General features: G+C 67.1%; 38 protein-coding genes and 7 pseudogenes (1 of these 45 only partly in view). 19 read left to right on the top strand and 26 right to left on the bottom strand.

The window, feature by feature from the left end; genetic code table 11:
• Positions 1 to 93: 93 nt before the first annotated feature.
• Positions 94 to 786 (top strand): TetR/AcrR family transcriptional regulator, encoded by a 693-nt coding sequence (locus BAW75_RS09525; protein WP_104113364.1) that lies wholly within the window; start codon positions 94 to 96, stop codon positions 784 to 786.
• Here the strand turns inward: BAW75_RS09525 and BAW75_RS09520 are convergent.
• Positions 752 to 1,459 carry an alpha/beta hydrolase gene (locus tag BAW75_RS09520; RefSeq protein ID WP_167435549.1) on the bottom strand — a complete coding sequence of 236 codons (708 nt, stop codon included), beginning with the start codon at positions 1,457 to 1,459 and terminating at the stop codon, positions 752 to 754. The two genes, BAW75_RS09525 and BAW75_RS09520, sit on opposite strands and share 35 nt — an antisense overlap.
• 162 nt (positions 1,460 to 1,621) lie before the next feature.
• Between BAW75_RS09520 and BAW75_RS09515 the strand changes: the two genes are divergently transcribed.
• The 4 genes and pseudogenes from BAW75_RS09515 to BAW75_RS32840 form a co-directional block, all read left to right on the top strand.
• A complete protein-coding gene (locus BAW75_RS09515; RefSeq protein WP_104113313.1) occupies positions 1,622 to 2,977 on the top strand; it encodes a flavin-containing monooxygenase in 1,356 nt (451 codons plus the stop codon).
• The gene (locus BAW75_RS09510; RefSeq protein ID WP_104113312.1) at positions 2,974 to 3,906 is read left to right on the top strand and encodes an alpha/beta hydrolase; all 933 of its coding nucleotides are present in this window, start codon (positions 2,974 to 2,976) and stop codon (positions 3,904 to 3,906) included. The genes BAW75_RS09515 and BAW75_RS09510 overlap by 4 nt, the downstream gene beginning before the upstream one ends.
• A gap of 991 nt (positions 3,907 to 4,897) precedes the next feature.
• Entirely contained in the window at positions 4,898 to 6,253 is a 1,356-nt protein-coding gene (locus BAW75_RS09505) for a lipase family protein (protein WP_244206059.1), read from the top strand.
• 575 nt (positions 6,254 to 6,828) lie between these two features.
• Positions 6,829 to 7,002 (top strand): annotated as a pseudogene (locus BAW75_RS32840) (transposase); the annotation flags it as partial.
• Positions 7,003 to 7,900: 898 nt separating this feature from the next.
• On the opposite strand, the pseudogene BAW75_RS33455 reads toward BAW75_RS32840, so the two are convergent.
• Positions 7,901 to 8,067: pseudogene (locus tag BAW75_RS33455) on the bottom strand (IS5 family transposase); the annotation flags it as partial.
• A 405-nt stretch (positions 8,068 to 8,472) separates the two neighbouring features.
• On the opposite strand from BAW75_RS33455, the gene BAW75_RS09490 reads away from it, so the two are divergent.
• Together BAW75_RS09490 and BAW75_RS09485 are read left to right on the top strand one after the other, a co-directional pair.
• Positions 8,473 to 12,744, top strand: a complete 4,272-nt coding sequence (locus tag BAW75_RS09490) for a tetratricopeptide repeat protein (RefSeq protein WP_104113311.1) — start codon at positions 8,473 to 8,475, stop codon at positions 12,742 to 12,744.
• A gap of 803 nt (positions 12,745 to 13,547) precedes the next feature.
• Positions 13,548 to 15,116 (top strand): PDDEXK family nuclease, encoded by a 1,569-nt coding sequence (locus BAW75_RS09485; RefSeq protein ID WP_167435548.1) that lies wholly within the window; start codon positions 13,548 to 13,550, stop codon positions 15,114 to 15,116.
• 96 nt (positions 15,117 to 15,212) lie between these two features.
• On the opposite strand, the gene BAW75_RS09480 is transcribed toward BAW75_RS09485, so the two are convergent.
• The 7 genes and pseudogenes from BAW75_RS09480 to BAW75_RS09455 form a co-directional block, all read right to left on the bottom strand.
• Positions 15,213 to 17,264 carry a zinc-ribbon domain-containing protein gene (locus BAW75_RS09480; protein WP_244206058.1) on the bottom strand — a complete coding sequence of 684 codons (2,052 nt, stop codon included), beginning with the start codon at positions 17,262 to 17,264 and terminating at the stop codon, positions 15,213 to 15,215.
• A 75-nt stretch (positions 17,265 to 17,339) separates the two neighbouring features.
• Positions 17,340 to 17,981: pseudogene (locus tag BAW75_RS33450) on the bottom strand (zinc-ribbon domain-containing protein); the annotation flags it as partial.
• Between the two features lie 769 nt (positions 17,982 to 18,750).
• Positions 18,751 to 20,043, bottom strand: a complete 1,293-nt coding sequence (locus BAW75_RS09475; protein ID WP_104113308.1) for a DUF2399 domain-containing protein — start codon at positions 20,041 to 20,043, stop codon at positions 18,751 to 18,753.
• A complete protein-coding gene (locus BAW75_RS09470) occupies positions 20,040 to 23,111 on the bottom strand; it encodes a coiled-coil domain-containing protein (RefSeq protein ID WP_104113307.1) in 3,072 nt (1,023 codons plus the stop codon). Before BAW75_RS09470 ends, BAW75_RS09475 begins: the two co-directional genes overlap by 4 nt.
• Before the next feature lie 11 nt (positions 23,112 to 23,122).
• Entirely contained in the window at positions 23,123 to 23,746 is a 624-nt protein-coding gene (locus BAW75_RS09465) for a hypothetical protein (protein ID WP_244206057.1), read from the bottom strand.
• 26 nt (positions 23,747 to 23,772) lie between these two features.
• Positions 23,773 to 24,312 carry a hypothetical protein gene (locus tag BAW75_RS09460; protein WP_104113305.1) on the bottom strand — a complete coding sequence of 180 codons (540 nt, stop codon included), beginning with the start codon at positions 24,310 to 24,312 and terminating at the stop codon, positions 23,773 to 23,775.
• Complete coding sequence (locus BAW75_RS09455; RefSeq protein WP_244206056.1) at positions 24,309 to 25,508, bottom strand: hypothetical protein; 1,200 nt, start codon at positions 25,506 to 25,508, stop codon at positions 24,309 to 24,311. The genes BAW75_RS09460 and BAW75_RS09455 overlap by 4 nt, the downstream gene beginning before the upstream one ends.
• Positions 25,509 to 25,830: 322 nt before the next feature.
• On the opposite strand from BAW75_RS09455, the gene BAW75_RS09450 reads away from it, so the two are divergent.
• The gene (locus BAW75_RS09450; protein ID WP_104113303.1) at positions 25,831 to 28,104 is read left to right on the top strand and encodes a GmrSD restriction endonuclease domain-containing protein; all 2,274 of its coding nucleotides are present in this window, start codon (positions 25,831 to 25,833) and stop codon (positions 28,102 to 28,104) included.
• 520 nt (positions 28,105 to 28,624) lie between these two features.
• On the opposite strand, the gene BAW75_RS09445 is transcribed toward BAW75_RS09450, so the two are convergent.
• The 4 genes from BAW75_RS09445 to BAW75_RS09430 all read right to left on the bottom strand — a co-directional run bounded on the left by BAW75_RS09445 (position 28,625) and on the right by BAW75_RS09430 (position 33,281).
• Positions 28,625 to 29,035, bottom strand: coding sequence for a hypothetical protein (locus BAW75_RS09445; RefSeq protein WP_091424883.1), 411 nt, complete (start codon positions 29,033 to 29,035; stop codon positions 28,625 to 28,627).
• A gap of 269 nt (positions 29,036 to 29,304) precedes the next feature.
• Positions 29,305 to 30,849, bottom strand: a complete 1,545-nt coding sequence (locus BAW75_RS09440) for a HEAT repeat domain-containing protein (RefSeq protein WP_167435546.1) — start codon at positions 30,847 to 30,849, stop codon at positions 29,305 to 29,307.
• Positions 30,850 to 31,004: 155 nt separating this feature from the next.
• Positions 31,005 to 31,886 carry a hypothetical protein gene (locus BAW75_RS09435; RefSeq protein ID WP_146074821.1) on the bottom strand — a complete coding sequence of 294 codons (882 nt, stop codon included), beginning with the start codon at positions 31,884 to 31,886 and terminating at the stop codon, positions 31,005 to 31,007.
• A 165-nt stretch (positions 31,887 to 32,051) separates the two neighbouring features.
• The gene (locus tag BAW75_RS09430) at positions 32,052 to 33,281 is read right to left on the bottom strand and encodes a hypothetical protein (RefSeq protein WP_091424876.1); all 1,230 of its coding nucleotides are present in this window, start codon (positions 33,279 to 33,281) and stop codon (positions 32,052 to 32,054) included.
• Positions 33,282 to 33,595: 314 nt separating this feature from the next.
• Here BAW75_RS09430 and BAW75_RS09425 point away from each other — a divergent pair, with 314 nt between their 5' ends.
• From BAW75_RS09425 to BAW75_RS09420, 3 genes and pseudogenes are all read left to right on the top strand, one after another.
• Positions 33,596 to 33,958, top strand: coding sequence for a hypothetical protein (locus tag BAW75_RS09425; protein WP_139135482.1), 363 nt, complete (start codon positions 33,596 to 33,598; stop codon positions 33,956 to 33,958).
• Between the two features lie 75 nt (positions 33,959 to 34,033).
• Positions 34,034 to 34,243, top strand: coding sequence for a hypothetical protein (locus BAW75_RS33315; RefSeq protein WP_338060919.1), 210 nt, complete (start codon positions 34,034 to 34,036; stop codon positions 34,241 to 34,243).
• Positions 34,180 to 34,695, top strand: a pseudogene (locus BAW75_RS09420) (IS5 family transposase); the annotation flags it as partial. The gene BAW75_RS33315 and the pseudogene BAW75_RS09420, both read left to right, overlap by 64 nt.
• A gap of 15 nt (positions 34,696 to 34,710) precedes the next feature.
• Here BAW75_RS09420 and BAW75_RS32015 read toward each other — a convergent pair.
• The 4 genes from BAW75_RS32015 to BAW75_RS32825 form a co-directional block, all read right to left on the bottom strand.
• Positions 34,711 to 35,190 carry a hypothetical protein gene (locus BAW75_RS32015; protein ID WP_139135481.1) on the bottom strand — a complete coding sequence of 160 codons (480 nt, stop codon included), beginning with the start codon at positions 35,188 to 35,190 and terminating at the stop codon, positions 34,711 to 34,713.
• A 304-nt stretch (positions 35,191 to 35,494) separates the two neighbouring features.
• Positions 35,495 to 38,095, bottom strand: a complete 2,601-nt coding sequence (locus BAW75_RS09410) for a tetratricopeptide repeat protein (protein ID WP_139135480.1) — start codon at positions 38,093 to 38,095, stop codon at positions 35,495 to 35,497.
• Positions 38,096 to 38,506: 411 nt separating this feature from the next.
• Entirely contained in the window at positions 38,507 to 38,698 is a 192-nt protein-coding gene (locus BAW75_RS32830) for a DUF4913 domain-containing protein (protein WP_244206055.1), read from the bottom strand.
• Entirely contained in the window at positions 38,638 to 38,892 is a 255-nt protein-coding gene (locus BAW75_RS32825; protein ID WP_244206065.1) for a hypothetical protein, read from the bottom strand. The genes BAW75_RS32830 and BAW75_RS32825 overlap by 61 nt, the downstream gene beginning before the upstream one ends.
• Before the next feature lie 53 nt (positions 38,893 to 38,945).
• Here BAW75_RS32825 and BAW75_RS33445 point away from each other — a divergent pair, with 53 nt between their 5' ends.
• Positions 38,946 to 39,428, top strand: coding sequence for a DUF4913 domain-containing protein (locus BAW75_RS33445; protein WP_420811446.1), 483 nt, complete (start codon positions 38,946 to 38,948; stop codon positions 39,426 to 39,428).
• Positions 39,425 to 39,469: pseudogene (locus tag BAW75_RS33565) on the top strand (hypothetical protein); the annotation flags it as partial. The gene BAW75_RS33445 and the pseudogene BAW75_RS33565, both read left to right, overlap by 4 nt.
• A 185-nt stretch (positions 39,470 to 39,654) precedes the next feature.
• Here the strand turns inward: BAW75_RS33565 and BAW75_RS32000 are convergent.
• Positions 39,655 to 40,494 carry a DUF4253 domain-containing protein gene (locus tag BAW75_RS32000; RefSeq protein ID WP_146074820.1) on the bottom strand — a complete coding sequence of 280 codons (840 nt, stop codon included), beginning with the start codon at positions 40,492 to 40,494 and terminating at the stop codon, positions 39,655 to 39,657.
• Positions 40,495 to 40,588: 94 nt separating this feature from the next.
• On the opposite strand from BAW75_RS32000, the gene BAW75_RS09395 reads away from it, so the two are divergent.
• Together BAW75_RS09395 and BAW75_RS33440 are read left to right on the top strand one after the other, a co-directional pair.
• Positions 40,589 to 43,579 (top strand): RCC1 domain-containing protein, encoded by a 2,991-nt coding sequence (locus tag BAW75_RS09395; RefSeq protein ID WP_167435545.1) that lies wholly within the window; start codon positions 40,589 to 40,591, stop codon positions 43,577 to 43,579.
• Positions 43,580 to 43,907: 328 nt separating this feature from the next.
• On the top strand, positions 43,908 to 44,033 hold the full coding sequence (locus BAW75_RS33440) for a hypothetical protein (protein WP_363606759.1): 126 nt from the start codon (positions 43,908 to 43,910) through the stop codon (positions 44,031 to 44,033).
• 250 nt (positions 44,034 to 44,283) lie between these two features.
• On the opposite strand, the gene BAW75_RS32290 is transcribed toward BAW75_RS33440, so the two are convergent.
• A complete protein-coding gene (locus tag BAW75_RS32290; RefSeq protein ID WP_167435544.1) occupies positions 44,284 to 44,439 on the bottom strand; it encodes a hypothetical protein in 156 nt (51 codons plus the stop codon).
• A gap of 207 nt (positions 44,440 to 44,646) precedes the next feature.
• Between BAW75_RS32290 and BAW75_RS09390 the strand changes: the two genes are divergently transcribed.
• Positions 44,647 to 46,116 (top strand): hypothetical protein, encoded by a 1,470-nt coding sequence (locus tag BAW75_RS09390; RefSeq protein WP_091424863.1) that lies wholly within the window; start codon positions 44,647 to 44,649, stop codon positions 46,114 to 46,116.
• Between the two features lie 528 nt (positions 46,117 to 46,644).
• Here BAW75_RS09390 and BAW75_RS09385 read toward each other — a convergent pair.
• The 4 genes and pseudogenes from BAW75_RS09385 to BAW75_RS31990 form a co-directional block, all read right to left on the bottom strand.
• Positions 46,645 to 47,789, bottom strand: a pseudogene (locus BAW75_RS09385) (IS3 family transposase).
• 31 nt (positions 47,790 to 47,820) lie between these two features.
• Positions 47,821 to 50,286, bottom strand: coding sequence for a RelA/SpoT family protein (locus BAW75_RS32820; protein ID WP_393353921.1), 2,466 nt, complete (start codon positions 50,284 to 50,286; stop codon positions 47,821 to 47,823).
• Between the two features lie 2,061 nt (positions 50,287 to 52,347).
• Positions 52,348 to 52,878 (bottom strand): annotated as a pseudogene (locus BAW75_RS33435) (S1 family peptidase); the annotation flags it as partial.
• A complete protein-coding gene (locus BAW75_RS31990; protein ID WP_139135477.1) occupies positions 52,862 to 53,215 on the bottom strand; it encodes a CU044_2847 family protein in 354 nt (117 codons plus the stop codon). The gene BAW75_RS31990 and the pseudogene BAW75_RS33435, both read right to left, overlap by 17 nt.
• Positions 53,216 to 53,382: 167 nt before the next feature.
• On the opposite strand from BAW75_RS31990, the gene BAW75_RS09375 reads away from it, so the two are divergent.
• Together BAW75_RS09375 and BAW75_RS09370 are read left to right on the top strand one after the other, a co-directional pair.
• Entirely contained in the window at positions 53,383 to 53,730 is a 348-nt protein-coding gene (locus BAW75_RS09375; protein WP_091424858.1) for a transposase, read from the top strand.
• 80 nt (positions 53,731 to 53,810) lie between these two features.
• On the top strand, positions 53,811 to 54,239 hold the full coding sequence (locus BAW75_RS09370) for an ArsR/SmtB family transcription factor (protein ID WP_104113299.1): 429 nt from the start codon (positions 53,811 to 53,813) through the stop codon (positions 54,237 to 54,239).
• A 223-nt stretch (positions 54,240 to 54,462) separates the two neighbouring features.
• On the opposite strand, the gene BAW75_RS09365 is transcribed toward BAW75_RS09370, so the two are convergent.
• Both BAW75_RS09365 and BAW75_RS09360 read right to left on the bottom strand, forming a co-directional pair.
• A complete protein-coding gene (locus BAW75_RS09365) occupies positions 54,463 to 54,807 on the bottom strand; it encodes a hypothetical protein (protein WP_091424852.1) in 345 nt (114 codons plus the stop codon).
• A 303-nt stretch (positions 54,808 to 55,110) separates the two neighbouring features.
• Positions 55,111 to 55,785: an HNH endonuclease family protein gene (locus BAW75_RS09360; protein WP_091425283.1), complete on the bottom strand. Its 675-nt coding sequence runs from the start codon at positions 55,783 to 55,785 to the stop codon at positions 55,111 to 55,113.
• Positions 55,786 to 56,057: 272 nt separating this feature from the next.
• On the opposite strand from BAW75_RS09360, the gene BAW75_RS09355 reads away from it, so the two are divergent.
• A complete protein-coding gene (locus BAW75_RS09355; protein WP_091424849.1) occupies positions 56,058 to 57,002 on the top strand; it encodes an endonuclease/exonuclease/phosphatase family protein in 945 nt (314 codons plus the stop codon).
• A gap of 424 nt (positions 57,003 to 57,426) precedes the next feature.
• Here the strand turns inward: BAW75_RS09355 and BAW75_RS09350 are convergent, their stop codons facing one another.
• Positions 57,427 to 57,671, bottom strand: partial view of a hypothetical protein gene (locus tag BAW75_RS09350; protein WP_091424847.1) — the 3' portion only. The gene runs 64 nt beyond the window's last position; the window shows 245 of its 309 coding nt (coding positions 65-309); its start codon lies beyond the right edge, outside the window — the gene reads right to left on this strand; the stop codon is at positions 57,427 to 57,429.

Here is a 57,671-nt window from a genome sequence, read left to right as displayed (position 1 = left end):
CTCGTCCGTCGCGCTCAGCATGGGTCCCACGGGGCTGGTGCTCGGACGGGACGCTCTTAAGCGACGTGACCGGTGCGTAGGGAGGACTCGAGGATGCCGACGGCGACGTGGGAACGGCTGCCCGAGTCTCGTCGCGCTGCAGTGCTCGCGGCGGCCGAGGCGGAGTTCGCCGAGCACGGGTTCTCGGCGGGCAGCCTGAACGTCGTCGCCCGCCACGCGGGCGTGTCGAAGGGCAGCCTTTTTCAGTACTTCCACGACAAAGTCGACCTCTACGCCTACCTCTCGGAGCTGGCGAGCCAGCGAATCCGGGCTGCGATGGAGGAGCAGATCCCGCACCTGCCGTGGGACAAGGGCTTCTTCGCGGCCGTCCGTGAACTGACCCGGGTCTGGGTTGCCTACTTCGATGACCACCCTCTCGATCTCGCCTTCACCGCCGCGGTCAACCTCGAACCGGAGGGCACCGCCCGGGCCGCAGTCCGGGCAGTCGCAAACCGGCACTATGTCGAGGTCCTCACGCCGTTGCTGGAGTTGGGCCGTGAGCGGGGCGAGCTGCGGGCCGACGCCGACCTGGACGCGATCCAGGCGTGGCTGCTCCTGCTGCTGCCACATCTTGCCCTCGCCCCTCATCACCCGGGGCTGGATCCCGTCCTTGGTCTCGCCTCGTCAGATCCCGCCGAACGGCAGGCCTCCATCGAGCGGTTGCTCGCGCCCTTGGAGGCGGCCTACGGGGCCTCCGGCCAGACGCGCCCGATCAGTACGGGGCCGGCGCTCGCTGAAGCCAGGTGAGCATCGCCTCCGCGGGCCGCTCCCAGCCCGCGTCGAGCATCAGGTCGTGGCCCATGCCGGGGAACTCCTTCACTTCGGCCTGGTAGCGGAGGGCCGTTGCCCGGATGCCGCCAAGGGGGACGAGGCGGTCGTCCGGGGTGGCGAGGACCAGCACGGGCGGCCTGCCGCGCGGGGGCGGCGATGGTCGATGGAACAGCAGCTGGTACTGGGCCAGCGACGATTCCCGGCCGCACCGCGCTGCGAGGCGCGTCGCGTCGGCCGCAGAAAGGCCGGTGAAGAGGTAGTCGGGGCGCAGGGGCAGGCTTGCCCCCAGCATCAGGCGAAGCGCGTCGACGGGATGGCGCCGGGCGATGCAGATGAGGGACCCGACGGCTGGCTGAGCCGGGACCGGCGCGACCAGCACGGCTGCCCGGGCCGCGTAACGGGCGAGCGCCCGCTGGACCACCAGTCCTCCCATCGAATGACCGATCAGGACCACCTGGCGCGGGAACGTCGCCGCGACCCGGACCACGTCGTCGACGTAGGAGCCAAGCGTCGCCCGTCGCAGCGACCCGCCGCTTCCGGCGTGGCCCCGCAGTGACACGGCGGCGGCGGGGTAACCGGCATCCGCGGCGGCGTCGAGCCAGTGCTCCCAGCACCAGGCGCCGTGGCCGAGGCCGTGCACGAACAGCAACGGCGGGCGATTCCCGGCGTCGACCGGGGCCCGTCGGATCACCTCCAGGGCAGGACCCCGGCCGGAGGACGGTATTGGGGGAGCGTTGCGCGCCACGGCACCAAACCATACAGTGACCACCGGTCATATGACCACCGGTCACAATCGTGTGGAGGCCAGACGATGTCGTCCGTTCCGATCCGTACGTGCATCATCGGCGCCGGTTCCTCAGGGATTGCCACCGCGAAGGTACTGCACGAGCGCGGCATCGCCTTCGACTGCTACGAGCTCTCCGACCGCGTCGGCGGGAACTGGGTGTGGGGCAACAAGAACGGTGTCTCTGCCGCGTACCGGTCGTTGCACATCAACACCTCCAGGGAACGCATGCAGTTCAGCGACTTCCCGATGCCCGACCATCTGCCCGACTTCGCACGCCACGACCAGGTCGCGGCCTACTTCGACGCCTACGTCGACCACTTCGGCTTCCGTGACCGGATCGTCTTCGGCACGGGGGTGAGCCACGTCGAGCCGTTGGCCGGCGGCGGCTTCGACGTCACCCTGACCACAGGTGAGCGTCGCCGCTACGACGCCGTCTGCGTAGCGAACGGACACCACTGGGACCCGCGCTGGCCCGAACCGGCCTTTCCCGGCTCCGACACGACGAGCATCGAACAGATCCACTCGCACAGCTACTCCAGCGAAACCCAACTCGCGGGCAAACGGGTCGTCGTCCTCGGGATGGGCAACAGCGCCATGGACATCGCCGTCGACGCCAGCTACCACGCACGAGCGACCTACCTGGCGGCCCGCAGTGGAGTGCACATCATCCCCAAGTACGTCTTCGGCCGGCCTTACGACCAGATCGCCGGCAAGGAGTGGATCCCCGGCGCGGTCCGCTGGCCGCTGGCGCGGCTGCTCTTCAAGGTGACGACCGGCCCCATGAACCGGTACGGGCTGCCGGCGCCCGACCACAAGTTCGCCCAGGCCCACCCCACAATGTCGAGCCGGATCCTGGACCGCCTGGCCCACGGCGCGATCACCCCGAAGCCCAACATCGAGCGGTTCGACCGCGACACTGTCGTGTTCACCGACGGCAGCCGGGTCGACGCGGACCTCGTCGTTTACTGCACCGGGTACAAGCTGAGCTTCCCGTTCTTCGATCCGGCGTTCCTGGACGCCGGTGACAGCAACGACATCCGCCTCTACAAGAGGATGTTTTCCACTACCACGCCACACCTGTACTTCGTCGGACTGATCCAGCCCCTCGGCGCCATCATGCCGATCGCCGAACGCCAGTCTGAGATCATCGCCGACCACTTGCAAGGCCTCTACGCCCTCCCGGGCCGCGCCGCAATGGAGAGCGAGATCAACCGCTACCGCGCCTCACTCGCGAAACGCTACGTCCGCAGCAAGCGACACACCATTCAGGTCGACTTCGACGACTACATGCGCAGCCTGCGAGTTGAGCGAGCCCGGGGCGCAAGACGAGCCCGCGGAGGCGCCGGGGACCGGCTCCCGATGGTCGGTGAGATCCGATGAACCCTGCGCCCATCACACCTGCCAGCGCTCGACGATCGGATGTCACTTTCCCTGTAGGCCGAGACTCTTGCGCCGCCTGGCTCTACCGGCCCGAGAACGTGGAACGTCCCCCCGTCGTCGTGATGGCGCACGGCTTCGGCGCGATTCGGACACTGAGGCTCGACGCCTACGCCCAGCGCTTCGCCGACGCCGGGTACGCCGTCCTCGTCTTCGACTACCGGCATTTCGGCGACAGCACCGGCCAGCCCCGCGAGCTGCTGAGCCTGTCCCGCCAACAGCAAGACTGGCGGGCAGCCATCGCCTACGCACGCGCGCTGCCCGGGGTCGACACGGGACGGATCGTCGCGTGGGGCTCCTCGCTGAGCGGCGGGCACGTCCTGCACGCCGCGGCCCGCGACCACGACCTCGCGGCCGTCATCGCCCAGGTCCCCCACGTCTCCGGACCGCACGCCACGATCGCGATGGGTGCCCGCCACGTCACCCGTCTCGGCGTCGCGGCCGTCAAGGATCTGACACGGCAGCTCACCGGCCGCTCGCCGTACTACGTACCGTCAATCGGAGACACCGGCACCCTTGCCGTCATGCTCGACGACGACGGCATCGAAATCCTGCGACGGCTGGCCGAGGGCCTGGATGTCGACAGCGTCCTGCCTCACAACCGCGTCGCCGCCCGCATCCTGCTGCACATGCCGCTCTACTCGCCGGGTCTGCGCGCACACCGCATCACCGCCCCGACTCTGGTTCAGGCTGGCGAGCGAGACGAACTCACCCCGACGAAGGCGTCACGCTGGGTCGCCGGGCGCATCCCGGATTCCGTGTTCAAGACCTATCCGTGCGGCCACTTCGATCCTTACGTCGACCCTCACTTTGAGGGCGTGGTCGCCGACCAGATCGCGTTCCTCAACAGCCGCGTACCCGTGCGGCAATGAGTGCCTTCGACGGCACGGTCGCCGTCTTGGGCCCGGAGCTGGGTCGTGGATCGGCCGTGCGGTGGGCATCGGGCTGAGCCGAACGGGCGCGCACGTGACGGCTACATCCTCAGCATTATTGGGCTCGCCGCCACTACCAGCTCGTCGAACGCCGCTTCCACAGTGGTCGCCGAGCATGGAGCGATCGAAGAGGCAGTACCGGGCAGCCCTGCCCGCTACTGAGCATCGCCCGGGAGAACGAGGCCTGGCGCGCCGCGATCGCCACGCGCGCGACCCCCACTTCACCGGCGTCGTGGCGGGCCAGCTCGCGTTCCCAAGCACGGCCGTTCAGTGGCCAAGCGCCACTGACGGCGGCCCTCGTCCGGGCGCCGGCCGTCCCGTCGCGGGTGTCGCCCGTCATCTTGGTATCCATGACGGGACCCCAGCAGCGGGGTCGACGCGTGGCGGCAAGCGAGCCCGGACCGCGAGTGTGCACTGTCACCTGTGGAGCATGCCCCCGCAAGAGCCGGAAGACGAGGTCCGTCGGCTAAAGCCGCGGCCTTTTCACCCGGACGCACTCGCAGCTGTGCGCTGGCGGCGATAGAGGCGCAGGAGGCGACCTACCCGATCGTGTCATTGGCGGTAACAGCCACGGTTGGTCGTGGCCGAGTACATCGAAGTGCTCTACAAACGGCAACCCTGCACTCCCGGCTGGGCTACCGCAGCCCGGCCAAAGTCCTTACCGACACTCTCAACGGGCGGCCAGCAGCCAGACCAGCAACCCGAATCACAGTCCAGAGTCCTTGACACACATCGAACAAGGGCGATCGAGGTCTTGTCGCCCCTACCGCGGAGGGCTAATGTGACCACTGGTCACATGACCACTGGTCACATGCCGGAAACATTGGCGTGCAGTTGCAATGAGCCCATGCCGAGGAAGCGCGTGTCTGCCCGCCGTCTCACGACTCACCCGCAGGGTTCGACGCCTCGGACGTCGAATCACCCTGCGGTCATGTCCACCACCCTCATCAACGGAGGTCACCGCATGTCCGCACGCGCTCTCACCCGCGCCGCGGCACTCGCCGTCGTCGTCGGACTCGGTCTGGCGGCACTCCCCGGAGCCACAGCCAGTGCCAGCACCGTCTCCCGGGGCATCACGATTCCCGCGTTCTACTCCCCGCCCGCCCAACTGCCCGCCGCGAACGGGACTCTGGTGCGCAGCGAACCGCTGCCGCTGTCGCTGTCGCTGCCGGGCCTGGACGGACGGCCCATTCCGGGACGGGCGACCCGGATCATGTACAAGACCACCGACTCGAACGGCCAGCCCGCCGCCGCGACCGGTGCGTACATCGAGCCGTCGGCGAGTTGGCAGGGCAGCGGCCCGCGCCCGCTGGTCGTCCTCGCGCCGGGAACCTCGGGTCAGGGCGATCAGTGTGCCACCTCCCTGGGCCTGCAGAACGTGATCGCCTTTGGTAACAGCACCCTCTCGATCGGGATCGAGAATCTGGCGATCTACCAGCTGCTGGGCAAGGGCATCGCGGTCGCCGTCAGCGACCACATCGGCCTGGGAACCACGGATCGGTTGCACACCTACGTCAACCGCCTCGACGAGGGTCACGCGGTGCTCGACGCCGCGCGGGCCGCACGATCCCTGCCCGGTGTGTCCGTCACCGCCGCCTCACCGACCGGCCTGTACGGGTTCAGCCAGGGCGGCGGGGCGGTCGGCGCGGCCATCGAGCTCCAGCCGACCTACGCCCCGGACGTCCCCGTGAGCGCGAGCTACGCCGGCGCGGTACCGGCCGACCTCGCCGCGGTCACGTCGGGTATCGACGGCACCGAACTGGTCGCTTCCATCGGCTGGTCGCTGAACGGGTTCGCGCAGTCCGACCCGTCGCTGCAGGCGGTGCTGGACAACCACCTCAGCTTCATCGGCAAGGCGGTCCTCAAGGACCTCACCACCCGGTGCATATGGGACGCGATGGCCACCTACTCCTACCAGCGCACCAACGGCTGGACGAAGAACCTGGAGTCCGCCTCAGCGATGATCGCGGCCGAACCCAGGCTCCGGGCGTTCATCGAGCAGCAGCGCATCGGAACGCAGAAGCCGGCCGGTATCGTGCGTGTCGCCACCGGCGTGCACGACAACCTCGTCCAGCACGCGCAGGCCCGCCAGCTGGCCCTCGACTGGTGCCAGCGCGGCGGCAACGTCGTCTACGCCCCGATCTCGGGCATCAATGGCCCAAGCCCGTTCCTGAACCACGTCGACTCCCTGCTCAAAGACCAGGGCACCGCCATTACCTGGCTTACCGACCGCCTGAAGGGCACGCCCGAGGTCTCCAACTGCGCAACGGTTTCGCAGCTGCCCTAACCCCGGGCGGAGCGACTCCTCGGCAGCATCGAACGATCCGGGGGTCCCGGTCTTGACCGACGCCCGGGACCCCCGGTCGACCGAACGAACAGCCCAGAGCTCCTGACGCCTCCGCAGGCAAGATCCCGGGCGAAAGAGAGCCGGTTCAGCGTCCGAAGCATGAGCGTCGTCCAAACCGGACCACTGGGTACCATGCACGCCCGAATGGATTCCGGAAGCTCGCATGCAATCAGGTGAACTGACGGTGCCTGACCAGTCGCCTCTCATTGCCGTGCGACCTCCTCGGAAGATGGCGTACCCCTCCCCTTGGCTCGACCCGGCTCGGGATGCCACCACCGCGCGTCGCAGCCTGCATCCTGCTGCACATGCCGCTCTACTCGCCGGGCCTGCGCGCACACCGCCTCACCGCTCCGACCCTCGTTCACGCCGGCGAGCGGGACAAACTCACCCCGACGAAGGCGCCACGCTGGAACGCAGAGAGAATTCCCGACTCCGATTTCAAAACCTATCTCTCGGCCGCAGGACCGCGACGGCACCAACGGCGCCCTACTGGCCACCTACGCGGCACCCCCATCCGGCACGTATTCGCCGACACCGGCTTCGCCGGCCGCCTCGTCGACTGGGCCCGCGACCTGCTGCGCACCACCGTCCAGATCGTCCGCAAACCTGCCGACCAGAGAGGGTTCGTCGTCCACCCACGCCGCTGGGTGGTGGAACGGACCCTGGCCTGGCTCACCGCCCACCGTCGCCGCCTGTCCCGCGACTACGAAACCCACCGCGCAACGCCCGGGGCCATGATCCGATCGGCGGCCCTCGGCGGCACGCTCCGCCGCCTTGCCCGAGGCGAAGCCCTCACCCGCCAACAACGCCTCACCTTCAACACACCCGACTGACAGCAATGCGAAACGCGCTCCTAGGGAATGAAGGAGGCTCGAGCTCACGGTGGGCACCCAGGCTGCCGACCGGTACGCATCGGCGCACAGCACCTGAACTGCCTCCGGACCAGCCATCTAGGCTGGGCTGCGACGTTCGCTCGCTGCAGCGCGCTGCGGCCAAGCTCATCGCGCCACGCCTTCCGCGGCGCCGACTCGGCATCAAGTGCTCATAGGAACGAGGGACTTGAACCCAAGACAACCTCTTGTCGAGTCCTCTCAGGACTTGCCATTGGTTGTCAAAACCCCTTGTTATCCACCGTAGCCGAAACGAACTTGTCGTTGATTATCAAAAAGTTGCGTTGACCTGCCTAGACGCGACCAGGCATCGGGCACTTCTTGTCACTGATTGTTGACCGCAGACAGGGGTTTTCGAGGGGTAAACGGGGGGCCATGTACTGTCGGCCCCCCCATCCCCGGCTCCCCTGGCCACCGTCCGCCCGGCCGATACGGCAATGCTGGCCGACGGTCCCGCCGGTGCTCTGGTCCTCACGGCGTCGACCCGCCTACGCGCCCACCCGGTTCGCCCACGCTCGGCTCCCGTCTCGTTGGCGTAGAACCGGTTGCGGTATGGTCCGCTCCACGCGACCTTTGAACGCGAGACCACGCGCCGCCGACAGGAAGAGGACCGCTGCGTGGCATGGTGTCGATCGGGCGCAGGCTGTCGTGTTCAATGCCACTCGCAGATGATGGTGATGGTCAGGAGGGCTTGGAGTCAGACGGCCAACTTGTCGTAGCGGGTGGCCACGCCGCGGTGGCGCTTGAGTCGGGCGATGCTGTTCTCGACGGCATGTCGCATCCGGTGGAGGTCTCAGTCGAACTTCGGCGGGCGTCCGCTGCGGGTGCTTTGGCCTTGCGGTGGGCGTCCTGGTCCTTCTTGCTCTGAGGTTCCCCGGTAGCTCGGAGGCTTTCGACGGTACCCCGATGAGCTGCGTGAACGTGCGGTGCGCTTGTATCGGGAGTCGGACCCGAGGCCGGTGATCCACTGGACCCGCCAGGACGGGGCCGACCGGGTCAGCGCGACGACCGGCCGACCACTCAGAGGTGCAGGACTTGCGCCAGCTACGTCGGGAGAACGTCGAACCTAGAAGGCCACGTTGGACGACGCCTCGATCAGCGGGGACCAGGCCCGCTAAAGGACCCCGCCGAAGAGCCCCGCCCGGTAGAACAGTCTATATCGATCCGCGCGGTTCAGTCGATGCGACGTCCAGGTGCACCCTCTCCCTCGAACGTCCCCTCCTGCGTCGGCAGGCCCCGGCTGTTCCCCGCTAGCACTAGGGTGGTCGCATGAGCGGGTCCACCCTTGACGCCAACCTCGCAGTCGGCCTCGAAAAGTCCGTCGTGGACGCCCTCGATCAGTGGCAGGCAGAGACCGGCAACGTCATCCAGTACGAGCGGTGGCTGACCGGAGGCAACACGGCCGCTCCCGTGGCGGTCGTCGTCGTCACCGGCCCAGGCGGGCCGGCCAAGGTAGTCCTCAAGGCTTGCCCGCCCGAACGAACGACGTCACGGGAGCCGCGGCTGCACACCCAAGCGCTCGCCGACTCCCCGCCGGAATTCGCCGAGCGGCACCTGGTGCAACAGCCCTTCGAAACCGTCGAGAGCAACACCAAGTGGCGGGTCCTGTTCCAAGCTGTCGCTGGCGACTCGCTGCGCCGGGTCGCGCCTCTGTCGAGCATCATCCGCGATAGCCGTCTGGCCGACATGACCGGGCACATCGTCTCGCGGCTACTCAAAGGGTGGAATCCCGCACCCGAGGTCCGCAAGACGACGCCGTACGAGGTTCTTCGCTCGGACCTCGGGACGAAGGCCGACAAGAAGGGTCCGCTGACCCGATTCAACCAGGCCCGCAAGCTAGAGGCTGCGCCGTGGATCCGCTTTCCCACCCACCTCGCAACCGCGGTGCCGAACGCTCTGTCCTGGATCGAGGACCCAGCCCTCTGGCCGAGTGATGCCCCGTTCTTCGGGCTCTTCGGACGAGCCCACGGCGACCTTCACCCGGGTAACCTACTGCTTCACGTGAGCCCAAACCCATCGCCCGAGGGTTTCCGCCTGATCGACCTGTCGAGCTACGAGGCCTCGGCCTCGCTGGCCAAGGACCTCCTGTATCTGGCACTGGCCGTCGTCACCGAATACCTCGACGACACACCCGCCCGGCGCGAAGAGCTCTTCGACATCCTTCTGAACGACGCCGACGGGGTGTCGTCCGACCTCAAGTCGCCGCGGGACGCTGTGCGTGGGATCCGCCAAGCCGCAAAGGAATGGCAGATCGGCGCGGCGCCCGGCATGGACGACGACTGGGACGACCAGCTCCAGCTCGCTCTGGTGGGCGCGGCTCTGCAGGGTGTCGGCCGAGTCAAGGCGACCGAGACGCTACGCCTCTGGTACTTCGAGCTCGGCTGCCGGGCCCTCGGCCAATACCTCCGCCGACAGGGAACCGTCGAGTTCCCGCCAGACCCGGGAACGGTTCCGGTGTGCGGCCCTCAACTCGACGAGGAGGTACGCAAGGGGATCGACCGGCTGCTCGGGACTTCGGGCATCCTCAACGACAAGCGTTCGGTGATCGCTCTCCTCGCTCCCGGAGTCAGCAGCCCGCGGATAGGGGAACTGCCCTGGACCGCCGTCATGTCCTTCGACCCGGACATCGACACCACCGGGCCGCTGGCGTCGGCGCGGCAGCAAGGCAACAGACTGCACCGCCTCGTGACCAGCGAGCAGAATCCCGAGTTCCGACACGGATCGACCACGTGGCTCGTCTTCGGCGAATATGCCGAGGCGATGAACACCACGGGCGGGACGAACCATCGCCTATGGCGCCGGCACAACCGGCCCTTGATCACCGAGTCGGTCAGCGGGCTCGCCCGGTTCAGCTCCCGGCCGATCGCCCTGGTGGTTCTGGGGGACCCAGACAAGCGCGTGGGCGACATCGTGCAGGCCTTCGACGATCGGTTCGGCGATCGATCGACCACGGTCCTGGTCAGCGCGACACCCAGCGACATCGACGACTACGTCGACGAGCACATCGCGATCGAGCCTGGAAAACTACTCGACAATCTTCCCGCCCTTGAGGACCGTGACGTCCCCCCCTCGACGATTCCCGGCCTGGACGGGCCGGTAGTTCTCGACGCCGAGGACGCCCAGTGGTTCCGCGAGTTCGCCGACCTGCTCGACTCGTCGTCGGGCACCACGGCCGGCAACACCGAGAACACCGGCGGGGGCTTCCTACAGGGCCGCCCGGTGACGTGGTTCGAGCTCAGCCTAGGGCTGGACGTACGGCCGGGAATCGCCGACGACCTCGAGCAGGCGGTCCGCATTGACCTCTCCGGCCGGGACACGCGCCGAATCGCGCTCATGCATTACCCCGGCGCCGGCGGAACTACCCTGGGCCGTCGACTCGCCTGGGACCTGCACAGCGAGTTCCCGACCATCTATTGCACCGGCACCCACGATGACTACGGACTCGCCGAACGAGTCAGCCGCCTCAGTCAGCTGAGCGGACTGCCGGTGCTAGTCGTCCTCGAGAACACGACCGATGCCGTCACGGAAGGCGTCTACAACCGGCTGCGCGGAGACTCGGTCCCGGCGGTCGTCGTCGTGGTTGGTCGACGGTTCGAAAAGCCGCGGGAAGCCGGACCCAGAAGCTTCTACCTGGGCCCAGCCGCCACCCGTGCCGAGCTCTCGAGCCTGGTGAGCCGGTATGTCGAATATGCACCCCAGCGCGCCCACGATTTGCAGGCGATCCAGCCCGGCCTCAAGACGGCCGTTCCCTTCTACCTGGGCCTGGTGGCTTTCGAGAAGAATTTCCACGGGCTCGTCGAGCACGTCCGGCGCTCACTGGCCGGGGTCTCGGACACCGAACGCGCGGTGTTCGTCCTCATCGCCGTAGCCCATCGCTATGCCGGCATCAGCGTGGCGTCGGACCTGTTCGCGGACATCCTGGAGGCCGACGACGATCAGGCCGTCATCCTGGAACAGCACCTCAGTCATCCGGCGCAGAGCTTGCTCGCGGAGGAGACGCCAGGATATTGGCGCACCGTCCACTGGTTGATCGCCGAGGAGTCGCTCCGGCAGCTGCTCACACCGCCGGGAGCCGCGGCGGAGGCCTGGCGTCTGTCCTTGTCGAGTGTAGCGTCGAACGTCATCGAACAGGCGAGCAGCGTCTTCGGGGAGGAGCCACCCGACGACATCCGCGATCTCTTGGACCGGCTGTTCATCAACCGCGAAAACAGGGAACTCCTCGGTGGTGAGCGACAGCGTTCGTTCTCAGAGTTCCTCGAGGACATCCCCTCCCAGGAGGGTCGCCTCGAGGTGATGCGCCAACTGGCCGAGCATTTCCCCGACGAGGCCCACTACTGGGCGCACTACGGCCGTCTGCTGAGCTACGCCGGCGACTCCGACGGGGCCCTGCAGGCGGCGAAACGGGCGCTCGACATCAACGACGCCGACACGGTCCTCTTCCACATTCGAGGAATGATCTATACCCGGTGCCTGCGGGACCAGGCAAAGAAGAAGGACGAGGCCGAGCTCCTCCGGCTGACGGAGCTCGCGCTCAGCGACTTCGACGCTGCCGCGAAACTCGACGACAAGTCCGAATACCCGCACGTCGCGACCGTCTCCGTGGCCGTCACGGCGATCGACATGGCCCGCGATCGCGCCCGCAGCGCCTCCTTCAGTGAGTTCCTCTCCCGGCCCGGTTCGTCGGTCTACCGCGGGCTGGTGGAGCGGGCCGAAAGAGCGATGGACTCCGTACAGGAGATCCGGGGCCCCGATCCCATGTCCGCCCGAGCTCAAACCGTCTACGTCCAACTCCAGCAGCTGTACGACGACTACGCCGCCCTCCTCCAGGGATGGCGCAACCTGCTCGACCGACCAGACGTGCTCAAGTCGCCGATTCGGCGCCGACTGGCCCGCGTCTACGTCCGCCGAGCCGGCGACTGGAAGAACCTGGACCGCGACGACCGACGACGTGTGCTGGCCCTGCTCGAGGAGAACCTCCGCGACGATCCGTCCGACGAGACGAGCCTGCGGGACTGGTTGCGGGCCGCCCGCAGCGGTGCCACCACCCTGGACCGGGCCAGCGAGCTGGTGTCGAACTGGGCTGTGCAGCGGGTTTCCCGCGAGGCGTATCTGTACGACTACATCATCGCGGTCCTCCAAGTGATCAACGGGCGGAGGAGCCAGTCGCGGGAGGCCCAGCGGAAGATCGACCGGTGCCGAGATTTGTCCCTGTCGTTCGGCAACCGCAAATTCAGCTACGAATGGCTGGGTAAGGGCGACGGACTCAGCCAGTTGGTCCTTTACTCAGAGGTGCCGTCGACCTGGAACCGGGAGCGCAGCGACGAGATCCCCGCCACCCTGCGTGTCATGCCGGCCAAGGTGTCGACAATTAGATCGCCCCAGGCCGGCAGCCTGCGCCTCGACGACACGGACCTGGAGGCCTTCTTCGTCCCCGCACGGGCTGGGGTGCTCCGGGGCCGGCACGAGAACGCGCGGGTACACGCGGTGCTCGGTTTCTCGTACGACGGTATCCGTGCGTGGTCGGTGACCCTGCGCAGTTGACAGTCGGCGCTACCCCAGGCCGTTGAGAATGAAATCCCGTACCCAACGCCTTCGACAAGGTTCTCGCGGAGCCCGAGGCCCCAGACGCGGGTGGCTCGGCTCGACAGCGCGAAGGAAGCATGTACTGGCTACCGCAACTGTGAGGTAATCACGGAGGCAGCCCTCGTGGGGAAGCCGCCCACGCCTGAACAGCACTCCCCACCACTACGGAGTTGCACGCGCACCGAAGGACGCACCGGCTCATCGCATCACTGGCAGTCGCGCCGTGGGGGTTGGTGTCGGAGGATCGACACGAACCGATGCCCATCACGGGTTGCACCTTGTCGGCACCATTCCGCTCGGCTGACAGAAACCTACCTAGATTGGTTGGCCCCGGGGCTCTCAACCGGGCCAATCTGGTACTGCGGCGCAGGCTGGAGATGAGTGACGCACGCACTAGGGCGTCCTAGGACACCGGCTTAACGATAGTTAGGCTTCTCCCATAGGAGACAAGCGGACATGGCCGTGGTCATCGGGGTGTGGGTGGTGGCCTGGGGCAGGATTGCCGCAGCCGCTGTCAGCACGAGCGCCACCAGGATCCGACGAGTCTTCATCGTAATGACGCCGGTTTGATGGACGGGTGCTGTTGCACGAAGCGCGGTTGATCATCCAACACCAAGGCCGGGTGGGGCAAGGTCCCGCTCCCGCATGCCATGCGCGCCTCCGTGAGATCAGGGGCAGGGATCACGACACCCCTCCGCCGCCATTCGCCTGCGCACGTAGCCGGGCGCCCCGCATCGACCTCCACATGCGAGGATCAGACCATGGCACTGATCTCCGCCGATGCTCTGGCCGGGTATCTTCTCGAAGAGGCGATCGCCTTCCTACTTAGCTCAAACGGATACCGGCTCCTGCAGGACTCGGACGCTGATGAACAAGCCCTGCGTCAAGCGGGACACGGTCTGCTCGTTCGCGGCCGAGGCGCTGATCACCAGGCTGACGTCTTGGGCGATCTGCTAATGCCGACACCGTTCTCCCTACCTGTTCGGCTTTTCGTCGAGGCGAAGAATCGCGGATCGAAAGTCGGCCTAGCGGAGGTGCGCAACGCACACGGCGTCATCGATGACGTGAACCAGCAGTACTCGACGGCGCTATCGACGACGTACCGGCAACCGTTACGCCGGTATCAGTACCGCTACGCGTTGTTCTCGGCGGCTGGCTTCAAGAAGGAAGCACAAAGCTACGCGCTCGCTCAACAGATCTCACTTGTCGACCTATCGGGCCCGGCGTTCGAACCCCTCATTGAGACGGTAGAAAGGGCCGCGACGCTGGTCCTAGCCGAAGCAGCGGACGCAAATCTGGCGACTTTTCCTGTCCGGCAAGTACGGCTGGCACTTCGAAATGCATTTAGCAACGCTGGCGCCGAAATCACCGCGACTGAAGTTTCCTCTGAAGGTACGCACGGCGGCCTGCCTGCGGATATCTTAACGTCCTGGGCGGCCCGGGTGACTGCGGAGCTACAGGACTCGGCTAGTGGCGAAGGGCTCATCCTGGGCTTCCCCGCGGCGCCGTTCATCCTGGCCATGCATCCCGATAGCATGGAGGACTTCGAGGCTTTCATCGCAGCGCACGGCGCTTACGTCCCAGTCGACATTCGTTTCGGGCGAGAAGGGGCTCGTGGGGATTGGATCATTACCCCCACGGAAGATCCTGAAGCTTTCCGGCTATCGTTCGGCCTCCCCGGCGCCCTCGAGGCCTGGTTGTTGTCCGTGCCCGAACAGGAACGGCGACGTGCGGCCGACGCAAAGCGAACCTTGTTGCCGACGATCAGCCTCTTCTTGGAAGACCGCTTGGTTCAGTTGCGGTATCAGCCGGTGAGAACACCTCCCCGACTTCCCTCGGAGGAGGAGCAGGTTGAAGGCGACGCGGGAACTGACGCAGCGGATACGTCGTTCCTGCGGCGCAGCCTGCCTGCTCGGCCTCGACAGCGCAGACGTCCCGAGCCACGGATCGTGATTGAAGATCAGGCTGAGCGAAGGCCTCGCGACATTCGAGGCTGGTCGGTACCGACAGCCAAGAGCCTGATGACCGTGCTCGACGGCTCCTACCCGACGCAAGCCGCTCTGATCCGTGCCGCGGCACGCCGGCACGGTCGGCTGGAGCGGGATCAGGTGTACACGATCGCCAATTTTCCACCGGATCGGACACTCCGCGGACTAACACGTCCCACCAATAGGATCACAGCGTCTCTCATGGAGCAAGGTCGCCTTCCCGAGGAAGTGGAGTACCCGTTCCAGACGGGCTACGACCACGGGGTTCAGGCGACCCATTTCACCGTGCCGCTAGACCTCGTGGCAGCACTCCGAGCACTTGGGCCACCACGAGGCATCTAACAAGAGCCGTCTGCGAACGGCTGAGCGATAGAGGGGGCTACAGACCGCCCGCATTCTGCCTACCGTCCAAGGAGCGGTACTGGGCGGCCGGCGCCCTCAAAACAGTAGGAGCGCGTCGAACTGCGGCCCCTTCTTGCTGGCGATGACGCTCGGCCTGCCGACCCTCAGGCCACGGCACCCTCCGCAGCCCTGCCGCTTGATTCGGGCTGAGACCGTCGTCTCCCACTCCTTCGACCCACAGCAGGGGCAGTGCCACCGGCAGCGGTTGTGGGATCCCGGACGCAGCCGGTCAGGCCCACGGCCAGGGTTGTCCAGGTTCTCCAGGAAAGTGCCCGCGACCTCGGGATGCAGATCGGCCAGGGATCCACCGGGTGGAGGCTGCCGGCGGGCCGCGCTACGCCGGCGAATGCCGCACGGTTGGCAACCACGCCCAGATGTACGGTTGACGACCGGGGCCACCCACTCGTTCGCACAGTCCGGGCATCGCCAGAGCACCCGGATGGACGACCCGCGAGCCAGATCGAGCAGCTCGATGTCCCGGGCCTTATCGACGTCAAGGATGCGCACGGCCTGGCTGAGCAGCTCGGGAGCCACGTCGCGAACCCGGAGCCCGGGTCGACTCAGACGAGCTTGGTAGGAGCGTTCCCGCCGGGAGCACGACGGGCAGCCGGTTTTGCGCTGGGCCCGGCTAACTACTCGGGTGCGCCATACGTGTCGGCAGGTTCCGCACTGCCAGACGCACCGGTCTGCGGAGCCCGGAACGAGCCACTGCGCGCCCATCTCCGGACGCGTTAGGTTCTCCACCAGTTCGCCCGCCAGCTCGGGGAACAAGAACGCCAGGCTATCGCCGGGTGGTGTGTTCTGGAACGCCTTCCACTCCTCGCGCGCCGCAGCGAGGCATGCGGCGATCCGGCCGGCGGACAGGGGCGGGCACGGCATGGACTGCGACCGCAGCCACTCCGCGAGGACCAGGTACCACTCCGTCGCATCCTTGGTGCCCGCCACCACGGTCTCCCCCGGAACCGGCGGCGTGCCGGGCTGCCGGACCCGCACATAGCGCACGCCCAGCTTGGCCATCACCTCCGATTTGCGCAGATCCCGGGCGTGAGCGGTTTTGTCGGAGTGCCACTGGGCCGGGTCGAGGTCGATGTAGATCTCGGCCGAGGGCAGAAAGAGGTCAAGCCGCTCCGCCGAGCGACGGCCGCCGTCGAGGCGAACGTCGACTTCCACTTCGTCGCCGGTCGCGGCCGCCAGCAGGTGGGCGAGCTCCAGTTCGAGGAGGCTACGGCCTCGGCGGCGGCACCGGCCGCAGCCGTAGTCCGGTGATTTCGCGCGATCGCGTACGTGCGCCTCGAAGAGTGCACCGCATCGGCAGCGCCAGGAGCAGAGGGCGCCGGCGCGTGGGTACAGCGTCGCCGGTCCATGCCCGGGCCAGGAGATGTTCGCCACGAAGGACGAGGCGACCTCCGGCATCAGCGTGGCCAGTGACTTCTTTTCGGGGGCGACACGGCTGGCGACGCCACGAGCCAGGTACGCGCAGGCGGCACAGAGCAGGCGGGTCGCGTGAGTGGCGACCGAGCGTTCGAAGTGCCGAGAACACTCTGGGCAGCGCCAGACGCAGATGTCGCTGGTCCCCGCAGTGAAGCTCTGCGGATCCCGGCCAGGATGGGACTTGTTGGCGACGAATGTGGCGGTCTGCTCCGGATGCGTCCTGCTGAATGGAGCCGCTTCGCCGGGGTCGCGCTGCAGCTCACGCGCCCGTCGGCGCCCGCAGGGCGGGCAGCCGCGGCCGGCGGTTCGGTTCGTCACGGTAGAGACCCACTCGTGCGCACAGTCGTCGCAGCGCCATAAGCATCGGTCAACTGAGTTCGGACGGAGGAGGGCGGGTCCCCGCTCGGGACGACGCTGGTTGGCGACGAACTGGGCCGCGATTTCTGGGTACAGGTCAGCGAGCGATCGGCCAGGCTGCGGCGCGCCGCCCATCAACTTGGCGCATCGAGGGCAGGGCCGACCGGCGCCGACCACGTTCAATACGGTCTGCTCCCACTCATGTTTACAGGCGCTGCACCGCCATCGGCACCGGTCGGTCGCGGATTTCGGCATGGAGTCGGGGGTACGGTGCGGATTGGTGAGGTTGCCGACGAACATCGCGGCGACCGTGGGGTGGGTAGTGCGCAGTGGCGCTGTGGTTGACGGCCGACGTTTCGCGGCGCGGCATCGTGGGCAGACGCTTCCGGCGACTCGGAGCCGGACTCTCGTATGCCAGGTGTTGCCGCAAGTGCAGCGCCACCAGGCCACCTTGTCGGAGCGAACACTCACCTCGGCCACGGGTGCCTGCTCGGCTGGATCCTCCCAGCGCAGGAAAAACTTGACGACCTCCGGGCACGCATCGCCGACCCGGTTGGCCACCCGCCGTGAGTTGGCGGCGGACCGGCGCTTGCTCGCGCACGGCTTGCAACCGCCTCCCCCAGACCCGGTCCGCCGCGAGATCGGCGCTACCCAGGAGTGGCCGCAGGCGGAGCAGCGCCATCGCACCTCGGCCGAGGACTGGGCGCTAATCGTCCCCGGTGTGGCAGTGGGGTAGGTCAGGCATTCCAGCCACTCCTCGGCCAGCTCCGGCATGACTTCCGCCAGGCTACGGCCCGGCTCCGGCGTCTCGGCCTTTCGTCGCAGACGGCTCCGGCAAGTCTTACAGCCGGCTGCCGCTCGCACCCGCACCGCGGCGGCCTGCCACCACTCAAGCCCACAGGTCGCGCATCTCCACCGGGCCTTGCGGTTCGAGCCCCGGGGTAGGTCGCCCAAAGCCCTAGTCCAGCCCTCGACCTCAAGCAACTCTGGCAGGAGTTCCGGATGAGCGCTCGCCACCGTCTCCCTGGGTTTGGCAACCACGCCCGCATCCTGGCAGCCGAGTACGACATCATCCGGGATGCACAGCGGCTGAGCGCCCCCGCTGCCGCAGCCTCGCCGGTGTGCTTCCAGGCGTACCTGGCACTGCAGTCGGGCCCTACGCCGGTTCCCCGGCTAAGTTCTGCGCAGGGCTGTCTCGGGTGAAGGCCCGGAGCGGCTTCGTTTCGCCCGCCGTCCGCGCCAACCTTGCCCGGAATCCTGAGTCGCTGACCGGTCTTGTCGGTGTGTGAAAGGCGGGCGGCGAGTTCATCGGACCTGACAGCCGAGATCTGGGCGGTGCATGTCATCCACGGTATGCCCGCCGGGTGGGGACCCTTTAACCGGCGAGGCCATCGGTCCGGTATGGCTGGCGCGCCGTACTGGCATCGCAGCCCTTCGCCACGCGCAAGGGAGGAGCGCCCCCACCGGATTTCACGGTCCTTCGTCCGGTCCCCACCGCGGCGGCCCACCGCGTCGCTGAACTCGGCAGGCATGTCAAAGATGTTGCGTCCGCACCGCCGAGCCCGTGGCCAAGGGATCAGGGTGAAATCGAAACACCGGCTCGGTCACGAGCCCATCATGCCAACTGTTGGTGAGTGTTTCTGGTCCTCGGTGGCTTGCTGCCGCTACCCGGCCCAGGGCGGGCGGCGACCGCCGGGCGGCGCTCCGAAACGTCCCGCGGCTCTGCTTCGGTGGAGTTCGCCTCTCCACTCTGCGGCGGACGCGGAGGCATATCTGGTCGGGTAGTTTACGCAGGTGGGTGGCTATTCAAGACAGCCTGAAGGGCGGCCCTTGCAGTGGCTTCCTGCTCGATCGCGTAGCCCCGGTGCAGGCAGCGTTGCGCGAAGGCGCCGACCTGATCGGGGCGTTGTGCGAGCTGCTGCAGATGGCTGCGGCTGCGGGTGTTGAAGGGCCGGCCTTCGTCGTGCGGCACGGTACCGACGTCCACGACGCGGATGGTGGTGTCTGGCGGCAGCCTGTCGTGAAGGCGGGCGGTGATGCGGACGCCGCCGAGGTCGGCGTCCGCGCAAATGACGACCGCTGAGGTTTGCTCCGCTGCCTGGACGATCATCGACACGACGGCTTCGGGCGGCTGGCCGTGGCACCAGACGACCGGCAGGTCGGCCCGGGTGTCACAGACTGTTTCGGCCGCCTGCCGGTTTTCCACGACCAGCAGGACATCGCCCGGCCCGGTGACGGTCAGCCGCGGCAGCATGTGGGGGCTCAGCCGGATGTCATGGGGCCCGGGCATCGCCGACAGGTCGAGTACGGAGCCGTTGGTCGGGTGCAGCAGGATCGGGCCGCCGAGCCCGATGTACGGGCTGCGGGCCACGCCGAGTGCGATGAGTGTCTCGTGGTCGAAGCCCATCGCGGCGAGCAGGTGATGTACATCGTCGCGGGCTTTCGTGTCATTGGCGTGACTCTGCACGAATGCGCGGAGGGAATCGTGAGTTCGGCCCTCGGCCAGGTCGGCGACTGCGCGCAGCGCCCACAGCAGCCGATCGGGGTGTTCGGTGCTGCGTAGTGCCCGGCTGGCGTCCGGCCAGTCGTCGGCGATCTCCGACGCGATCTGCTCCGCCCTGGCGCGAAGGGTGCTGGTGTCATCGCGACGGCGGCTTCGGCGTTGCTGTTCGGCTGCAGTGAGGTCGGGGTGCGGGTACACCCGACGTGGCGGCTGGGCCAGGGCGTTGCCATTTAGGGTGTAGCCGATCGTCACACAGCCAGCTGCGGCGAGCTCCAGCACGATACGCAGCGCGTCGGCGCCGAACCTGCTGTTGACACCGGCCCAGCTGTGCTCGCTGCGAACGACCCAGCTCCAGTCGCCGTCGCTGAGAAGCCCGTCCGGGCGTCGGGGAGCCTCGCTCGGTTCTGCGGTGCGGAGCCGGGCTGAGCGCGGTCGCGGTCGGCCTCGGCTGTCGCGGGGGTAGCGGCCACTGGGCGGCAGTGGCGCGTAGGCGACCAGGCCCGGATAGTCGCGGATCCAGCTTAGGGTGATCTCAGGATCCGGTTTTCCGGGGATGGTGCCGTCGGTGTCGGTCATGTCTGCGGCTCCGGCCGGAACGAGGTCATCCAGTCGGAGAGCAGTTGCACCCGGGCGGTGTCGGCTTCGCTGCCGATGACGACCGGCGCCTGGTTGTACGGCATGACGTCGGATGGGCGGCGCAACTTGATGTAGAGGCTGGACGCGCCGATCGCGTACCTCTCCATGTCGTCCTGTAGGGCGCCGACGACGCTGATCGCCCGGTCGCGGCCGATGTTTTCGAACAGGGCGACGGCGTCGCGGCGGTGTGCCGCGCCGAGGTTGCGGCCCAGTTCGTCGAGGACAAGCAACAGCGGCCGGTCCTGGGCGCCGGCGAGGGCCGCCGCGCAGACGAGCTTCACTGCTTTGTCGTCCATTTGGGCGGTGTTGCCACGCAGGCGGTACGACGACGGAGGCTTGCCCTCACCGCGCCGCCACCGCGGGGTGATCGTCCACTGCCACGGTTTCTCAGGGTCGGCGGGGGCCTCCGGTTCCGGAAAGTCGAGGTTGCCGCCGTAACCGCCGTAGGTCTGGTCGAGCCGGTCGAACTCGTCGGATACCTGCCGCAGCTTCGCCTTGATCGCTTTGGCGGTGGTCGACCGCAACGCTTCCGACGTTCGCCGAGCCTCGTCGAGCGCGGCCTTCGCTCCAGTCAGCGTGATCGTCTTCGCCTGCCGCTCCTGCTGGATCTGGGAGGCATTCTCCCGGTCGACACGCTCGTGATCGGTCAGGAAGTTCCCGACGATCCGCAACACGTCGGGGATCAGCCGCACGTACGCTGCGCTACGCCGGTCAGCGCGCTGCTCGTCGACGACGCGCAGTTCCTCCGGCCGGTTCTGTTCCGGATCCCCGAGCGGGAAACACGCAGCGCGGACCTCGTTGGCCAGTCCCGCGCACAGCTCATCCCACTCCCCTGGCGGCCGTATCGCCTCATTCTCGTCGAGCGCAAGCAGGTACTGCTCGGCGGTCTCCACGGTTCCGGTCCACTGCGCCTGCAGGCGAGGCAGATCAAGGTCTTTACGCAGCTGTAGCAGGGCTCGCCATTGGTCGCGGTTCTCTCCGAGTTCCTTCCTCAAATTGTTCAGGGTGCGGTTCGCCGTCTCAATCTGCTGGGCTCGGGCGGCCCTCTCACCGAGAGCGGCCTCGTAGCCGATCTTGGCTTGCCGTAACGGCCCATCGAGTTCGTTCAGCTCACGTTCAATGGCAGAGTTGCGATCGCGAAGCTTCGTCACCTTGTCGCGGACCGCTGTGGCCTCGGCCTCGGCTTTCGCGCCGCGCAGATGTGCGTCGGCGCGGCCCTTGATCCGCTTTGCCTCGCGGATCCCCTCGTCGGCCTCGGTATCCTCGCCGGCGGCTTCCTCCACCTGGTCCTGAGCGGCTCGGATCCGGCCGGCACGACCGGTCAGTGCTTCCGGGAGTCCGGCGATCCCGTGCACACCGGCCACGGGATCGATGTGTCCGTCAGCACCGGCTCGCTCTGCCAACGCCGCAAGGAACCGGGCCACCGGTAGGTTGGGGTCCGCAGCGGCAGGCAGGCCCGTCCCGGGCATGTGATCGCTCGGGTCTGCTTCGACCAGCAGACTGCCTGGCAGCGCGGCCAGCAGCAGGACGGCATCCCCAACTTGGTGATGGGCGACGGCGACGGCATGCCGATAGGGCAGCAGCCGAGCTTCCCACGCAGGCCGCTGCTGCTCGGTCAAGGAGATCGTGTCGACCAGCGGCGCCGCGGTGATGCCGTTCGCCCGTAGTAGCCGGACCTGGGCGACCGCGACATCCTCGCCCCTCTCGGCCGCCGACAGCGCCGCCTTGGCGACCCGCAGTGCGTGCTCGGTTCGGCCTTTGACCCGCTCCGCAGCCTGGCTCAACTTTTCGGCCTCGGAGATCTCCTCCTCGGCCTGTTCGACGGTGCGCCCATCCGCTGAGGCCGCGTCGGTTCGAAGACCCCGTAGCTGTCCGCTGAGGGTTTCGATCGAGCCGACGTTCTGGTTCTGCTCGTCCTGCAGCGCGGTCTCGGCGGCCTTGAGATCCTCGTAGGCCTTGATCCGGGTGCGGCAGCTCTCGTCGAACGCCTTGTCGTCGGACAGCCGATCCACCTCCCCGCCGGCCGTCTCGATCTGCGCATCCAGTTCCTTGCGCCGGCGATCCTTCGCCTCGATGTCCACGGCGATCCGCTCGGATTCGTGGAAGCCGTCGACCAGATACCGGGCACAACGACCTCGCCAGCTGTCACGTGCCTCGGCCAGCAACGTCCGCGCCCGCTCCCGCGAGGCAATGCCATCCTCGACGACCTTCATCCGACCGTCCCACAGCTCATACTCGGCCTCGGCACGCTCGGCTTTCCCGGCCTGCTCATACTCCTCGGCCCGGGACTTCTGCTCCTGTTCGATTTCGGCGGTCAGGCCGGTCAGCGCACCGATGGCCTCGAAGATCCGCTCCGGGGTCAGTTCGTTGAGCGGCTGGGCGAGCAGGTTCGCGGTCGGGCTCGCCCGTACCGAGGTCGACAGGAAGGACACGCACCTGACCGTCGAGCCGTACAGGGTGCGGGCGAGCCGGTTGGCGCGGATGTCGGTGCGGCCGTTGCTGCGCGGCAGAGCGTCCCACAACCCGTCGGCGCCGCCGGCCCGCTCGTCCTCCGTGTCACCGAACGGCACGTGCAGCCGATGGGCCCACCGCAGCTCCACATGCGGGCTCTGCCGGTTGATCCGCAGCCACACTGTCAGCGCGGACGCGTTGAGTTCCTCCATGGTGGCGGCCTGCGGCGGCACGAACACGCCGATCAGGTAGCCGCGATCGGCGTTGGCGTGCATCGCCTCCTGACCGGCCAGCTCGGCGGTGAACAGCAACTCGGCCGCTGCCTGCGCCCCTGACTGCAGCCGCCACTGCTCATCGGCATGCAGCAGGCTCAGCCCGGCGATGAACGACGACTTGCCGGCACCGTTGGAGTCCGAGGGCCCCTGCCCCGCCACGGTGATCAGCCCACGGGCGGTGATCGGCACCGGGTGAGTCGACAGCCGCGAGATGTTGACCATCTGGATGCCGGCGAGGACGCGCGCTCCGACGATGTCCTCGACGACTCCGTCCGACAGCACGGCTATAGACGTCAACGCTGCCCTCCCACGCGGTTGTGCCGGCGTTCCCGGATCGCTGCGGCCAGCGGATGGTCGGGTGCCGCGGCGAGAATCAACTGGTCCTGCAACTGCTCGCGGGCGGCCGGCGTCAGCCGCGACAACTGTGGGCCGGGGACATAGCCGCTGTCGTGGTCGCCGCCGCGGACCGTTCGGACCAGCCCGCATGCGGTCAGTCGGCCCAGGGCCGCTCTGACCTCGCCGACCGGCACCTTGCTGTCACGGGTGAGGTCCTGCAACGTGGTTGGGTACGGGCTCTCCCAGGAGTCGGCGGCGATCTGCTCCTCGCTCCGCGGGATCGCCACTGAGTGGACCAGCACCAGGACCAGAACGGCCCGGTCGGCCAGTGACAGCGGCTGCCACCCGGTCTCGGTGAGCTCAGTCCGTACGGCGTCGTCGAACCCGGACGTGAAATGCAACTGGTCGACCGTCACCAGTGTCCGGCCGGTTCGGCGAAGTAGCGCCTCCAGCCGTTCACGGCTCGTCGCGTCGCGCAGTGCGGGCAGGAACTGCCGATGAACCGGACCACTGCCGTGCTCCAGCAGCGCGTACGCGGCTTCGACCAGCTCCCGCTGCCGATCGGGCAACGTCCCGAGCACCTCGTCGAAGATCGAATTCGGGCGGTTCACGACCCCTCCGGCCCGTCCTCGGCGGTCTCAGGGATCAACCGCCACAGCTCCCGAAGCGTGCTCAGCTCCAGCGACCCGAAGGACGCGATCCGTGGACCGATGCGCACCGTGTCCGCTCCCTCCAACAAGACCCAACCGGACACCGATAGGCGCCGGAGCCCCGCGGACAGCAGTTGCTGACGACTCACCTTGTTGCGGCCCGGCACCAGCCGTTGCAACACCTGACCGACATGACCGGTCGAAGCCGGCAGCCCGGGCCACGGATTCGTCGCGGGATCGGGCCAGCAACACCGCAAAGTCGCAGCCAGTACTCGCAGAGTTCCCTTGCTGTCCATCATCGAGGAGCCCGGCACCCCGTACTCGATCAGAACAGCCGGTCCCGCACTGTCGGGCAGGTTCGGGATCAGCCACACCGCCTTGGCGTCAGCCTCCACCAGACGACGCAACCCGGCAGGTGTCGGCCCACCAGCGGAGACCTGCTGCGGACCGCCGGACCGGATCCGCGCCCACCACAGGGCCGCATCCCGCTCGTTCACGCCGCCTCCTGCTGGTCCCGGTGGAACCAGCCGTCGGAGACCCACGTCCGCGTGGACGTCACATCGACACGCCACCCATCGCCCCAGGTCACCGTGTACGGCAGCTCCGGGCGTAGATGAATCGCGGTCACCTCCGACAACACTCGCCGACTGGACGGCCAGTCACCCGCATCGGCGAGAAGCTGCGCCACCGTGACCACATCCCGCCCGGCAAGCAACTCCTCCGCGCGCTGAGCCAACCGCGTCGCCTCCGGGTCGACGTCGACTTCCGTCGGCGGAGGCTCCTCGTCGACCCGCGGTCGCGGCGGCGGCACCCGGCCAGTGTCGGATTGCAGCCCTTCCTCCACCGCGTCCAGCAGATCGTCGGCGGTGAAGAACGGCTCCGGCGCGTCGAAGAGCAGACCGTCCAGCGCCTGCGCCAGTCCCTCGGTACTGCTGTCGCGCGCAAAGGTGCGCCACCGCTCGGTCGGTAGCAAACCCAGTGCACGCGTCTTGCCGGCGTGCGCCAGCAGCCGCCCCGCCGCAATGTTCAACGCGTCGCGATAGGCCGCCAGCGCCATCCGGAGCTGCGTACACTCCGGCAACAACTGCGGATGCCGGTCCGCGGCCGCATTGTGATACACCCGCGCCTTGTCGAGCAGGTCGCTGTTACCCAGCAGCGGCTGCGCCTGCGTCCGCAAGGACTCGACTGTTGCCGACTTCGCCAACTGCATGATCGGATTCGCCAGCAGCCGGAAGACCGTCGTCATCTCCAGCAACTGCTCGCGCACCACCTCCGGGGTCGTGTCATCGTCGTCCAGCGCCAGCCGGGCCATCGACAACATCCGGTGCAGCTCCGCCTGGCCCCCGGTCTGCGACAGCCGGCGCAGAAAGAGCAACATCACGTACGGAGCGAACGTCGCCTGGTAGAACATCTCGTGCGGCCGCTCGTTGACCCGGGTCACCGCACGGTACGACCGCAGCACCTCGAACCGGCGCCGGACCAAATCCGCCGGCACCGCCGGACATGCAAGCACGACCTGTTCGATCGTCATCCCGGCTGGCCCCGCGTCAGCAAACGCCTGCAAGATCGACTCGTCGACCCCGACCGAGTCCGCATCGTCCACCATCGCGTTGGCGTTCCGCGCCAGCACCGCGAAGACCTGCCGGTAGATCCCGAGAACAGCCGATTCGGCAGCGTAGTCATCGAACGTCAAGGCCGCTGCTTCGCTCATAGGAGGTCGACAATATCGCGACCAGCCAGCAAGCAGGAGACCCTTCATCTGCGGGATGCGATGCGTGTCGTGTTGCGCGATGTGGGTTCTCGCCGAAGGGCCGAGCATGCCTGAGACGGAATTCGGACTGGCACCGTCCGATCCGGATCAGAACGACATCGCCGGGCACGTTAAGCGCGCCTACGAAGACTCCAGCGGTGTCGACAGTTGGAGGTGCTTAGAGAGCGGCACAGCGTGGTACAAGTAGTGACCAACGCGTAGCGCCGATCGTCCACGCCGCCCGTCGTCCCGAGGAGCACCGGCTGTGCCGCCCACCCTGTACCGCGACACCGGTTACTCGTTGAACCACCTGATCGAGGACATCAAAGTCGGACGCATCGGCCTGCCCGACATTCAGCGGCCCTTCGTCTGGTCCGCCGCCAAGACGCGGGATCTATTTGACTCGATGTACCGCGGCTACCCCATTGGCACGCTGATGTTCTGGGAGACCGGCGCGGAGGTCGGCACCCGCCAGATCGGCTTGGAGTCCGCCAGCCGGGCACCGCAACTCTTGATCGTTGACGGTCAACAGCGGTTGACCTCACTTTTTGCTGTACTCACCGGCCGTCCTGTCCTCACCAAGTCGTTCGAGCAGCGCCGCATTCGCATCGCCTTCCGCCCCGAAGATCAAACCTTCGAGGTGACCGACGCGGCCATCGAGCGCGACGCTCACTTCATCCCGGACATCACGACGCTCTGGTCGAGCGGTTACAAGACCACCGTGCGTCAGTTCTTCGACCGGCTGGACCAGGCGACGGACCAGGATCTGTCAGACACGTTCAAGGACGATCTTGAGGAACGCATCGACCGCGTGCGCGACCTGCGCGAATTCCGGTTCCAGGTTGTCGAGCTAGGCGCGTCGGCCGACGAGGAGCAGGTCGCCGAGATCTTCGTCAGGATCAACTCCGAGGGCGTCAAGCTCAACCAGTCCGACTTCATCCTCACTTTGATGTCGGTGCACTGGGAGAAGGGCCGCCGCCAGCTTGAGGACTTCAGCCGGGCTGCCGTCGATCCCACTGTGACCGGCCCCAGCCCGCGCAACCCGTTCCTCGACCCCAGCCCAGACCAGCTGTTGCGGGTTGCCGTCGCGGTCGCGTTCCGGCGCGCCCGGCTACAGCACGTCTACAACATCCTGCGGGGCAAGGATCTTGAGACTGGCCGGGTCAGCCCTGAACGCCGCCAGCAGCAGTTCGAGCGCCTGGCCACAGCGCAGGAGAAGGCGCTCGACTTGGCCAGTTGGCACGAGTTCCTCAAGTGCGTAGCCAATGCTGGCTTCCGCAGCCGCAAGATGATCACGTCGGACAACGCTCTTCTGTTCAGCTACACGCTATGGCTGATCGGCCGGCATGACTTTGGCCTCGACGTGTCGGCCCTGCGTCCGGTCATCGCACGGTGGTTCTTCATGGCGCACACCACCGGCCGCTATACCAGCTCACCGGAGTCGCAGCTCGAATCCGACCTGGGACGAATCGCGGGCCTCTCAACCGGCGACGCTGCCGCCTTTGTCGCGGAACTGGACCGCATCGTCGCCGCGAACTTCACCGGGGACTACTGGGACATCTCACTGCCGAACCGGCTGGACACCTCGTCGTCCCGCTCCCCGGTGCTCTTCGCCTATCTCGCCGCGCTGAATATCCTCGACGCCGAAGTGCTCTTCAGTGACCTGCGCGTGAAAGATTTATTAGATCCCTCAGGTGCGGCGCCGCGCTCCATTGAGCGCGACCGCCTGTTCCACCGCAAGCACCTTGAGTCACTGGGTATCTCGGGGACGCGGCAGATCAACGCGATCGCGAACATGGCGTACGTCGAATGGCCGGCAGCTGAGCGCAACAACGCTGACGCCCCGCGCGACTACCTACCCCGCATCGCGGAGGTGATCGATCCGGATACCCTGACCCGGCAGTCCCGCTGGCACGCACTCCCAGTCGGGTGGGAGCAACTGGACTACGCCACCTTCCTCGAGCGACGCCGCCAGCTCATCGCCCAGGTGGTCCGGGACGCCTTCAACACCCTCGCCGGCGAGCGCAAGAGATACGTGCCGGCGACCGCCGAGGACCTGATCGCCGCGGGTGAATCGCAGACCACGGAGTTCAAGTCCAGCGGCCGATGGAACCCCCACACCAGCCAGTACGACCCGAAGCTTGGGCAGATCCTCGTCAAGACCGTGTGCGGCTTCCTCAACGCTGAGGGCGGCATCCTGCTCATCGGGGTCGAGGACGACGGCCAGGTCCTAGGCATCGCGGACGACTTCACCACGCTCGGCACGAAGCAGAACACCGATGGTTACGAGTTGTTCCTCCGGCAGCTGCTCGACGACAGCCTGTCCACTTCGACCGCGCAGACCGTACGCATCCGGTTCCCCCAGGTCGCGGGCAAGACGATTTGCCAAGTCAGCGTCGCGGCATCCGGCCGAGCCATCTTCGCCAAACCGGCCAAGGGCGGCGCCGGCGCGTCAGATTTCTGGGTCCGTGTCGGCAACGCGACGAAACAGCTCCACGGCGACGACCTCATCAAGTACCAGGAAGAGCACTGGGGGTGAGATAGACATCAGACCGCACAGGGTCACCCGGTTTCCCTGCATGCTTCCTACTCCCCTGCTGTCCGGCGGCACTACACTGTAGATGGATACAATCCAGAAGATTATCGGCGTGAAGTTCCGCCGGCGACTCGGAGGTTTTGGGCCGCGCCGGAAAGCATGCCGAGGTGCCCATCCCTGATATCACTCCTCCTGTTCATAGCGGCTACCGCGACGGCGCGCGCGGTGGTTGCCCAGGCATGGAGCCCTCGCGGGGAACGAGGAGACTTGAACCCAAAAGAACCTCTTGTCGAGCCCCCTCAGAACTTGTCATTGGTTGTCAAAACCCCTTGTAACGGAAAGTAGCCGAAGCGGGCTTGTCATTACTTGCCTGAGATGGTCGTTGAGCTGCAAGGACGTCACTAATACGTCACCGGCTCTTGTCACTCTTCGCCAACAATTGGCCTGGGTTTTCGGGGGGTAAACGGGGGGCCAGGTTCAACGTCCGCCACGTCTGACCGTCTATCCACCGGTCGTGCCAGCCTTATAGATCGTTTACCGACCGGACGTGCGGCAGCCCGTCCTCGGTCAGCACGATCGTCACCGGGACGTCACGCGGTGGCGGTCTCTCGGTGGTGTCGCGCAAGCTGCGGTGCGCGGGGCATTCGCAGGATGGCTGCAGCGGGTCCGGGCACCCGACGAGGGCAGACGTCAGCCGCTGGACCCCGTCGGCGTCGACCGGCCACGACCAGTCCATGTCCCACGGCTCCTCCCACGGCGGGTGGAAGCAATCGTGATCGAAGCGCACCAGAAGGCCAGCCCCACACTCCGGGCAGGCCACCACGCTGCTCCAGCGGAAGTTGACCTGGTGCCCCGAGGTACCGTGCGGGACTCCCCAGCGGCTGATGAGCACAATCGTGCGCTGATCCGCCCGGCACACGACGCAGATGCCCATGGATGCCCCTTCCCTGCCGTACGCCCGCAACCACACTGTAGAAATCGACGACAATCCACGTGACGTGCCCGCCGATCCCTCGATGGTGGGGCGATAGACGAGTGCGCTGTCACGTGTGTCAGGTGCGGCGCGTCTCTTCGCCAGACGAAGCCGCGCGCTTGTCGCGGTCATCGTGCTCATTCAGGCCGGTAGCCGTTTCACGGATCGACGGCCAGGGTGTCGCCCTGCCAGCGTCGGGGTTGATGAGGCCTTCCAGTATCTGGCCTTCGTCAGTCGACGGGGTCGCTGTCCGCGATCCACCGGGCGATTTGCCGGCTGGTCTCGTCCCCGAGCATCGCCGCCGCTCGGGCCGCCAATGCGAGCAGTTCAACGCGCTCTGCCTCGGTGACCCGTAACTCCGGTCGGAGGGCCCGGCGCCAAGTCGTGCCCGCTGCGTCCCGGGCGAGGCGGGTCGCATCGGCCTTGCCCCGCTCGGCCAGGCGCTTATCCATGTCAGCGACCAGGATCAACGCCGCCTGCAGCTCCACGCCGGCGCCACGACCGCGCAGGAGTTTGTAGCCGGCGCGCCGCAGTTCCACCCGGCCGTCCCGGAGCAGCTCCCACAGCAGGGCCGGCGGCAACGCGCCGGCAACCGGGCGCAGCGCCAGCGTCACCTCCCGCACCACCGCCGGCGACGGATCCCGCACCAACGCCACCAACTCCCCCACCACGACCGCGTCCAGCAGCCGCAGACCTCGTACCGCCTGAGCCCGGACCTCCGGCTTCTCGTGGCCGAGCAGTCGAAGCAACAGCGGGGCGTCCGCCACCGAGCCGGTCTCGGCCAATCCGGCGATCGCCCCCACGACCGGCTCGTCGGCGTCAACGCCCGCGCGGTAGTGCTCCCGCGCATCGCTACCGAGTCGGCGGGCCGCGTCGCGGGCCACGGCCCGCACCAACGGCGCCTCGTCGTCCAGGTGTCCGGCGACGTCGGCGTCCTGACCGGCCCGAGCCAGCCCGGTCAACGCCACCACCCGCACCTCCGCCCGAGCCGAGCGAGCCAGCCGACGCAGGAGATCATGCCGGCGGGTCCAGACCGCGTCGCGGCACGCCGCCTCCGCCGCCCGCGCTCGCACCCACACGTCCGGATCCGACTCCGCCAAGGTCACCAGCTCCGGCATACGCAGCCCACCGCGCGCCAGCACGGTGTCGAAGACGAAGCGCCGCTCCCGGCGACCAGCCGAGGCGAGCAGGCCGCGCCACGACTGCTCCGTCGCCGCTAGCACCGCCACCCGCGCCTGGGCGACCGCGAAGCCGGCGCGAGCGCGGGCCTCGATGCGCAGCGCCGTCGGCAAGATTGCAGGCAGGTAGACATCAGCGTCGTCGGCGAGCAGCAGCGCGATTCCGGCCCGTGCCCGATCCCGCACCGGGGCCACCCAGTCGGCGGTACGCACCACCAGAAACGGCATCGCCTCCGTGTATGGGCGGGCGATCATCGCCGCGACCGCCCGCTCCCGGACTCGCCCATCGCCATGCATGCTCGCCATCGCCGTCGTCACCGGCCCCGACGGCGGCGCAGAAGCCCGTTCCGCGATCCGCCGCCACGAGGGTTGTCGGTGCCGGCCGTACCACGGGGCCGAGCGCGCGTGCTCGTCGAGCCGAACCACCAGCCCGGGCGCAGCGGTCACCAGCGCCAACGCCGATCGCGCCGCCACCTCATCGCCATGAGCATCGACCTCAAGCAGCACGTCGACCAACCGGTCCAACGCCTCCCATCCACCGGCCCCGCCGTGCTCGACCACAACTCGCACCACCGGAAGCAGCCCGTCCTCCTCCACCGGCAAAGCTGAGAGGGCCCGGCCGTCACGTCTTCCCCAGATCACCCCGACATCCTGCCCCGCCACTCATGGCGATGAACCCGGTTTTCCGGGCCGACGTCGAGGCTGACCAGGCCCGGCCACCCCTGAACCGCCCGTCTCGTGAACCGCCGATCTCAACGATGGTTCTCTACCCGGGCGAGATCGGTCACGGCTGCCACATGCTCCCACTGCGCCACTCCGCCGGGGAGCATCCAGGCCCTGCTGGTTTTCGCCCGAAGCTGCGGTGCCACGAGTTCGTCGGCGAACCGCCCTCGCTCAGCCACCAGCGCGTCGGCGGCCCCTGGCGTGCCCTTGGAGATCTCACGCTCGATGTGCGCGCTGGTCTCGGCGTGACGGCGAACCGACCAGGCGTGGCACCGTTGCACCTCGTCGGCGTCGACAACCGCCGTCAGGGTCATCAGGGGTGGCTCGACCACCTCGGCCAGGCAGGCGGCCAGCCGATCGTGCCCGTCGAGAAGAAGGTACGAGTCGAGGACGCTCACCCACCACAACAGGATCGGCGGCAGCGTGCCGCTGCGGACCTGCTTGCGGTAGCTCTTCACCCGCGCGTCGTCGGCCCGGGACATCGGACGCATGGCCAGGACGAGACCGCTGCCGCCGTGAACGTACCAGTCGAGCTGCCCCGCATCGTCGTCAACCAGCAGCTCGGACCACCGCTCGGCGGTCCCGGCAGATTTCCGGACCGACGCGGCTGCCTCCACGTACCGCAGGTTCGGTGCGCTGGGCTGCAACAACCACCGGCCCGGATACAGCGGCCCCACCCCGCTGGCGGTGAGCAGATCCGCGAACCGGTACACCCACCGCAAACCACGATCCTCTGCCGGGCCCCCGCCGATGCGCCGCGCATCCGCCGACCGCACTGGCGGCAAGATCGGGTCGTAGCCCGGCAGCCGCCGGTAGTCGACGTGGTAGTGGCCCGCGTCGAGCCGAGCGAGGAACACCACCGTCGGCCCCTGCCGGATCTGCAGACGCCCACCCCCGGTCACCTCCACCACGATCCCGGGACACCGGGGCGCGGCGGTGACGTCGAGGAGCAGGCCCTGCCAGCGGTCGCCCCGCACCAGATCCTCACGACGGGCACGCAGACCGCCTGTCCCCATAGGAGCGTCCCGCCGGCCCGCCGCGGGTGGCCGCCCGAGCTGCCAGCGGGGCGATGCCGGTCAGGGGCCGGCGATGCCGTGTCGTCTCTCGGGTGGTCGGTGCGGTGGCAGCCCTTGAGGTTCAGCGTGTATGGCGATCTCCTTGACGGTGCGGATCCGGTTGTGGTGGCCGACCGTCATACCGTCCGTGCGGAACACGTGCAGCTCAGCGCCGGGACGAGGGCTGTCGTAGTTACAGTTGCGGTTGCGGTCCCAGTCGACGTTCAGGTTTGCCAGCGTGTGGTCGATCCGGGAACGCAGCGCGCCTCGGTCGCCATCGCCGCCTACAGGTGGACAGAGGTAGTCGGCCAGGTCCACGGCGAGCTCGGGGTGGGCCCGGAGCAAGGCGGCGGCCGTCGGGACGGCGACGACCGTGTAGACGAACGTGTTGTGCTGGGTGCCTTGGTTTCCGACCTGCAGGCCGTGCACGTCGAAGGCCAGCAGTTGCTCGAAGAAACCGGGCTGTGTGCTCCGCGCGGACAGCAGGAGTGGCTGTGCGCTGACGGTCCATCCGGTCGCGCCGTGGCGGAGCGCGTCGGCCAACTCGTGGCGAAGGTGGGCGTTGGTCTGGTCGGCCAGCAGCGTGTGCATCGCGGCCTTGACCGGCGCGTTCCGCAACACCGGCGCGAAGTCCAGTCTCTGCTTCGGTCCACGCAGCACGAAGCGGTTGACCTGGAGGTTGTGGTTCCCGATCTGTCCACCTCGGACGTCGTACAATCGGATCACCTGCGCAAGGCGCAACCGAAGTTCGTGCGCTGGCACGATTTCGCCGGGTTCGGCAAGTTTCAGTGCCGGGCTGGTCAGACGGGGGGTCGGCGCTAGATCGGCGAGCGTCCGGCGCAAGACGGGCAGGATGCCCACCGCCAGCCGCTCCCTCCGGGGGATGCTGAGCAGACCGTCGCCGAGCGCGACGGTGCCGGCCACCTCCGAGGACCGGATGGACACGTCAGCGATCGTCCGTGCCAAACCCAACCGCGCCTGGCTGGCCCGCATGCCCTCTTGGCCCAGTAGATACAGCGCGACGGGCCCCGCAGCGGTAGTGACGGTGAGCGTCCCCAGCGGCATGCCGCACAGCAGGCGCCGCCATTCGGTGGTGTCCTGCGCGCCGGCGTCGATCTTTGCCACCGTGGACTCGCTGATTCGACTCGATTCCCAGAACTCTTGGCGGCCGGGCATGTGCCGGTGCACCAGGAGGCGGCCGGTGCCGTCGTGCGGGATCCAGTACAGGCGGATCAAGATGTGGCCGTCCATTACTCCTCCTGTCGGCACGTACCCCTGTCTGAAGCGGGATTCAGAGGCGACGGCGAAGGCGACCCGACGGGCGCCCCTTCGGGGCGGGCCCGCCACCGCCATCGTGGACATTGACAGCGTCGGGGTGGCACCACCGAGGCAGTTCCTGGCCGCAGCCTGCCGGCCGGGACAATTCCCTCGTCGATGCAGTCGCCCTCGTCGGACCGTTGGGCGGTAGGGGGACGCGCCCGAGCGGCCTCGTCGGAGCTCACCGTATCGGCGGCTGGTCAAGGGTGGCAAGGCCGAGGTTGACTGGTGGTCAGGAGGTGGTGACATTGTCCGAGGTGGATTTGATTGTCACGGCGTTGGCGGCGGGCGCGTCGGCCGGTGTGAGCGCGACCGCGAGCAGCGCGGTGCAGGACGCCTATGCCGCGCTCAAGGACCGGCTTCGTGAGCTCTTCGCGGACCGGCCCGAGGCCCAGGGGAAGCTGTACGCCGACAAGACCCTGCCGGGCCAGTGGCAGGAACTGCTCGGCGCGGATCTGGTCGCCTCCGAGGCCGCCAGCGATCCGGCGGTTCTTGCGGCGGCGCGCGATCTGCTCCGCGAGGCTCCCGCTGGGACCACCGTGCATGTGGCCGGCAATATCTACGGCCAGCAGATCGGTGACCGGACTCACCAACGCAACGAATTCCACTAAGTGCGTGTTTGAGATGGGGTTGATTAGGTCCAGGTGAAGGTCCGGCGGGCTTGCCGGCGTGCTGGTTGGCCGCGGGTGCGCTGGACCGCTGACGGGACATGGGATCGGATCCTCGCGGCGGCGCAGGTGCATGACGACGGCACGCCGGTGCAGTGGACGATCAGCATCGACTCGTCGATCGTGCGGGCGCACCAGCATGCCGCTGGCGCCCGCAAAAAAGGGGGGCTCCCCGGCAACCTGGTGCGCAAGATGGCGAGGCCATCGGCCGGTCCCGCGGCGGGTTGAGCACGAAGATTCACCTCGCGGTCGACGGACGCGGACGGCCGCTGTCGATCCTGCTCACCCCCGGCCAAGCCGGCGACAACCCGCAGCTGTTGGCGCTGCTGGACGCGATCCGCGTCAACGAGCCCGGGCCGGGTCGGCCCCGCAAGCGACCGGAGGTGCTGATCGCGGACAAGGGCTATGCACATGACTCGACCCGGCGAGCCCTGCGATCGCGCGGGATCCGGCACGTCATCCCGGAACGCAGCGACCAGGTCGCTCGCCGGGCCGCCAAGGGCAGCCACGGCGGGCGACCACCGGCCTTCGACAAGGTGATCTACAAGAAGCGCAACGTCGTGGAACGCTGCTTCAACCGGCTCAAGCAGTGGCGTGACCTGGCAACGCGATACGCCAAACGCGCATCCCTCTACCGAGCCGGCCTCGTCCTGATCGCTGCCGTCATCTGGCTCCCATGATCGACAGGACACGCCCTAATCCGACCGTCTCAGCTCATCACGAATTGAGTCCATTAAAGCTCGCTTATACGGAAGGACGTAGTTCCACCAGTCCTCATGGCGTTCTTCGTGGCGGGCCACCTCGTTGAGGGCCTGCGCATGCTGTACGAGCGGCAGGCGTAGTCGGTCAGAGCAGAGGATGTCGACTCGCGCATGGGCAAGCCAGATCTGTTCGACGAGCAGCGCTACATCCTCGAAGTCCCGGCCGTGCTCGCGCGCGTAGAGCTGGGTCTGCAAGTGCTGGGCAGCTTCAATGTAGCTGGCGATGGCGGTCTTGACCTCGGCGCGCTGTGCATTCTGCAGCGCTTGCTCATGATCTTCTCGCCGGTGGTTGTTCTGAACCTCAACCTCGCGTGATCGTGCACGCATCACCAGGACCTGTGTGATCACAGCTGAAGCGAGTGTTCCCGCAACGCCTGCGACAGCGACGACGACGGCCGCAACCTCGCTATTCATCGGTGTCTCCGCTTAGTCGTTCCTGAAATCCTGGCGACACTGAGCCACCGTGCAAGGTTTGTCATGAGCACTCAAACCCGGCGCGCTTCGCGTGCGCGGTTAAGTTCCGCAACGGGAATTTTTCACCGGGAAGGCCGCCCCGGGCACCGCCCTCATCTGCCGCGTAGCGTCCGCTGCCGCGTGTCCGCGTCCGCACCTTCGCCCACGCTCGCCGCGGCCGTGGAGAGACGCGTGGGCCGAAGCCGAGATTCCAGGGATGCCCTGCGGGCGCTGAGCGGCCAGGTTTAAGGAGGATTGATGTCCCTCATTCGAGGTGAGCGGCGGGGCTGCCATCGTCCTCCAATCCGAAGCGTTCCATGCGGGCCGCGCCGGCGTGGTCTCCCGCTCGGTGGCGCAGCCGGATCAGCATGGCGAGGCCATCACTGTCGCCCTGGTCAGTGGCCAGTTGCGCCCAGTTCGTCGCCTGGACCCGATCACCCTGTTCTTCAGCTAGTTCGGCCAGCGAGATCAAGGCTGCGGTGATTCCGTGATCGGCGGCTCTGCGATACATATCGATGGCACCGACGAGGTTGCCGGATTGGTGGCGCAGGCCGGCCAGCGACCACAAGCCGGTCACGTCGCCCTGCTCGATGGCTTGCTGGTATCGCTTCTCTGCGGCGTCGAGGTCGCCGTCGCGCTCGTGGAGGGCGGCCAGCGAGAGCAACGCTGCGACACTGCCTCGGTCGGATGCCCGCTGGTACAGCTGACGAGCGGCCGACCAGTCACCCATCTGTTCGCGTAGGGCGGCAAGGGTCATCAGCGCGGACGGCGTTCCGCTGTCAATAGCCTGCTGGAGTCTCTCCGCCTCGTCCCTGAGGCCAGTCCGCCGAAGAAGCTCGGACAGACACCAGAGTGCGTACGCATCGCCATGGTCAGCACCTCGCTGGTACAGGTCTCTGGCGCTGCTCATGTCGCCGAGACGTTCACGGATCGCACCGAGCGTGGTGAATATCGTCGCGTCGCCCCGATCGGCTGCGAGGCGTGCAACCTGTTCTGAACCGGCCAAGTCCCCCAGCCGGTCGCGAGTGATCGCGAGTACCTTGAGCGCGGATGTTTGGCCCTGGTCCGCGGCCCGCAATGCCGCGGCCAGCGCGCCGTTCGCGTCCGAAGTCTGCTCTAGCAGCGACACCAGCTTGTCCCAGGACTGTGCATCCCCGCGATCGGCTGCCTGCCGGTACAGAACGATTGCGCCAGGCAGGTCCCCTGCCCGTTCACGCAGTTCCGCGCTCGCAGATAGCTCACCGGCCTCGTCGGCAGCTGTTGTAGTGCCGCCTTGCCGCAACGCGGCGGCGCCGGCTTGATCTCCGGCGCGTTCTCGCAATGCGGCCAAGGTCCAGCGAGCCTCGTTATCTCCACCTTGGACCGCGAGCTGGTAGAGCGCAGCGGCACGCCGGTACCGCCCGCGGCGCTCCGCGTGGTCACCGAAGCTGCGTAGAGTAACCGGGTCGCTGACGGAGATTGCCACGGCGTCCCAGAACCCGGCTGGCGGGAAGATAGACGCGCGCTCCGCTGCGCCGCGCTGCTGAAGGTAGTCGGCAAGTCGATAACAAGTAAGAGACGTGGCGCTACGTTCAGTGGGGCGAGGACGGATCCGGATCAGCGGCCCCGCGATGCCGTGACACGGTTTAGCGGTATACGCGAGAGCCTCTTGCCACCAGTCGTCGGCCAGTTGGTTCCACTCGACATCAGCCAGGTAGCTGGGCGCTGCTCTCGCGAGCAACTCGTGCGGCAGGGCTAGCGGATGCCCGAGGCGGCGCGCGTCGATAGCGGCGGTGAGGACAGCTCGGACCGATGGTGGTGCATTGCGGTATCGCTGCATCAGTTCGGGCACGCCGGCTAGGTACTGCGTGATGCGCCCGGCCTCGGCGTTCTCGACGGCATCCCGCAGACGCTCGTCGGACGCCGCCGCAAGCTGCCGCACCTCGTCTGGTGCCCAAACATCCGGCACAGTGATGTCGGCGCCGATCAGCAGCTCTCGGGCCTGCGCGTGTAGATCAAGATCATTCGCAGGCGGCGGACCTGTCAACGCATCCCAGTAGTACGGCCAGATTGTTCCCAATATCAGTACAGGTCCACGCGCTGGATCACGCAGTAGGGTCCGCAATCGGGCTGCTACGCGCTCCCCTAGCCTCGGATCGGGCGTGAGCAGGTAGTGCTGCGCCTCGTTGAACCAGACCACGGTATGCCCGGCGACCTGCGCGAGATGCTGGTCGGCGGCGTCGGGCCGGGTTGGGTCGAACGGGTGCCATACGCGCCACTGCGCGGGCAGACGCTGGATCGCTTCCCAGCAGGCGCGTGTCTTTCCCGTAGAGGACGCTCCCACGAGCATCGCGATGCGGCTCCTGCCCGAGGAGGCTTCGTTAACGACCTTTGCCAACTCGTGGTCGTGTCTGCGCTCGACGTACGGGGGCAACGGCGGTAGCGAACGACCTATCTGAATCGCGGGGTGCACCTCGAGCGCCAGCGGGTCACATTGCCGGACCGGCTGCCCGAACCTGCTGTCCACAGGCGTCCCGGCCGCCCGCGTCCAGAGTTTGCTGATGTCTGCGGCAATTGCTGCCGTGTCCCGTCGACCAGCCGCCTGGGCGAGGACCACTGCGGTCGCGACCGTGTCCTCACGTACCGGCGGAAGACGCGCATCTCCGATGATCCGGTTGATGGTGTCACGGCCGGGGGTGCCCGGGAGGTCGAGTTCGTCGGCCAGACCGGTGACGTCAGCGGCGATCAGGTCAAGGGTGGGCCGACCAGCATCCACGTACAGACGGTAGATCGCATCTTTGAGGTCTTTGAGCGCCCCTGGCTCCAGCGGTGCCCGACTAATACCGCGTGCCCGGCGTCGTGCCGAACTGCGGCCGTCGCTATCCATCGCGGCCCATCGTCACCGATCGTCCGCGCGCATCTACACCCCTCCACCCCGACCGCACTCATCGCAACTGGTTCGGCGGCGAAAAGCCGCTGTCAAGGATAAGCCAAGCACCGACGCAAGGACCAGGAGGAAACCATGCGAGACAACACCGACCGCCGGCTGAAGACCCTGCGGGTTCGTCTCATGCTCACTGCGATCGGCAGCGCAGTCGCAGGCGCCACCCGCGCCTTCGTCGGGTGGCTGCTCAACCAGTGAGGTTAGCTGCAGGAGGGCCCAGCTTGCGCGTCGGTCGCCGCACACCCGATCCTGCCTGGCCGATCGACGCGATTTCAGTCCCACCAACTCCACCAGTTCTCGGGCGCGGGCACGGCCGGCACCTCCGACGATGGGTGGTGTCGCGCCAAAACAAGATCATCGCTTGCAGAGCAGATGCGGAACAGCCCGTCGTCGCCGTAGAGGACGGGTAGTCAAGTTCTCTGAGCCGCGGGGAAGCATGCCGTTCACCTGCAGTCGGGCCTGTTCCCAGCCATACCAGAGGGTGGTCAGGCGGGTAGCTGCTTCGTCGTCGCGCCGCCATTGCTCGCACCAATGCCATCGAGACATGCCGACCCGCCTGCCAGGCGCGGGAAAGTCGGCAACAGGTACGTGAACATCCGCTCCTCGACCGTGGAGTACAACGGTGGCCGATCGCCCCCGTCATCAGCGTGGCCGCGCTCGGCATGGGTCTGCTGAAGGTCGGCCACTTGGTTCGTCGGTCTCTCCACCTCAGCGGCAAGCTGCATCGAGTCGGGTTGCACGGCGCCAGCGCATCCTCGACGTCTCCGACCTGCACGCCCTGCCCCGCGGCCGGATGGTCGTGTACGCCTCCGGCGCCCCGCCCGCGCTCGCCCGCACCGCTCCCTGGCAGGACGGGCCTACGCGGCGGCGATCCGCGCGTCGATCGCTCACTGGGACCCCACCGGTCGCACCGACTGGCCCTCTCCCCCGACGTCCCACCGGGGCCAGCCTCATGACCACCCCCAACGCCGGGCCAGCCGCCGACGCCGTCGCCGACCTCAACGCGCTGCTCGGCCAGCTCGCCGACGACCCGGCCAGCCGTCGAGACGGTGGCGACGGAGCCGGTCGGCCCGGAGCCGGTCTACCGCAACGTCGAGGCCTTCGGTCGGCGGCTACCTCGCCCACGTCGTCGAGCGGCGCCTCGCCTCCAGGCCGACCAGCGGGATCAACTGGTGCCCGCGATGCGTGGGCGGCGCACCCCGAGGCGATCTCCCGCCTGTACGCGCTCTGGCGGGCCTGGGAGACACTGCGGGTCACGACCCCCAAACCGGCATGAGCATCTGGTGGCGCGACCACCTCGACCCACACCTCGCCGCGCTGACCGCCGAGTACGGCCCGTCCAGCCGGTGCCAAGCACACCGAACGTCGGCCGCTTCCGGTCGGGGTGGCTCCGCCGGAGGTACTCGCTCAGCTTGGCAGCGCCAGCTGCGGCTGATTGCGCGGCATCACCGCGCGTGCCGAGCCGCCTCGGCCACCGGCGGCGAGCGAGCAGGCGCAGCGCTTCAGGGTCGGTCGTGCAGGAACCAGGCGTCCGATCGGGTAAGGGCCAGGGCCAGTTCCCAGGGCGGGGACTCCAGGCTGCCGCCGACCGCCAGGTGCTGCAGAGCCAGCTGCCACGCCGGTTCACCCAACGCCGGCCGACGGGTGGTGACGAACTGCAACATGGTGCCCCAGGAGGCCACCAGCTCGGCACCCCACTCGCGTTCCCACTCACGGATCGCCGCCGCCAGAGCCCGGCGGCCCGGGTCATCGCCCAGGTCGGGGAGGGCCGCCTTCGCCGTCGCACCGTGGTAGTCGAGCCACGCCGGCGCCAGCCACTGGACCGGGGTCGGCAGCAGCACCCGCTGGGCGCCGCCGGGCGGAGTGAACCATCGACCGGTCCCGACGAGGTGATCCGCCCGGCGCTGCGCCTGATCGAGGGCGACCGGGTCGGCCAGCAACCGCTCCCACGTCGAGCGCTCCACAGCGGCCAGGGAACGTTCCAAAGACGGGTCGGGAAAATCGAGAAAGTCGGGCAGCCACAGATGCGCCTCTTCGGGCGGGATTCGCGAATTAAACCCTGCCCAGCGATAGATCATCCATGGATCGACGCCATCCATATCAGATGAAGCCTGTTCCGCATCGACGTCCTGCCACTGCTCGTCGATCCGGGTGAGAACGGGCCACCGGCCGGTGCGGCCTAGCGCGGCCCGGGCGATTTGCCAGGCAGGGAGCAGCCGGCCCGAGTCGAGACCCGTGATCACCAGCGTATCGCCGAGGCCCTCCTCGACCGGGAGGCCTTCCAATTCGGTCCCGTGTAGCACATCGGCGACTTCCTCGGGGTCCTCCAGCACCTCGGTCATGGACGAAACTGTAGCGGACAGACACCGAAGAATGCTGATGCCTAAACTCCGCCGCATGAGAATCGGACCTTATCTATCCGCTTTTGTTTTGGCGGTGACCGCACTCGCGACTGTCGGCTCTCCGGCGGCCGCTGCCCCGTCCGACTCCGACTACATCACCCAGGGCTTCTCGTTCAGCAGCCGCGAAGAAGCGCGCAAACACCTACCCGAGCTCCGGCGTCGGGTGGCCGAGAACGCCGACAAGCCTCGACAGCAGGCCGAGCAGCAGATCGACACGCCGGAAGACGCGATCCAGCGCGCCAAGGAGGCGACTGACGACTACAGCGTCGAGGGATCGTCGCTGCTGCCGGCGGTCGCGCCGCTCGGCAACGAGGACTGGGCCACGCTGGACGAGTGCCGGGCCGTGCACGACGACGACTTCGACAACAAGTACTTCCACAAGAACAAGTTCTCGTCGTGCTACTCCGACGACTGGACGTTCCCGATCCTCGAGCGGGGTACCGGCGCGCCGATCGCCGACGTGCAGTTCCTGCTGACGTACGTCATCCGCGGCTACAACGGCCAGCGGTACGCCGACGTCCAGGTGCAGCTGACCGACTGGGACGTCGACGTCAAGAACGCCGCCCGCTGGGCCACGATCGCGCCCGGGCTGGCCTATCGGTTGTCGCCGAACTGCGTGTCGCTGGACTCCGGCTCCTCGTGTGGCGAGCCGAGCCCGCCGTACATCCAGGTTCTCTACGGGCAGAGCGTCGCCGAGTCGCTGTTCTACATACCGACCACCACCACCCCGTGGTCCGGCGACACGAATCCGCAGGACAAGAAGGGCTACTACGCATTCGCCCCGGATCTGCTCGGCACGCACCTCAGCGGGATGGTCTCCGACTCGCACAACCCGCTGCCCAAGGACGACATGCGGTGTGACAGCGCGTCCTACGGCAACAGCCTCGGCTCGGGTGGCTGCCTGTTCACCCAGACCCGGTCGCACATCACCCTCAGCTGCAGCCCGTCGCAGGGCATGACCGAGTCGACCTGCTTCATTAAGGACGCCTTCGAGGACATCACCAGGACCTACCCCGGAGCCGTCGGTACGTACGTCCCCGGCGACGAATTCGGCTCGAACGGACCGCTGCACCGCAACTACCACCAGCGGGACTACTGGGGTCACGGCGAGGTGAACAACACGGCCCGGGATCGGGTCCGGACGATGTGCCGGCAGGGGTACGGCGCGAACTACACCTCGCTGCGGACCGACGGCCTGACCAACGACTGTGACGAGTTCCCGTTCCTCAAGACGTACGAGAACGAGGCCTCCCTCTTCCCCGGCCCGGCCCGCGCCGTCGCGGTGCGACCGGTGCTGAGCAGCCACAACCAGGAGGCCGGAAACCGGCTGAACCTCTACTACGCCGGCGACCGGCTCCTCGACGGTGACCCGTTCTACGTCGCGATCGTCGACCGCGGGTACTGCGAGGGCCTGCAGATCCCGCTGCCGCTGCCGGGTGGCGGATTCGGCGGCGGCACCGGCGGGCAAGGCGGTGGCGAGACCGGCGGTGGCAACACCATCCCGACGATCAGCGCGGCGCCGGTGACTCTGGAGGCCAACACCACCGGCGGATACTCCGGCCCGATCCCCGGCGTGACCGCGACCGACGCCGACGGCGACACGGTCACGCTGACCAACAACGCTCCGGCACTGCTGCCGCTGGGCGTGACGACGGTGGCATGGGTCGCCCGCGACCCGTCCGGCAACCGGACCACCGTCGCGCAGCAGGTGACGGTCAGGGACTCCACCCCGCCGACGATCACCTGCCCGGACGACGCCACCTACCGCGTCCTGAACCCGTCGATCGGGACGGCGAGCGCGCGGGACGTGGCCGACCCGAACCCGAGCGTGAACAGCAACCAGCCTGCCCTGTTCCACCTGGGCGAGACCACGGTGAAGTGGACCGCGACCGACGACTCCGGCAACTCCGCCTCCTGTGACCAGAAGGTGCGGATCATCTACGCGCCGCCGGTCGCCGCCGGCAAGGGGCACAGCCTGGCGGTCAACGACGACGACACCGTGTCGGCGTGGGGCGACAACCTGCTCGGCCAGCTCGGCAACGGCAGCATCTTCAGCGAGACCACGGCCGTACCGGTCTCCGGCCTGTCCGGGATCTTGGCGGTATCCTCCGGTGACGCGTCCTCCTACGCGCTGGCCAGGTCCGGAGTCGTCCACTCCTGGGGTGAGAACCTGCTCGGTCAGCTGGGCAACGGCAGCCGGCTCCAGAGCCGGCGGCCGGTCCAGGTCGACGGCCTGACCGGGACCAAGCAGATCGCGGCCGGTAACGACCACGTGCTCGCCCTCAAGTCAGACGGCACCGTGGCCGCATGGGGCTCGAATCTCGCCGGGCAGCTCGGCCGCACCGGAGTCCTCTCCGCGACCAAGCCGGCGGCCGTACCGGGTCTGACCGGCGTGGTGCAGGTCGCCGCGGGCGGCACTCCCGGGCTGGCCGGTCACTCAGTCGCGCTCAAGGGTGACGGCACGGTGTGGACCTGGGGTCACGGCCTGGACGGGCAGCTCGGTTTGGGCGACCACCGCTCCACGGCGACTCCCACGCAGGTGCCGGGCCTGAGCAATGTCGTGCTGATCGCCGCGGACGGTAACAACACGTACGCGCTGAAGTCCGACGGCACGGTCTGGGCCTGGGGCGACGGCAACCACGGGCAGATCGGCAACCCCGACGCAGCGCACAGCCAGACGACGCCCCTCAAGGTGAACATCAGCGGTGTCGTCTCGATCGACGCGGGCAGCACCACCGCGATGGCCGTCAAGGGCGACGGCACGGTGTGGGGCTGGGGCAGCAACGCCTCCGGCCAGCTCGGTGACGACCGCGACTGCGGCCTGCACTGCTCCACGCCGGTGAAGGCGAGCGGTCTGACAGGCGCCGGCTGGATCGCCGGCGGCCTGCTGCACAGTCTCGTGGTGAACACCGACGGGAATGTGCACGGGTACGGCGGCAACCTGCTCGGCCAGCTCGGCAACGGCACCCGGAAGGGGGCAACCACGCCGACGACGGTCAGCGGGGTGACGGCCGTTCACCGCTGAAAGAGATCCACCGCGCTCGGGTCCGGCATTTCGCCGGACCCGAGCGCCTCCCTATTCGTCCGCCGGATGCCCGCGCGGGCGATCGATCCGGTCGCTCCGCGCTTCACCGTAGGCACAGGCGCATAGAAGAACAGCAGCAGGGCCGGCCCCATTCCACAGAACCCGCCTGGGCCTGACTGTTCGCCGCCAGCGTCGTTCCGCCCCGCAGTTCACTCACGCCCTTGCTCAGGGAGACACGTTCGGCCCGTGACCAAACCGGCATCACCAGCATCGCCGCCTTTGATGCCGTCTCCTCCCCGGCGACTTCGACAGTGACGGAGACGCCGACATCACCGCCCGCAACAGCACCACCAAAGAGCTCTACCTCTCCCATGGCAACGGCACCGGACGCTTCAAACCAGCTGCACCACCATCGGATCCAACTGGTCAGCATTTGATCTCATCTTCTGACTGAACGATCGGGTGGAGCGCCGAACCAAGCGGTCCACCCCCGACCGTCCCAGCCCTTCCCCCCAACTACCTCGAAAGCAGCTCGAGCGACGCGACTGCCTCAGCCCCACCGGCAGCCTGGCCTCAGTCACGTCGACGCTGACATCCCACGTGATCACGACCTGCCAGGAGCCGTAACACGACGGCACGTCCCGCCACGGCGCACCGGCTGAAGTGACCACCTGCGACCGGACACTGTGTCCGGCCATTAGAGGTTACTTCATGCCGAACTCCGACCCACCGCACCGCGCACACGCGGCATGAAAGACCCGAGCGATCGAATTGCCGCCCGCCCGGAACTCACTCAGGTACGCGTCGAGGTCGGACGATGCCGTCTCCGGCCGCCGCTGCCCCGACCTGTCGATCGCCATCCGGGCACCATAGCCGCCTTCGTGTTCGGTGGAGTCTTGTCGATGGCCGGTGCGGAAATACGGCGCAACCGATCTTGGGGGGCTTCATGGGGACCTGGAACAGCGGACCGTTCGACAACGAAAACGACACGGAGCCCGGGGCGGTCCCGCCTGTACTGCACCTGCGAGACTCGTTACGGGGCGCAACGGATCTGGAAGGGGCGGCGGATGGCTGAAGACGAGCCGACGCCGGTCCACCTGACGAAGGTGCTCGACGGTCTCGCCGAGAACCCGGCGCTGCCGACCGGGCTGGTCCGCCGGCTGGTGCGCTACCGGCGCGGTTTCGGCCACGTGGCCAAGCGCGCCGATCTGACCCCGGACATGATCGAGGAGGTCCTCGCCTCGGGTCATGACTGGCTGCTGCGCTCGCTCGCGCTCAACCGCCAGTTGCCGAACGCCGTCCGGATGCGGCTGGCTGCCCACGCCGATCCCGCCGTCCGGGCTGCCCTGGTTGTCGGCGCCCGTGGCGCGCCCCGCGAGTGGTACGAGCGACTCATCGACGATCCGGACAGGCTGGTACGGGGACACCTCGCCGAACGCGACGACGTACCGGCCGATCTGCTCGCCCGGCTCGCCACGGACCCTGACCCGCCGGTCCGGGCCACCCTCGCACGGTGGTGGACGCAGGCCCCCGGACCGGTCCGGCGGCTCCTGCTCACCGACTCCGTCGACGAGGTTCGTGCGGCTGCCTGCTCGACCTACTACGCCCGGCTACCGCATCCGGTACCGCCGCCCGACCTCGTGGCGGGACTGCTCGCCGATCCGGTCACCCGCGCCGGAGCCGTACGCCACGCAGACCTGACCCCGGAACTGGCCAAAAAGCTCGCCGGTGACCCCGACCACCATGTTCGCCGGCAGGTCGCCGAACACCCACAGCTTCCCTCAGGAGTACGGGACCTGCTCGCCGAGGATCCCAGCGCGAACGTCCGCGTGGGTGTCTTCAGCCGCCGGGACACACCCGAGCCGGTACGCCACCGGATCTATACGCAGATCCAGCAGAGCGACCGCCCGCTGGCCGACCTGCTCGACGACGAACTCGACGACACTGCGCTGTTGCAGCTGGTCGAAGACCACATGGCCGTCGCCGAGCTGCAGCACCTTCGGCTGGACTGGGTCACCGCAGACCCACTGCCGCACCTGTCCTCGCCATACATCTGCTTCCGGCGCTCCGCTGCACGCGGCCGAACACTGCCGGCCGACGCGGTGATCCGGTTGCTCAACGACGACGACAGGGGCGTACGCACCAGCATGGCCACGCACGCCCCGCACCTGGTGGACCCAGCCACAGCCGAACGCATCGACCGTGAGTTCGGGCCGGACAACAAGACGCGCTGGCGTCCGGCCGACGTGTTCACCTTCCCGCCGCAGACCCTACGCCGCTTCGCCACCGACCCGGACCCGCGCATGCGATGCCTAGCACCCCGAGATCCGGATCTGCCCGTCGAGTTGGCCGGACGTCTGGCCACCGACCCGGACAGCACGGTTCGCCATGAAGTCGCCGGCCACCCGAACCTACCGGTCCACGTGCGTCGCGTCTTGCTCGCGGATTCGAGCGAATGGGTGGCGCACGCGGCGGCTGCTGCGGCGACGCTCCCCGTGGCCGAGATGGAGCGACTACTCACCCTCGCCGGCGTCTGACCGCAAAGACCACCAACACGAGGGGACTTGAACCCACGACAGCCTCTTGTCGAGTCCCCTCAGGACTTGTCATTGGTTGTCAAGACCCCTTGTAACGGAAAGTAGCCGGAGTGTGCTTGTCATTACTTGCCTGAGATGGTCGTTGAGCTGCAAGTACGCCGCCAAGGCCTCACCGGCTCTTGTCACTCTTCGTCAACATTCGGCCTGGGTTTTCGGGGGGTAAACGGGGGGCCAACGTTGAACGTCCGCCACGTCTGGCCGTCTATACATCGGTCCTGCCGCCATCTTCACCCGGACAGGGCAACGACGTGTTCACCGCCGTACTGCAAGCGGAGATCAACGGCCACCTGGCAGGGTCGCGAATTCGGCTGGTGCGAGTTCTACGAGGAAAGGCTGCTGCTGTTACTGACTGTGGTTGCTGATCTTGCCTGGCCGCGCCAGCAGGCAGGGCGGGGTACGCCAGCCTCAACCATGCCAGCGGACATAGGGGACTGCCCCGGGTTCGGTTGACTCGCGGGTTTGAGTGGTTCAGGCCGCGTGTACGGGCTGGTTGATTGTCTCAAACTCGATCGGGGTGAGCCGTCCGAGGCGTTGTTGCCGTCGCCGGCGGTGGTAGGTCCGCTCGATCCAGGTCACCATCGCCAGGCGCAACTCGTGGCGGGTGGTCCAGCGTTGCCGGTCCAGGACGTTGCGTTGCAGCATGGCGAAGAACGACTCCATCGCGGCGTTGTCGCCGCAGGCGCCGACTCGGCCCATCGAGCCGACCAATCCGTTGCGGTGCAACGCTTTCACGAATTTCCTGGACCGGAATTGACTGCCCTGTCCGAGTGGACCACGGTGTCGGCCGGGTGCCGGAGCCGGACCGCGTTCGACAGCGCCGCGACGGCCAGGGAGGCTTTCATGCGGGTGTCGATGGAGTAGCCGACGATCCGACCGGAGTACACGTCCTTGATCGCGCACAGGTAGAGCTTGCCCTCGGCGGTGGGGTGTTCGGTGATGTCGGTCAGCCATAGCCGGTTCGGGGCGTCGGCGGTGAAGCGGCGTTGCACCAGGTCGTCGTGCACCCGGGGGTCCGGCCCGCCTGGTCAGGCCCTTGCGTTTGGCGAACACCGACCAGATGCGCTGCTGTGAGCACAACCGGGCGACCCGGTTCGGGCCGGCGATGATGCCGTGGGCGGGTAGTTCGTCGGCGATGAACCGGTAGCCGAACGCCGGATCATCATGGTGGATGTCGAGGGCGGCGTTGATCAGATACGCGTCGTCGAGGTCCCGCCGGGTGACCGGGTTGTTCTTCCACGCGTAGTAGGCCTGCTTGCTGAACCCCAACACCCGGCAGGTCACCGCGACGGGGATCCCGTCCGCGGCCAGGTCACCGACCAGCGGGTACGTCATTTTGGGGAGATCTCCTTGGCGAAGTACGCCGCGGCCCGCCGCAGGATCTCGTTCTCCTGCTCCAAGATCTTGTTGCGTCTGCGCAGCTCCCGCAGCTCCGCCGACTCGGAACTCGTAGTTCCAGGGCGGACGCCGTCCTCGACGTCAGCGAGCTTCAGCCAGCGGTGCAAACAAGCCTCGGAGATCCCGAAGTCCTTCGCGATCTGGGCGATCGGGGCTTCGCCCTTACGGGCGACCGCGACGACGTCGCGGCGGAACTCCAGGGGGAACGCTTTCGGCATGACAGACATCCTTCCAGCGAGGAACAGATCCTCACAGGTCAGGAGTCAACCGAACCGGGTGCAGTCCCCCCATCATCCGGTAGGCGTCGAAGACACCGTAGACACTGCGCACCCTGGCGAGCAGGTGAGCCAGGTGTTTCGGGTCGGCGATCTCGAAGCTGAACCGGCTCACCGCCACCCGGTCGTGGGTGGTGGTGACGGTGGCGGAGAGGATGTTGACCCGCTCTTCGGAGAGCACCCGGGTTACGTCCGCGAGCAGCTTGTGCCGGTCGAGCGCTTCCACCTGGATCGCCACCAGGAACGCCGAGGCGGAGGTCAGCTTCCAGCTCACCTCGACCACCCGCTCGCCCTGGGCACGCAGGTCCTCCGCGTTGGCACAGTCGTCGCGGTGCACGCTCACCCCGCCGGAACGAGTCAGGAAACCAAAGACCGAGTCCGGCGGGACCGGCGTGCAGCAGCGGGCCAGCTTGATCCACACGTCGCTGACGCGGTGGACCACCACGCCCGGGTCGGCGCTGCTCTGCCGGCTGCGCGGCGGCCAGGTGGCCACGGCGATGTCCTCCGCCGCGCCCTCCTCGCCGCCGTAGGACGCCATCAGCTTCTGCACCACCGACTGCGCGGAGACCTGGCTGTCGCCGACCGCCGCGTACAGCGAGGCCACGTCGGCCAGGTGCAGGTCCCGGGCGATCGCCATCAGCGCGTCCGAGGTGAGCATCCGCTGCAACGGCATGCCCTGCTTGCGCATCGCCTTGACGATCGCGTCCTTGCCGGCCTCGATCGCCTCCTCGCGCCGCTCCTTGTTGAAGTACTGCCGGATTTTCGTCCGCGCCCGAGGGCTCTTCACGAAGCCGAGCCAGTCCTGCGTCGGGCCGGCGGTGTCGGACTTCGAGGTGTAAATCGCGACCACGTCACCGTTGGACAGCGTCGACTCCAACGGCACCGGCTTGCCGTTGACCAGCGCCCCGATGCACTTGTGCCCCACATCGGTGTGCATCGCGTACGCGAAGTCCACCGGCGTGGACCCGGTCGGCAGCGGGATGACGTCACCCTTGGGCGTGAAGACGTACACCTCCTGGCTGGACGGGTCGAAGCGCAGCGCGTCGAGGAACTCGCTCGGGTGCGTCGCCTCGCGCTGCCAGTCCGACAGCTGCCGCAGCCAGGTCATCTCGTCGATGTGCGCCGGCGGGCCCACCAGCGGCGTGCCCTTGTGCTCCTTGCACTTCCAGTGCGCCGCGGTGCCGAACTCCGCCGCACGGTGCATCGCGTACGTGCGGATCTGCATCTCCACCGGCTTGCCGGTGGGCCCGATGACAGTCGTGTGCAACGACTGGTACATGTTGAACTTGGGCATCGCGATGTAGTCCTTGAACCGGCCCGGCACCGGCTGCCAGTTGGCGTGGATGACCCCCAGCGCCGCATAGCAGTCCCGCACCGTGTCGACCAGGATCCGCACACCCACCAGGTCGTAGATGTCGTTGAAGTCCCGCCCCCGCACGATCATCTTCTGGTAGATCGAGTAGAGGTGCTTCGGCCGCCCGGTCGTCTCCGCCTTGATCTTGGCGGCCTTCAGGTCGGTGGACACCTTCTGGGTCACCTGGCGCAGCAGCGCCTCCCGCTGCGGCTGGTGCTCCCCGATCAGCCGGTTGATCTCCTCGAACCGCTTCGGGAACAACGTCCCAAACGCCAGATCCTCCAACTCCCATCGCATCGTATTCATGCCGACGCGGTGCGCAAGCGGCGTCCAAAGTTGGAGAGTCTGCCTAGCAACTCGTTCCTGCTCGCTTCGAACCTCGTAAGTAAGCGTACGAAGGTTATGGAGGCGCCGCGCGAGCTTGATCACCAAGATACGTGGATCTCCTGCGATAATTCCGACCACCTTCCGGACGGTGGCGTAACCGTCGTCAACGGAAGGGAGCCGGTCGAGCTTCCGAACTCCATCGACGAGACTCGCCACCTCGCCGCCGAACTCCTCACGGAGTTGAGCAACATCGTAGCCGCTGCCGTCTGTCGTGCCGCTGAGTAGCGCACCGACAAGCGTTCCGGTGTCCATGCCCATGTTCGCCAGGATGGTTGCAACCGCCAGCGGATGGGTGATGTACGGGTCGCCAGACTTTCGATACTGACCGGAATGCCACCAGGCTGCGGCATCGAAGGCCTGCTGCAAGACACGCACATCTGCTCGGGGATAGTGCTGGCGGTGGCAGGCAACAAGGGGCTCGAGAACTACACTGACCGTGGGCGCGATGTTTAGGACCCTACCTAAACCGAGCCTATTGACGACCCGCCTAACAGGCGATCTCGTTCCTGGAGTCACTCGCAGAGTGTGGACTGCCAGTTGACGTTCTGCGCCCTTCAGGGATTCATCGAGGGCAAGCCTGCGCAGTAAGGTGGCACCCCGGCCGTCCCCTGTGGCATGCAGAGCCGACGCTGCTGCTCGCCGTTCGGCAGCGTCAAGTCGCCGATCAGTTGCAAGGTCGACGAGAAGCTGCCGCCCCAAGGTGTTTCCGGATCGCGCGAGGGCGTCGGCGGCCCACACTCGCTGCCGCTGTTCGGATCCCGGATCTTGGGGGCTGGGCTTGCGTGGCGGACGGTGGCGAGCTATTGCCGACAGGATAGCCGCAGCATCGACACCCTCGAGCTGGAGAAGCTGCCGCATAATCCACTCGTCACCACCGATGGCCTTCCCATCGCCGTCGTCCATCGACCGGTTATTGCCGTCTCCCGCCATGGATGCCATAGTTCGCAGGAGCGGATTTCGCAGCACAGGGTCTTGCCGTTCATCGATAACGATTTCTGCTGCAAGATTTAGTCCTGCCTGACGATCGAGCCGAAGGCAAGTTACGATGGCAAGATGGCGACTGTTTGTCGAAGTTCGAGTGTCGCGGGCGGCGGCGGACAACGTGCGGACCGCAGCAGCGACGGTTTCGGGGGAGACGTAGCAGGCGTCATCGATAACCGCAGCCACAAACAAGGCTCCGCTCAAGCCACCAGTGGAGGCGAGGGAGTGCAGAGCCCTTGCCATCGCCTGCGACTCTTCCCAAGCAGCGACGAGAAACCGGGCAAGGGACTGCCGCCATGCAACGGGAGCCAGCATCTTGCCGCCGGCCGACCTGTTGAATAGATCCCAAAAGACCGCGTCAGCACGGGTGGCATCACCAGGGATAAACTGAGCAGCCAGATACTCCTGAACGGTCTGATGCAGGAACATGAAATCGTCGCCCCAAGCGAGCAGAACCCCACTGCCCCGAAGGTAGTCTACGATCAAGCTTCGCCAAGCCGCCTCCGGGACACTTGCACCGCGTAGGTCACGGGTCCAGTCGTCAAGCTTGTCAACTGCCAAGGTGGTGTCACCGTCTAGCCGGTCAGCGGCTAGACGGCCAATAAGTTTCTCACCTTCGGCGATGAGCCTTTCTCCTGCTTGCTCGGCGTCCGCACCAAAGCGGCTTAGTGCGTGGCGCAGCTGCTGGCGAACACCGCCTTCGGCGTCGCTGTGCTGACGTTCACGCAGCAGTTCAACAAATTCTTGGAAGATCCGCGATCGGCCTGGCGGAAGGCGACGGTCAGGGCTGGCGATGAAAAGCTGGCATAGAATGGTGGCCATGAGCGGATTTCGCCCCAACTCGTCCAAGCCAAGATGCGTGAGCTCCTTGATGAACTCCGCTGCGGTATTGCCGGGTTCAGCGACGTTCAACTGGGTGAACCAGCCCTGGACAAGTTGGCGTCGCTGTTCGTCGTCAAAGGCAAGTAACTCGTACTGAAAAGGTTCCCATTCCGGTCCTGCAATGCCTTCTACTGCTCCGGGACGGGTAGCCAGAATGAATCGGTGGACGCACCCGGCGCCACTGCGGTGGCCCTCGATCATCCTAAATACTCGTTGCCGCTTGTGCGTGTCCATAATCTCGTCAAGGCCGTCAACCAAGACCAGCCAGCGTGCACCGAAGAAAGGCGGCTGCTCAAAGAACTCGGCAGACCAAACGCTGGCGACCAGCAAGTTTAGTTCAGCCCGCACGCTTCGGGCGATCGCTTCACCTAGGCGACCGGTGGCGAGTATGTCTGCCGCCTGCACACGGACAGGAACATTGACGCTTTCACCGTCCCGCCAACGATCTACAATATCTGTTATGGCGACCTGAAATAGGCTCGATTTGCCTGCGCCAGCACCGCCGACAAGTATGGCATCCTGTTCACCATTGAACACGATGTCCGCCGGATGCGCTTGCGTCAATTCAACTTCAGAATCTCCCGCATCTCGGCGCCGAGCAGCTTGTCGAACATAAACAGTGGACAGTGGGGGAGTTGCGGCTCCAGATAGTAAATTATACGGATGGGCGGCGGCTGCCCGGGATGCGAGCGCTAGATAGGCACGGACTTGGCGTCCAGGATATACCCATTCACCTGCACCTATCTGTTCATCGGTGAGCGAATCGAGCCAGCGGCGGTGAATAGTTGGCGCCGTTGATAGCGCAACTTGTGCCGGTTCGCATCGACCTACGATCTCGTCGATGGGCAACATGTGCGCACTGCCCGTCTTGGCCGAGGTGCAGATCATGCCACAGACTGCACCCGTGCGCTGGTTGACGACAGGGCTTCCGCTGAAACCCTCAGGCAACCACGTCCCGCGCCCCCGCAGTAGTCGCAACGAGTCGACCTCGCTGCGCCGCGACTGACCCTCGTAGTCGAGAGTGGCCGATTGACCTGCACGGAACATGCCAGCTGGGTGACCGTAGGTCCATAGTGAATCTCCCAGTGCGACTACGTGACTCGCGAGCACCGGCGGAAGGTCAGTTGGAATGGACGTCTCGCGCACCTGTAGCAACGCCAGGTCCAACCCAGCAGGCGTGCGGAAGCAGCGGTCGGCCGATACTTCAAGAACGAGCTCAACCTCAGCGTCTACTGCTCTTGCACTGACGATCTCAGGAAGCGGCTGACCCTGCTCGGCAACCACGTGGGCACATGTCGCTACCAAACCCGGTGCGATTACGAAACCGGTCCCTAGGACTGGCCGCGCCCCCTTTGTCGCAGGAACTTCGACGGCCACCACGGCTGCCCGGAGGCAGTCCTCCCAGCCATACTTAACATGGCTGCTCATACCTGGTTCTGTCCCACTCAAGGCCGACCTTGATGCCAGACTTCGTCGATCCCTTCCCTAGCACCGCTACTAACTTGCCGGACTCAACCGCGAACTCGCAGGAGAACTCGACAGCCAGTCGGCTGACGTCGGCCTGCTTAAGGCGATCGCCGACTTTTGTCGCAAAAGCCGTCAATGCTGCAAGCGCCTGATCAAGATCAAGCGGTCGGGACGCTACGTCAACCTCATCGCTACCTTGGTGTGCGTCTAGGACTGCGCCAGTCAGATAGATCAAGTGTCCGTCGACATGCAGCGGCACCACAGACGAAACCTCGATACTTCCGGCTGCCTCGTTCACGCTGCACTCCTCGCCAGTCGTAATGCAACACGCGCGAAGAGTAGCGGAGCCGCGCAAGGCGCACGACCCCAGAGTCACCACCGTCCAGCAAAGACCGCAGCGGTGAGGTTTCCCCGGTAGCTCGGAGGCTTTCGATCATGCTCTGATGGAGCTGAAGGGAGTCATCCGTGGCAGCACCGAAGAAGTACCCCGATGAGCTGCGTGTACGTGCGGTGCGTTTGTATCGGGAGTCGCACCCGAAGCCCGTGATCGGCCAGCTGGCCCGCCAGCTTGGGGTGCATCACGAGGCGTTGCGGAACTGGATCCGCCAGGACGAGGCCGACCGGGGTCAGCGTGACGACCGGCCGACGACCTCCGAGTTGGAGGAGTTGCGGCGGCTACGGCGGGAGAACGCGGAGCTGAAGCGGGCCAACGAGATCTTGAAGGCCGCGTCGGCTTTTTCGCCTCGGAACTCGACCCGACCCGGCGACGGTCGTGACGCTCGTCGACGAGCTGAACCGCCCCGGATCTTGTAGAGACTTTGGGGTGCGCAGGCGGTAGCTCAAGTCTGGTACTGGGTTCCGCCAGCTTGTTGATGGTGTTTGGTGCAAGATGCATGGCTTGGGAATCACGAAGACCGCTGCCCCCTGCTGTCTCGCCGCTTGCCGGCGAGCCGATCAAGCGTGCCGATGCCGAACGGCTCGCGGGAGTGTTGAAGGCCGTCGCCGATCCGGCTCGGCTGCGACTGCGACTGCGACTGCGACTGCGACTGCGACTGCGACTGCGACTGCTCAGTTTGATTCAGGCCGCTCCTGAGGGCGAGGCGTCCGTCAGTGACCTCACCGCGCCGCTCGGCCTCTCCCAGCCGACCGTCAGTCATCACCTTCGGATCCTCACGGAGGCTGGGTTGCTCGAGCGGGAGAAGCGTGGGGTCTGGGCCTATTACCGCCTGGTGCCGTCCGCGATCGCGGCGCTCGCCGAGCTGTTGACGCCGCCCCGCAAGCGAGCGAGCGACCAGGGTGACTCGCTAAGCGTCACGGGTTAAGGCGGGGGCGCCTGTCTGCAGGCGATAGCGTTCGCTTTGGCGATGGCCATTTGGCTGCGGGAAGATCCGGTTTCCCTCGCTTCGACATACTCGCCGCTCGGCTCATGCGGCCTGTGTGCTGACCACTTGGCCTGCACAGTGCTGCAGGCACGCACCGCTCCGTCACAGGAGTTGCGGCGGCATCCCACCGCCGACCCGCGCTGGTGGGCTATGGGAGCGCGTATTACCGTCCGTACCGCCACTGGGCTTCTTCAAGGAAGTCAGCATGCCGGGCTTGCTCCCACTCGCGCATGCTCGGGTATCGGTCTCGGCAGTACCGACGCTGTAGGTGATTGACGAACTGGGTCCGTTCGTCGTCGTTCGCCAGCCGCAGTCCACGGTCGTCGTTGCCCGCTTGCAACCTGACACCACCGTCGGGCTCAACAGTCAGGGTGATCTCGTCGTCACGCGGATCAGGCGCACGAGCCGCCAGGTACGCGAAGTAGATGTAGCGGTAGTCGAACTCGTCGTGGCGGTCGTGCACCCAGTCGAGCCATTGGTCCACCTGCGCCACGGACCACGGTTCCATACGCCCCTCCCTTAGATCCCCGCCGGGCTACGCCCTCTCACCCCATAGATCCAACGCTATCGACCGGCAGCCACTCAGCCGTCCGGATGGGGTCGTCATATGGCTCGCTCCACCGCCGTTGTCGTCGCAGCTGCCAGTGTCGGCGTGGAGGCGGCAAGCCCGGGGGTTGAGCTTGCCGCCCGATGACAGCGTCACTGGCATCCGGTGATCAGCTTCCTCGCTTCGGAAGCCCGCACGTGCTTTCAGTCGTAGCCCGCCCGGCGGCGACGTGTGGGGCTGTGAGCGCGCGGACTCCTTGGGGCGTCAGGAGCTGCAGGTGTTCAGCATGCTCTGCAGGGCGGACTTCTCGGACGACTGCAGGCTCAGCCCCCAGTTGTACTTCACGGTGATCCACATCTTGCTGTAGGTGCACCGGTAGGACGACAGCGGTGGCTGCCACGTGGAGGGGTCCTGGTCGCCCTTGGCCTGGTTGACGTTGTCGGTTACGGCGATCAGCTGCGGGCGGGTCAGGTCGTTGGCGAAGCTCTGCCGCCGGCTAGTCGTCCAGCCGCTGGCGCCCGAGCGCCACGCCTCGGCGAGGGGCACGACGTGATCGATGTCGACGTCGGAGGCGGCGGTCCAGGTTGCGCCGTCGTACGGGCTGTACCAGCGGCCGGAGGTCGCCGCGCAGCTGCTGTCGGTGACCACGGACGTGCCGTCGCGCTTGAGGACCGTCTCGCGGGTGTTGCAGGCCCCGCTGATGGTGATCCAGTGCGGGAACAGATCCCGGGAGTACCCGCTCGTCGACCCCTCGCTCTTCACCGTCAAAGCGTTGAGCTGCGACTGGGCGCTCGCCTTGGACGGAATACCGGGCGGTGTCGCCGAAGCCACCGAGGCGTCGACGGCGACCAGGCCAGCGCTGGCGACCACCGCCACCGCTGCTCCGGCTATGGCACGCCGCGCCAACGCAGATGTGGCGAGTCGTCGGGTGAGTCGCATGAGGGCCTCCTCGGGCATCCGTCGTGGACAGCGACCATCTCGCCCCATCATGTCGATCGACGGTCACCACTGTGAAGAGTGGGAAGGCTCCCACGAACACTGATCACAGCCATTCCCTGTCCGCGCCACCGGCCCCGGGCGAACTCGCCGGTCCGCTGCCCCGCCGCCGATCGCGCCTGTCGAGATGGCGACGAACTGGCGATCAGCGACAATCCGACGCCCTAGAGTGCGACTCTCAGGCTGGCACGACACCTGCTATTCCGGGAGCGACGGTGGCCAACAACCTGATCGTCATGACATGGAACGTCGAGAACCTGTTCCCACCCGAGGACACCGACACGTCGGCGGCCGACACCTACACCGCGAAACTCACCTACCTCGCCGGTCTGATCGCCGGCACCGGCGCCGACGTCGTCGCCCTCCAAGAGATCGGCAGCCTCCGGGCCGCACAGGACCTGCGGGCTGCCCTCGGTGAGCCCTGGCAGGCCGTCGTGTCCTCCCACCCGGACAGCCGCGGCATCCGCGTCGCCGTCCTCGCCCGGCATCCCCTCACCGAAGAAGCGCAGATCCTCGCGCTGCCGCCCTCCGGGTTGCCTGCGGTCCCCGACGTCGACGGCGACACCCTCACCCACATGGGACGCGGAGCGCTTCAGGTACACGTCGACTGCGGCGGCGCCGGCCTGCGGCTGCTGACCGCGCACCTGAAGAGCAAACTGCTCACCTACCCGGGCGGGCGACGCTACCCCCTCAACGAAGACGAACGCGCTCGCGGCGCCGGCTACGCCCTCCTGCGGCGCACCGCCGAAGCCGTCGCCCTTCGCGTACACCTCAACGAGACCCTCGCCGCGGCCGCCATAGACGGCCAACCAGGCATGCCGACCGTCCTCTGCGGCGACCTCAACGACGGCCCGGACGCCATCACCACCGTCCTGCTCGAAGGCCCAGCCGACGGAGACGTCAACCGCCCCGACAAAGGCGACGCCGTCCGGCTGTACAACCTCGGACGACGCCTCCCCCCAACCGGCGCATACTCCCGCATCTACCAAGGCAACGGCGAACTCATCGACCACATCCTGGCAACCCGCGACCTCCAACTCCAGCTGACCACCGTCGACTCCCTCGTCGATGACATCACCTCCATCGGCGCCTCCACCCGCAGCCGGGAGAAGGCCGTCGTACCAGACCATGCCCCCGTCGTCGCCCGATTCCACGGGTAAAACGCGGGCGGCCGGGAAACGCAGCGACCGACGCTACGCGCCACGATGTCGTCGAGCTCGGCGGCGGTGGCGACGCGATAAATGGCTACGTTAGTTGGGCGAGGGCTGTCCAGAAGACACGACTGACGCCGCGGCCTCTCGCCTGTCAGGGCAGGTGACCGACCGTTAGCTGATTGTCGAGCTCTGGCAGAATACGGACTGGCCACACGCGGTTGAGGAAGTGTGGGGAACGGGTGGGGAGCCGCTCGGCAATCACCTGGCTTAAGCTGCGTCGCTATGCTGGCCGTCACACCTGGGAGCTGACCGTAGTTGACGGTCGTCGCCCACCCCATCGGGCACGCAACGGGCACGTGGGCCGGTTGCAGGTCGTTCCGCTCGGCTGACCAGCCCGGCAAACCGCCGCAGGCTGGTCGAACCGATGCGGCTACCAATACGTCAGGCGGAACACATCTCGGGCAACCAGGCCGCCCGGCGGCCGCAACGGGTCGTAGCCGTCACCGAGATACCCCTCTCTCTGATGGGAGCGCAGAACGAGACGATGGCCGGCCAACACCAGGATGAAGCCAACGGCAGCCATCATCGCCGCCCCCTGTGGGGACATCAGCCGCACACCCGCCGCCCGGAACAGCCACGGAAAAACAGCCAAGAGGATCGCCAAACGGTAGACCC

Source organism: Micromonospora chalcea, assembly GCF_002926165.1.
Lineage (GTDB): Bacteria > Actinomycetota > Actinomycetes > Mycobacteriales > Micromonosporaceae > Micromonospora > Micromonospora chalcea.
Note: the sequence above shows the minus strand (reverse complement) of the source record. Positions and strands in the feature narration are given on the sequence as shown.

Coding starts and splice junctions, on each gene's coding strand:
- BAW75_RS09525 (WP_104113364.1), top strand. CDS start 94: ATGCCGACGGCGACGTGGGAACGGCTGCCCGAGTCTCGTCGCGCTGCA.
- BAW75_RS09515 (WP_104113313.1), top strand. CDS start 1,622: ATGTCGTCCGTTCCGATCCGTACGTGCATCATCGGCGCCGGTTCCTCA.
- BAW75_RS09510 (WP_104113312.1), top strand. CDS start 2,974: ATGAACCCTGCGCCCATCACACCTGCCAGCGCTCGACGATCGGATGTC.
- BAW75_RS09505 (WP_244206059.1), top strand. CDS start 4,898: ATGTCCACCACCCTCATCAACGGAGGTCACCGCATGTCCGCACGCGCT.
- BAW75_RS09490 (WP_104113311.1), top strand. CDS start 8,473: ATGAGCGGGTCCACCCTTGACGCCAACCTCGCAGTCGGCCTCGAAAAG.
- BAW75_RS09485 (WP_167435548.1), top strand. CDS start 13,548: ATGGCACTGATCTCCGCCGATGCTCTGGCCGGGTATCTTCTCGAAGAG.
- BAW75_RS09480 (WP_244206058.1), bottom strand. CDS start 17,264: ATGTTCGTCGGCAACCTCACCAATCCGCACCGTACCCCCGACTCCATG.
- BAW75_RS09475 (WP_104113308.1), bottom strand. CDS start 20,043: ATGACCGACACCGACGGCACCATCCCCGGAAAACCGGATCCTGAGATC.
- BAW75_RS09445 (WP_091424883.1), bottom strand. CDS start 29,035: ATGGGCATCTGCGTCGTGTGCCGGGCGGATCAGCGCACGATTGTGCTC.
- BAW75_RS09430 (WP_091424876.1), bottom strand. CDS start 33,281: ATGGACGGCCACATCTTGATCCGCCTGTACTGGATCCCGCACGACGGC.
- BAW75_RS32015 (WP_139135481.1), bottom strand. CDS start 35,190: ATGAATAGCGAGGTTGCGGCCGTCGTCGTCGCTGTCGCAGGCGTTGCG.
- BAW75_RS09410 (WP_139135480.1), bottom strand. CDS start 38,095: ATGGATAGCGACGGCCGCAGTTCGGCACGACGCCGGGCACGCGGTATT.
- BAW75_RS32830 (WP_244206055.1), bottom strand. CDS start 38,698: ATGTCTCGATGGCATTGGTGCGAGCAATGGCGGCGCGACGACGAAGCA.
- BAW75_RS33445 (WP_420811446.1), top strand. CDS start 38,946: ATGGTCGTGTACGCCTCCGGCGCCCCGCCCGCGCTCGCCCGCACCGCT.
- BAW75_RS32000 (WP_146074820.1), bottom strand. CDS start 40,494: ATGACCGAGGTGCTGGAGGACCCCGAGGAAGTCGCCGATGTGCTACAC.
- BAW75_RS32290 (WP_167435544.1), bottom strand. CDS start 44,439: ATGGCGATCGACAGGTCGGGGCAGCGGCGGCCGGAGACGGCATCGTCC.
- BAW75_RS09390 (WP_091424863.1), top strand. CDS start 44,647: ATGGCTGAAGACGAGCCGACGCCGGTCCACCTGACGAAGGTGCTCGAC.
- BAW75_RS09370 (WP_104113299.1), top strand. CDS start 53,811: ATGGCTTGGGAATCACGAAGACCGCTGCCCCCTGCTGTCTCGCCGCTT.
- BAW75_RS09365 (WP_091424852.1), bottom strand. CDS start 54,807: ATGGAACCGTGGTCCGTGGCGCAGGTGGACCAATGGCTCGACTGGGTG.
- BAW75_RS09360 (WP_091425283.1), bottom strand. CDS start 55,785: ATGCGACTCACCCGACGACTCGCCACATCTGCGTTGGCGCGGCGTGCC.